Source organism: Micromonospora sp. CPCC 205539 (assembly GCF_036906815.1).
In the GTDB taxonomy this organism is placed as follows: domain Bacteria; phylum Actinomycetota; class Actinomycetes; order Mycobacteriales; family Micromonosporaceae; genus Micromonospora.
The window spans coordinates 1-57,340 of sequence record NZ_JBAKHW010000034.1; the positions used below are offsets into that span (position 1 = coordinate 1).

The 57,340-nt window shown below is 71.4% G+C and carries 50 protein-coding genes and 1 pseudogene (1 of these 51 cut by a window edge); 16 read left to right on the plus strand and 35 right to left on the minus strand.

Annotation, left to right across the window (positions count from 1 at the left end; genetic code table 11):
- The 3 genes from V6V47_RS25100 to V6V47_RS25110 all read left to right on the plus strand — a co-directional run.
- Window positions 1-256 (plus strand): C39 family peptidase (locus V6V47_RS25100; protein ID WP_334630819.1); only part of this gene is annotated, 256 nt, incomplete at its 5' end.
- 181 nt (window positions 257-437) lie between these two features.
- Window positions 438-1,391, plus strand: coding sequence for a DUF1996 domain-containing protein (locus tag V6V47_RS25105; protein ID WP_334630820.1), 954 nt, complete (start codon window positions 438-440; stop codon window positions 1,389-1,391).
- A 71-nt stretch (window positions 1,392-1,462) separates the two neighbouring features.
- Entirely contained in the window at window positions 1,463-2,131 is a 669-nt protein-coding gene (locus V6V47_RS25110; RefSeq protein ID WP_334630821.1) for a DUF305 domain-containing protein, read from the plus strand.
- Window positions 2,132-2,180: 49 nt separating this feature from the next.
- Here V6V47_RS25110 and V6V47_RS25115 read toward each other — a convergent pair whose 3' ends face one another.
- The 14 genes from V6V47_RS25115 to V6V47_RS25180 form a co-directional block, all read right to left on the minus strand.
- Window positions 2,181-3,002: an HpcH/HpaI aldolase/citrate lyase family protein gene (locus V6V47_RS25115; protein WP_334630822.1), complete on the minus strand. Its 822-nt coding sequence runs from the start codon at window positions 3,000-3,002 to the stop codon at window positions 2,181-2,183.
- The gene (locus V6V47_RS25120; RefSeq protein WP_334630823.1) at window positions 3,002-4,189 is read right to left on the minus strand and encodes a CaiB/BaiF CoA transferase family protein; all 1,188 of its coding nucleotides are present in this window, start codon (window positions 4,187-4,189) and stop codon (window positions 3,002-3,004) included. The genes V6V47_RS25115 and V6V47_RS25120 overlap by 1 nt, the downstream gene beginning before the upstream one ends.
- Window positions 4,186-6,147 (minus strand): SUMF1/EgtB/PvdO family nonheme iron enzyme, encoded by a 1,962-nt coding sequence (locus V6V47_RS25125; protein WP_334630824.1) that lies wholly within the window; start codon window positions 6,145-6,147, stop codon window positions 4,186-4,188. The genes V6V47_RS25120 and V6V47_RS25125 overlap by 4 nt, the downstream gene beginning before the upstream one ends.
- Window positions 6,144-7,082: a ribokinase gene (locus V6V47_RS25130; protein WP_334630825.1), complete on the minus strand. Its 939-nt coding sequence runs from the start codon at window positions 7,080-7,082 to the stop codon at window positions 6,144-6,146. The genes V6V47_RS25125 and V6V47_RS25130 overlap by 4 nt, the downstream gene beginning before the upstream one ends.
- Before the next feature lie 31 nt (window positions 7,083-7,113).
- Window positions 7,114-8,466 carry an ADP-ribosylglycohydrolase family protein gene (locus V6V47_RS25135; RefSeq protein ID WP_334630826.1) on the minus strand — a complete coding sequence of 451 codons (1,353 nt, stop codon included), beginning with the start codon at window positions 8,464-8,466 and terminating at the stop codon, window positions 7,114-7,116.
- On the minus strand, window positions 8,463-9,611 hold the full coding sequence (locus V6V47_RS25140) for an ADP-ribosylglycohydrolase family protein (RefSeq protein WP_334630827.1): 1,149 nt from the start codon (window positions 9,609-9,611) through the stop codon (window positions 8,463-8,465). The genes V6V47_RS25135 and V6V47_RS25140 overlap by 4 nt, the downstream gene beginning before the upstream one ends.
- Window positions 9,612-9,615: 4 nt before the next feature.
- Entirely contained in the window at window positions 9,616-10,908 is a 1,293-nt protein-coding gene (locus V6V47_RS25145) for an ABC transporter substrate-binding protein (protein ID WP_334630828.1), read from the minus strand.
- Window positions 10,909-10,943: 35 nt separating this feature from the next.
- Window positions 10,944-11,783 carry a carbohydrate ABC transporter permease gene (locus tag V6V47_RS25150; RefSeq protein WP_334630829.1) on the minus strand — a complete coding sequence of 280 codons (840 nt, stop codon included), beginning with the start codon at window positions 11,781-11,783 and terminating at the stop codon, window positions 10,944-10,946.
- Window position 11,784: 1 nt separating this feature from the next.
- Entirely contained in the window at window positions 11,785-12,720 is a 936-nt protein-coding gene (locus V6V47_RS25155; protein WP_334630830.1) for a carbohydrate ABC transporter permease, read from the minus strand.
- Window positions 12,717-13,808 carry a LacI family DNA-binding transcriptional regulator gene (locus tag V6V47_RS25160; RefSeq protein ID WP_334630831.1) on the minus strand — a complete coding sequence of 364 codons (1,092 nt, stop codon included), beginning with the start codon at window positions 13,806-13,808 and terminating at the stop codon, window positions 12,717-12,719. The genes V6V47_RS25155 and V6V47_RS25160 overlap by 4 nt, the downstream gene beginning before the upstream one ends.
- 68 nt (window positions 13,809-13,876) lie before the next feature.
- Window positions 13,877-15,532 (minus strand): ABC-F family ATP-binding cassette domain-containing protein, encoded by a 1,656-nt coding sequence (locus tag V6V47_RS25165; RefSeq protein ID WP_334630832.1) that lies wholly within the window; start codon window positions 15,530-15,532, stop codon window positions 13,877-13,879.
- Window positions 15,533-15,730: 198 nt separating this feature from the next.
- Window positions 15,731-16,471: an alpha/beta fold hydrolase gene (locus tag V6V47_RS25170; RefSeq protein ID WP_334630833.1), complete on the minus strand. Its 741-nt coding sequence runs from the start codon at window positions 16,469-16,471 to the stop codon at window positions 15,731-15,733.
- Window positions 16,464-17,180 carry a GNAT family N-acetyltransferase gene (locus tag V6V47_RS25175; protein ID WP_334630834.1) on the minus strand — a complete coding sequence of 239 codons (717 nt, stop codon included), beginning with the start codon at window positions 17,178-17,180 and terminating at the stop codon, window positions 16,464-16,466. Before V6V47_RS25175 ends, V6V47_RS25170 begins: the two co-directional genes overlap by 8 nt.
- 235 nt (window positions 17,181-17,415) lie before the next feature.
- Complete coding sequence (locus tag V6V47_RS25180) at window positions 17,416-18,021, minus strand: TetR/AcrR family transcriptional regulator (RefSeq protein WP_334630835.1); 606 nt, start codon at window positions 18,019-18,021, stop codon at window positions 17,416-17,418.
- Between the two features lie 171 nt (window positions 18,022-18,192).
- On the opposite strand from V6V47_RS25180, the gene V6V47_RS25185 reads away from it, so the two are divergent.
- Genes V6V47_RS25185 through V6V47_RS25195 form a run of 3 tightly spaced genes read left to right on the plus strand, consistent with a single transcriptional unit; the run spans window position 18,193 to window position 20,635 of the window.
- On the plus strand, window positions 18,193-19,296 hold the full coding sequence (locus tag V6V47_RS25185) for an aldo/keto reductase (protein ID WP_334630836.1): 1,104 nt from the start codon (window positions 18,193-18,195) through the stop codon (window positions 19,294-19,296).
- 12 nt (window positions 19,297-19,308) lie between these two features.
- Window positions 19,309-19,686: a nuclear transport factor 2 family protein gene (locus V6V47_RS25190; RefSeq protein WP_334630837.1), complete on the plus strand. Its 378-nt coding sequence runs from the start codon at window positions 19,309-19,311 to the stop codon at window positions 19,684-19,686.
- A gap of 31 nt (window positions 19,687-19,717) precedes the next feature.
- Entirely contained in the window at window positions 19,718-20,635 is a 918-nt protein-coding gene (locus V6V47_RS25195; RefSeq protein ID WP_334630838.1) for an NADP-dependent oxidoreductase, read from the plus strand.
- 78 nt (window positions 20,636-20,713) lie between these two features.
- Here the strand turns inward: V6V47_RS25195 and V6V47_RS25200 are convergent, their stop codons facing one another.
- Window positions 20,714-21,232 carry a hypothetical protein gene (locus V6V47_RS25200; RefSeq protein WP_334630839.1) on the minus strand — a complete coding sequence of 173 codons (519 nt, stop codon included), beginning with the start codon at window positions 21,230-21,232 and terminating at the stop codon, window positions 20,714-20,716.
- 120 nt (window positions 21,233-21,352) lie between these two features.
- On the opposite strand from V6V47_RS25200, the gene V6V47_RS25205 reads away from it, so the two are divergent.
- Both V6V47_RS25205 and V6V47_RS25210 read left to right on the plus strand, forming a co-directional pair.
- A complete protein-coding gene (locus V6V47_RS25205; RefSeq protein WP_334630840.1) occupies window positions 21,353-22,027 on the plus strand; it encodes a TetR/AcrR family transcriptional regulator in 675 nt (224 codons plus the stop codon).
- A gap of 117 nt (window positions 22,028-22,144) precedes the next feature.
- Window positions 22,145-23,524 (plus strand): serine hydrolase domain-containing protein, encoded by a 1,380-nt coding sequence (locus V6V47_RS25210; protein ID WP_334630841.1) that lies wholly within the window; start codon window positions 22,145-22,147, stop codon window positions 23,522-23,524.
- An 8-nt stretch (window positions 23,525-23,532) separates the two neighbouring features.
- Here the strand turns inward: V6V47_RS25210 and V6V47_RS25215 are convergent, their stop codons facing one another.
- The 3 genes from V6V47_RS25215 to V6V47_RS25225 all read right to left on the minus strand — a co-directional run bounded on the left by V6V47_RS25215 (window position 23,533) and on the right by V6V47_RS25225 (window position 28,428).
- Window positions 23,533-26,256 (minus strand): ATP-binding protein, encoded by a 2,724-nt coding sequence (locus V6V47_RS25215; protein WP_334630842.1) that lies wholly within the window; start codon window positions 26,254-26,256, stop codon window positions 23,533-23,535.
- Window positions 26,257-26,353: 97 nt separating this feature from the next.
- Window positions 26,354-26,956: a VOC family protein gene (locus tag V6V47_RS25220; RefSeq protein WP_334630843.1), complete on the minus strand. Its 603-nt coding sequence runs from the start codon at window positions 26,954-26,956 to the stop codon at window positions 26,354-26,356.
- A gap of 107 nt (window positions 26,957-27,063) precedes the next feature.
- Window positions 27,064-28,428, minus strand: coding sequence for a dihydrolipoyl dehydrogenase family protein (locus tag V6V47_RS25225; protein WP_334630844.1), 1,365 nt, complete (start codon window positions 28,426-28,428; stop codon window positions 27,064-27,066).
- Between the two features lie 161 nt (window positions 28,429-28,589).
- Between V6V47_RS25225 and V6V47_RS25230 the strand changes: the two genes are divergently transcribed.
- Window positions 28,590-29,126, plus strand: coding sequence for a DUF308 domain-containing protein (locus V6V47_RS25230; protein WP_334630845.1), 537 nt, complete (start codon window positions 28,590-28,592; stop codon window positions 29,124-29,126).
- A gap of 61 nt (window positions 29,127-29,187) precedes the next feature.
- On the opposite strand, the gene V6V47_RS25235 is transcribed toward V6V47_RS25230, so the two are convergent.
- The 4 genes from V6V47_RS25235 to V6V47_RS25250 form a co-directional block, all read right to left on the minus strand.
- A complete protein-coding gene (locus V6V47_RS25235) occupies window positions 29,188-30,084 on the minus strand; it encodes an acetyltransferase (protein WP_334630846.1) in 897 nt (298 codons plus the stop codon).
- A gap of 173 nt (window positions 30,085-30,257) precedes the next feature.
- Window positions 30,258-31,457, minus strand: coding sequence for a low temperature requirement protein A (locus tag V6V47_RS25240; protein ID WP_334630847.1), 1,200 nt, complete (start codon window positions 31,455-31,457; stop codon window positions 30,258-30,260).
- Between the two features lie 130 nt (window positions 31,458-31,587).
- Complete coding sequence (locus V6V47_RS25245) at window positions 31,588-31,995, minus strand: VOC family protein (protein WP_334630848.1); 408 nt, start codon at window positions 31,993-31,995, stop codon at window positions 31,588-31,590.
- Between the two features lie 31 nt (window positions 31,996-32,026).
- Window positions 32,027-33,544 (minus strand): flavin-containing monooxygenase, encoded by a 1,518-nt coding sequence (locus V6V47_RS25250; RefSeq protein WP_334630849.1) that lies wholly within the window; start codon window positions 33,542-33,544, stop codon window positions 32,027-32,029.
- Between the two features lie 225 nt (window positions 33,545-33,769).
- Here V6V47_RS25250 and V6V47_RS25255 point away from each other — a divergent pair, with 225 nt between their 5' ends.
- From V6V47_RS25255 to V6V47_RS25265, 3 genes and pseudogenes are all read left to right on the plus strand, one after another.
- A complete protein-coding gene (locus tag V6V47_RS25255) occupies window positions 33,770-34,723 on the plus strand; it encodes an AraC family transcriptional regulator (RefSeq protein ID WP_334630850.1) in 954 nt (317 codons plus the stop codon).
- A 7-nt stretch (window positions 34,724-34,730) separates the two neighbouring features.
- Window positions 34,731-34,985, plus strand: a pseudogene (locus tag V6V47_RS25260) (DUF4291 family protein); the annotation flags it as partial.
- 126 nt (window positions 34,986-35,111) lie between these two features.
- A complete protein-coding gene (locus V6V47_RS25265; protein ID WP_334630851.1) occupies window positions 35,112-36,266 on the plus strand; it encodes a polysaccharide lyase family 7 protein in 1,155 nt (384 codons plus the stop codon).
- A 98-nt stretch (window positions 36,267-36,364) separates the two neighbouring features.
- On the opposite strand, the gene V6V47_RS25270 is transcribed toward V6V47_RS25265, so the two are convergent.
- Complete coding sequence (locus tag V6V47_RS25270) at window positions 36,365-38,347, minus strand: pectate lyase family protein (RefSeq protein ID WP_334630852.1); 1,983 nt, start codon at window positions 38,345-38,347, stop codon at window positions 36,365-36,367.
- A gap of 930 nt (window positions 38,348-39,277) precedes the next feature.
- On the opposite strand from V6V47_RS25270, the gene V6V47_RS25275 reads away from it, so the two are divergent.
- Complete coding sequence (locus tag V6V47_RS25275) at window positions 39,278-40,894, plus strand: pectate lyase family protein (RefSeq protein ID WP_334630853.1); 1,617 nt, start codon at window positions 39,278-39,280, stop codon at window positions 40,892-40,894.
- 119 nt (window positions 40,895-41,013) lie between these two features.
- Window positions 41,014-43,515 (plus strand): pectate lyase family protein, encoded by a 2,502-nt coding sequence (locus V6V47_RS25280; protein WP_334630854.1) that lies wholly within the window; start codon window positions 41,014-41,016, stop codon window positions 43,513-43,515.
- Here V6V47_RS25280 and V6V47_RS25285 read toward each other — a convergent pair.
- The 12 genes from V6V47_RS25285 to V6V47_RS25340 all read right to left on the minus strand — a co-directional run bounded on the left by V6V47_RS25285 (window position 43,440) and on the right by V6V47_RS25340 (window position 56,298).
- Complete coding sequence (locus V6V47_RS25285; RefSeq protein ID WP_334630855.1) at window positions 43,440-44,168, minus strand: LutC/YkgG family protein; 729 nt, start codon at window positions 44,166-44,168, stop codon at window positions 43,440-43,442. The genes V6V47_RS25280 and V6V47_RS25285 overlap by 76 nt on opposite strands.
- Window positions 44,165-45,598 carry a LutB/LldF family L-lactate oxidation iron-sulfur protein gene (locus tag V6V47_RS25290; RefSeq protein WP_334630879.1) on the minus strand — a complete coding sequence of 478 codons (1,434 nt, stop codon included), beginning with the start codon at window positions 45,596-45,598 and terminating at the stop codon, window positions 44,165-44,167. Before V6V47_RS25290 ends, V6V47_RS25285 begins: the two co-directional genes overlap by 4 nt.
- Window positions 45,599-45,615: 17 nt before the next feature.
- Entirely contained in the window at window positions 45,616-46,389 is a 774-nt protein-coding gene (locus V6V47_RS25295) for a (Fe-S)-binding protein (protein ID WP_334630856.1), read from the minus strand.
- A 3-nt stretch (window positions 46,390-46,392) separates the two neighbouring features.
- The gene (locus V6V47_RS25300; protein ID WP_334630857.1) at window positions 46,393-47,832 is read right to left on the minus strand and encodes a rhamnulokinase; all 1,440 of its coding nucleotides are present in this window, start codon (window positions 47,830-47,832) and stop codon (window positions 46,393-46,395) included.
- On the minus strand, window positions 47,832-48,530 hold the full coding sequence (locus V6V47_RS25305) for an SDR family oxidoreductase (RefSeq protein WP_334630858.1): 699 nt from the start codon (window positions 48,528-48,530) through the stop codon (window positions 47,832-47,834). Before V6V47_RS25305 ends, V6V47_RS25300 begins: the two co-directional genes overlap by 1 nt.
- A gap of 3 nt (window positions 48,531-48,533) precedes the next feature.
- Complete coding sequence (gene rhaD, locus V6V47_RS25310; protein WP_334630859.1) at window positions 48,534-49,865, minus strand: bifunctional rhamnulose-1-phosphate aldolase/short-chain dehydrogenase; 1,332 nt, start codon at window positions 49,863-49,865, stop codon at window positions 48,534-48,536.
- A gap of 35 nt (window positions 49,866-49,900) precedes the next feature.
- On the minus strand, window positions 49,901-51,082 hold the full coding sequence (gene rhaI / locus V6V47_RS25315; RefSeq protein ID WP_334630860.1) for an L-rhamnose isomerase: 1,182 nt from the start codon (window positions 51,080-51,082) through the stop codon (window positions 49,901-49,903).
- Entirely contained in the window at window positions 51,079-51,480 is a 402-nt protein-coding gene (locus V6V47_RS25320) for an L-rhamnose mutarotase (RefSeq protein WP_334630861.1), read from the minus strand. The genes rhaI and V6V47_RS25320 overlap by 4 nt, the downstream gene beginning before the upstream one ends.
- Window positions 51,481-51,547: 67 nt before the next feature.
- Window positions 51,548-52,633: a rhamnose ABC transporter substrate-binding protein gene (rhaS, locus tag V6V47_RS25325; protein ID WP_334630862.1), complete on the minus strand. Its 1,086-nt coding sequence runs from the start codon at window positions 52,631-52,633 to the stop codon at window positions 51,548-51,550.
- Between the two features lie 38 nt (window positions 52,634-52,671).
- Window positions 52,672-53,727, minus strand: coding sequence for an ABC transporter permease (locus V6V47_RS25330; protein WP_334630863.1), 1,056 nt, complete (start codon window positions 53,725-53,727; stop codon window positions 52,672-52,674).
- Window positions 53,717-54,778 carry an ABC transporter permease gene (locus V6V47_RS25335; protein WP_334630864.1) on the minus strand — a complete coding sequence of 354 codons (1,062 nt, stop codon included), beginning with the start codon at window positions 54,776-54,778 and terminating at the stop codon, window positions 53,717-53,719. Before V6V47_RS25335 ends, V6V47_RS25330 begins: the two co-directional genes overlap by 11 nt.
- On the minus strand, window positions 54,775-56,298 hold the full coding sequence (locus V6V47_RS25340; protein WP_334630865.1) for a sugar ABC transporter ATP-binding protein: 1,524 nt from the start codon (window positions 56,296-56,298) through the stop codon (window positions 54,775-54,777). The genes V6V47_RS25335 and V6V47_RS25340 overlap by 4 nt, the downstream gene beginning before the upstream one ends.
- A 246-nt stretch (window positions 56,299-56,544) precedes the next feature.
- Between V6V47_RS25340 and V6V47_RS25345 the strand changes: the two genes are divergently transcribed.
- Both V6V47_RS25345 and tnpB read left to right on the plus strand, forming a co-directional pair.
- Window positions 56,545-57,123: an IS607 family transposase gene (locus V6V47_RS25345; protein WP_334630866.1), complete on the plus strand. Its 579-nt coding sequence runs from the start codon at window positions 56,545-56,547 to the stop codon at window positions 57,121-57,123.
- A protein-coding gene (gene tnpB / locus V6V47_RS25350) for an IS607 family element RNA-guided endonuclease TnpB (RefSeq protein ID WP_334630867.1) crosses the window boundary here: on the plus strand, window positions 57,120-57,340 show its beginning. 1,159 nt of this gene lie beyond the right edge of the window; only the first 221 of its 1,380 coding nucleotides appear in the window; it begins with the start codon at window positions 57,120-57,122; its stop codon lies beyond the right edge, outside the window. Before V6V47_RS25345 ends, tnpB begins: the two co-directional genes overlap by 4 nt.

The window sequence follows — 57,340 nt, forward strand, 5'->3', positions numbered from 1 at the left end:
CACCCTGCGCGCCGACATCGTCAAGACCGTCGACGACGGCCGCGCCGTAGTCGCCAACATCGCCGGCACCACCACCGATGTTGACGGCACCGTGCACTCCTTCGAAGGCGGGCACTACATCAGCGTCGTCGGCTACCACGACAACGGCAACACCGTCACCATCGCCGACTCCGCCGACCCCACCATGGCCTCCTACCAGATCAGCGTCGAGCACCTCGCCGACTGGATCGCCACCCGCGGCTACGCCACCAGCTGACCCACACCACAAACCACGAAGGGCCGGACCCCCCACCGGGGCCCGGCCCTTCGTGGTCGTCATTGCCACCAACTGCGGAACGTATTGACAACTGTCGACATCAGGGTGAGGCTGGGCGTGAGAGCGCTCTCTCTCGCACCCAGGCTCAACGGACCACCACCAGTCTGGCCAGGGAACTCCGATGTCTTCGGCGGCGGCGCCGGAGCTGTCCCTGCCCCGTCCCCCGACAGGAGTCAACGAGATGGACAGGGCCGCACCCCTCCCCGGCATCCACCGCCGGCTGCGCGCCGCGATGGCGATCGGCGCACTGCTGACGCTGCTCGGCACGTACATCGTCTCCACCACCACGCGGGCCGACGCCGCCCCGGGCCCGAACGTCATCCGGGTGGCTGAGTTCCCCGCCGACTGCACCTTCAGCCACCGGCTGCCGGACGACCCGATCATCTTCCCCGGGCTGCCGGGGGCCTCGCACATGCACAGCTTCTTCGGCAGCACGGTGACCAACGCCCACACCACGCTCCCCGACCTGCAGAGATCCACCAGCACCTGCAACCCACGGGTGGACGTCTCGTCGTACTGGACTCCGACTCTCTACAAGGACAACGTGCCGGTGGAGCCCGCGATCGTCACGTTCTACTACCTGGGCGAGGGTGTGCGCTCCGACGTCGTCGCGCGTACCGAGCCGCTTCCGCTGGGGCTGCGGCTCGTCGCCGGCAACGCCAAGGCCGCCGGCCCGGACGAGAGCATCGCCCGCTGGTCCTGCCTGCACGCCGGGCAGGTGCCGCCCTCGAAGAACTTCGTCACCTGCCCGGCCGGCACCATGCTGGAGTCGTACCTCGACTTCCCGCAGTGCTGGAACGGCCGCGACCTGGACTCGCCGGACCACAAGAGCCACCTTGCGTACCCGGTGAACCAGGCCTGTCCCTCCACCCACCCGGTGCCCGTGCCGAAGCTGCGGCAGGTGCTGCGGTACCCGGTCAACGGCAACCCGGCGGGATTCCGGCTGGCCTCCGGGCCGGGCTACACGATGCACGGCGACTTCTTCAACGCCTGGCCGGTCGAGGAGATGGCTCGCCGGATCCGGGACTGCATCCGTCCGGTCATCAAGTGTGGGGCCGACGGCCGACCGATCTGAGCCGACACGTTCGCACCCGGGGGCGGGCCCGGTCACGCCGGGCCCGCCCTCCCGGGCGGAAAGGAGGCCGGATGCGCACTCCCGCCAGCCGAAAGTCGACCCTGCTCATCGCAGTGCTGCTCATTGCCGGCTGCACCCCCGGGCCACCGGACGCCGCCGGCACCCCGGCAAGGCCGCCGGCCGCACCGCCGCCGACAGCCGCGCCGCAGAACACCGCGCCGCAGAACACCGCGCCACCGATGGGTACGGCCGGTCCGTTCAGCCCGACCGACATCGCCTGGCTCCAACTCACGGTGGCGCAGATCGAACGGCTGCTGCCCGTACTCGATCTGGTGCCGACCCGGACCACCGACCCGGCGTGGCGGCGTGTCGCCGCCCAGGTCGAGGTCGGCCGCCGCGACGACCTGGACCGCTCGCGCCGACTGCTGGCCGAATCCGGTGCGCCGGCGACCAACCCGCACGAGGGCCACGACATGCCGGGCATGGTCACCGCCGAGGAGCTGGCCGCGCTGCGGTCGGCCACCGGGAAACCGTTCCACCGGCTGGTCGCGCGGCACCTGCGCGCACACCTGGCGCAGTCGGTCCGCATCTCGACCGCGGAGCAGAAGGGCGGCGTGCACCCGGCGACGACGGCGCTGGCCGGGGCCGTGGTCCGGGTCGGCACCGCCGACCTCGCCCGGCTGGACCGCCTCGACCCGCCCGCGACGACCCTCCCGGCGGCTCGCCAAGCAGTGCCGTGACGGCCGCACGCATCGATCAGATCACCCGTACCGTGGGGGAACAGGTCGCTCAGGCGGCGTAGCGCGCGGCCAGGTCCACGGTGCGCTGGGCGGCGGCGACCATCGCGCGGTCGGCGAACCGGCCGTCCGGCAGCACCACCGTGCCCGAGTCCCGACGCTGCGCCTCGTCGACCGCGGCCAGCAACTCCGCCGCCCGTGCCACGTCCCGGTCGTCCGGTCGGAACGCCTCGACGATCACCGGCAGCTGGCGCGGGTGGATCGCCGTACGGCCGAGGAAGCCGAGCCCGCGACCCACCGCGCACGAGGCGGCGAGACCGGCGATGTCGCTGACGTCGGCGTAGACCGACATGGCCGGCGGGGCCAGGCCGGCGGCACGGGCCGCCACCACCACGCGGCCGCGGGCCCAGAGCAGGCCTTCGTCGTCGCTCACGCCCAGATCCGAGCGGAGGTCGGCCTCGCCGAGCCCGATCGAGGCCACCGCCGGATGGGCAGAGGCGATGGCGTACGCGGCCTCCAGCCCGAGCGCCGACTCGACCAGCGGGTGCAGCGGTGTGTCGACCCGGCTGGCGAGTGCCGCCACCGTCGCGGCCGACTCCACCTTCGGCAGCCGCAGGCCGCCCAGCCCGGGCCGACCGGTCACGGCGGCGAGGTCGGCCTCGACGTCCGGCCCGGTCAGCTCGTTGACCCGGACCTGCACCGGCACCGGATGCGCCTCGGCGAGGAACTCGGCGACCGCGTCTCGGGCGTACGCCTTGCGTCCGGCGACCACGGCGTCCTCGAGGTCGAGGATGACCGCGTCGGCACCCGAGGCGACCGCCTTGGCGAACCGGTCCGGCCGGTCGCCGGGCACGTAGAGCAGGCTGAGCAGCATCAGAGCACGCCCCGTTCCCGCAGCTCGGCCAGCTCGTCGGCGCTCAGGCCGAGCGCGCCGAACACCGCGTCGGTGTCCTGGCCGTGCCGCCGGCCCGCATGCCGGATCTCCCCCGGCGTGTCGGCGAGCCGGAACGGTACGTTCTGCATCCGGACCTCGCCCAGCTCCTCGTCCGGGACGCTGCGGACGGTGCCCAGCGCCGCGTACTGCGGGTCGGCGAGGATGCCCCGTACGTCGTAGACCGGCGCGACCGCGGCCTGCGCCTCCTCGAACGCGGCCACCACCTCGTCCCGGTCGCGCTGCGCAACCCAGGCGCTCACCGCGGCGTCCAGCTCGTCGGCGTGCGCGGCCCGCCCGCTGCCGGTGGCGAACCACGGCTCGTCGATCAGCTCGGGTCGGCCGACCAGCCGGAGCACCCGCTCGGCGATGCTCTGCGCGCTGGTGGAGACCGCCACCCAGCGCCCGTCGGCGCACCGGTACGTGTTGCGCGGGGCGTTGTTGTTGGACCGGTTGCCCAGCCGGGGCTGGAGGTAGCCGAGCTGGTCGTACCAGGTGATCTGCGGACCGAGCATCGCCAGGATCGGCTCGATGATGGCGAGGTCCACCACCTGCCCGGTGCCGGTGGTGTCCCGGGCCCGTAGGGCCAGCATCACCGCGTACGCGGCGGCGAGGGCGCTCACCGAGTCGGCCAGCCCGAACGGGGGCAGCGTGGGTGGGCCGTCCGGTTCCCCGGTGGCCGCCGCGAAGCCGCTCATCGCCTCGGCCAGGGTGCCGAAGCCGGGTCGGCGGGAGTACGGGCCAACCTGCCCGAACCCGCTGATCCGGGTGATCACCAGGCGGGGGTTGACCGCGTGCAGCTCGGCGGGGCCGAGCCCCCACCGCTCCAGAGTGCCCGGGCGGAAGTTCTCCACCAGCACGTCGGCGTCGGCGAGCAGTCGGAGCAGCAGCGCGGCGCCGTCCGGGTCGGACAGGTTGAGGGTGACGGTCCGCTTGTTGCGGCCGAGGACCTTCCACCAGAGTCCGACGCCGTCCTTGGCCGGGCCGTGCCCCCGCGAGGGGTCCGGCTTGGCCGGGTGCTCCACCTTGATCACGTCGGCGCCGAAGTCGCCGAGGAACGCCGCGGCGAGCGGCCCGGCGAAGAGGGTGGCGAGGTCGACGACCTTGACGCCGTCCAGGGGCGCGCTCATCGGGCCACCTCCCCGACCTCGGGCACCAGATCCACGGCACAGCGGAAACCGACCTGGTCGGAGCGGGTGAGCCCGGCACCGGTCAGCACCAGTTTCACCGAGACGTCGGCCGGCTGCGGGCCGCCGTCGAAGTACCAGTCGGAGCCCTCCGCCTGGTATCCGGCGCCGCCCTTGAGGATGACGAACCGGGTACGCCCGTCGGAGTGCTCGCTCTCGGTCAGGTTCCACACCAGCGGTTCACGGCGGACGAGCAGCCCCGCCTCGGCGGCCACCTGCCACTCGTCCTCGGTGGGCAGCCGCAACCCGGCCCACGCCGCGTACGCCCGGGCGTCGGCCAGCTCGACCATGGTCACCGGCTCGCCGGCCGGCCCCTGCCCGGCGGTGAACCGCTCGGGACGCACCGGCCGGTAGCCGGTGGCCCGCAGGAACGCGGCGTACTCGCCGTGGGTGACCTCGTGGGTGGCGATGGCGAAGCGACCGAGGTGGACGCTGCGGCGCAGCGAACCGGTGTGGTGCAGGCGGGGCGGCAGCGGCTTCCACTCGTCGACGTAGGGCGCCTCGCCGTACAGCCCGGTCTCCCGCACCCGGTGGCGGACCACCAGCTCCCGCCGGCCACCGTCGACGGCGACCATGCCCTCGGGCACCTGGGGCCGGGGCGCCCACGGAGTCCGGGTCCGCACCGCGGCGCGGGCGGGGAAGGACGGGTCGCCGATCGGCGACTCGTGCTGGGCCACGGCCGCGTCGGTGCGCACCACGGCGGCGATCGCCCCGGCCGGCAACGGGCCGCCCACGGCGAACCGGCCGTCGCCGGTCTCGGTGACGGTCAGCTCGGCCCCGGTGACCAGGTCGACGAAGCGCTGGCCGGGCCGGGTCTCGACGACCAGCCACGGGCCGTCGTGGTCGGGGCCCCGGTTCACCACCGTCCACAGTGGCTTGCCGTTGGACGTCCAGCGGGACGCGTACACCTGGCCCTCGCCCGGGTGGTCGGCCAGCGGCACCCAGTCGTCGGAGCGCAACCATGCCGTGTGGCTGCTCTGCACCCGGCGCATCGCCCGCAGGACCGCCCGGTCCCGCTCGTTCCAGCCGACCCAGACACCGAAGACGCTCTCCCAGACGAGCACCCCGACGCCGTTGAGCCAGGCGGAGTGCAGCTCGTCCAGGTGGGTGCGGTTCCACCGGCGGGTGTGGTGCAGCACGTGCCGGCGCTCGAACCACTTCGCCCGCAGGACGCCGGGCACCTCGGAGTCGGCGAACCACTGCGCCCAGGACATCGAGTGGTCGGCGATGCGGGCCAGCGGGACCCGGCTCTCGCCTTCCAGGACCATGCCGGGGCGGACGGCGTCCAGCGCGGCGCGCAGCTCCCCCGCGCCCTCCTTGAGGGTGTCCAGGAAGACCCCGTCGACGCCGAGCTTGCCGGCCAGCGCCGCGACCTCCTCGGCGTCGCTGCCCGCCTCACGTCGGGTGCCGGTGTCCCACGGGTTGTAGTCGACGAAGACCCGTACGCCGCGCTCCTGGAACGCCCGCACCACCTCGGGCAGCTCGGGCACGTCCCGGTACCAGTCGAACTGGTTGCGGTCGTCCAGGCCGATCACCGGGTACGCGTGCCAGAGCACCACCCCGTCGAAGCCGCCGAAGTCCCGCCCGGCCGCGTCGAGGAACTCGTCGACGGTGAAGACGCCGCGCTCGTGGTCGTAGAGCGCCTCGTCCCAGAGCCAGGCCAGGCAGATGCTGAAGCAGTCACCGGCGACCTCGTCGTAGTGCTCTCCGGTGTAGCCGAGCCGGGCCCGCGCGTCGGCACGCCAGCGGGTCAGCTGCTCCCGCCAGGCCGGCCAGGTCGCCGGGTCGTCCGGCGCGGCGAAGATCTTCGCCTCGTCCATGGTGGTCAGGTCGGCGTGAACGCCGAGCGGCACCTCGGTGGGCCGGTCGATCGGGCGTGGGACGTACGGGTTGAAGCTCACGGTGTACCTCGGTAGGTCGCGTCGTAGAGGGCGTCGATGGCGGCCCGTTCGGGCAGGGCGGTGGACGCGCCGGGCCGCTGGGCACAGGCCGCGCCCGCGGCGCACGCCCAGCGCAGGCTCGCCGTGACGGAGTCTTCGGTGGTGGCGCCGCCGCGTTCGGCCCAGCTGACCGCGAGGGCGCCGGTGAACGCGTCACCGGAGGCGGTGGTGTCCACCGCGTCGATGCGGGGGGCGGGGACGGTGATCCGCAGACCGCTTCGGTCGGCGTACGCGGCGCCGCGCGCGCCCAGCGTCAGCACCACCCGGGGCACGAGCTCCAGCAGGGCGTCGAGCAGCACCGGCGGGTCGTCGGAGACGACCCCGGCCACGACGGCCGCCTCGTGTTCGTTGACCACCAGCACGTCGACGAGGGCGATCAGCTCCGCCGGCAGTGCCGCGGCCGGCGCGGCGTTCAGCACCACGGTGGTGCCCGCCGCCCGGGCCCAGCCGGCCGCCTGGACGACCGCGCTGAGCGGCACCTCCAACTGGAGGAGCAGCACGTCCGCCCCGGCGATCGTGGCCCGGTCGTCGGCGTTCAGCTCGGTCACCGTGCCGTTGGCGCCGGCCGCGACCACGATGAAGTTCTCCGCGTCCCGGTCGACCGCGATCAGCGCGACGCCGGAGGGACCGGCGACGGTACGCAGGCCCCGGACGTCCACCCCCGCGTCGACCAGGCTGGCCCGGAGCTGCGTACCGAAATCGTCCTCGCCGACCGCGCCCACGAAGTCGCAGGTCGCGCCGGCCCGGGCCGCGGCGACCGCCTGGTTGGCGCCCTTGCCCCCGGGGACGGTGCGGAAGTTCTCGCCGAGCACCGTCTCACCGGGGCGGGGCAGCTGCGGCGCCGACACCACCAGGTCCAGATTGCTGCTGCCTACCACCGCCACGCGCGCGCTCATGCCGTGCTCCCTTCCGCCCGCCGCTGCTGGCTCACGACCCGCTCCCGGGCTCCACCAACGCCTCGGTCCGCTTGGCCAGCTCGTCGAAGCCGATCCCGTCGAAGCCGGCGATGCTGCTGGCCAGCCGGTTGTGCAGCGGGCCGATCCACCGGTCCGGCAGCCCGGCGGCGCCGGTGAGCGCCCCGGTGACTGCGCCGACCGTCGCGCTGGTCGAGTCGGTGTCCCAGCCGCCGCTGACCACCGCGGTGATCGACCGCTCCAGGTCGCCGCGGCCGTACGCCAGGGCGGCGGCCACCAGCGCGGCGTTGTTGCGGACGTGCACCCAGTGCAGGTGGCCGTGCCGTGCGTACAGCTCGTCGAGCACGCGCTCCCAGTCGTCGGCGCCGGTGCCGAGGGCGCGCGCCTCGCGGACCGTGGCCGCGAACCGGCTGCGCGGCGGCAGCACCGCCTCGGCCGCGTCCAGCACCTCGTCCACGTCGGCGGCGACCGGCGCGGCGGCGGCCAGAGCGGCGGCCCAGATGGCCCCGTGCACCCCGCCGCGGACGTGGCTGACGGTGGCGTCCCGCCAGGCCAGCTCGGCGGCCCGGTCCGGCCGGCCGGGGTTGACCCAGCCGTACACGTCGGTGCGGATCTGCGCCCCGATCCACTCCCGGAACGGATTGTGCCGGCGGGCGCTCTCCGGTGGCGCGTGCCCGAGCAGCAGGTTCCGGTACGCCACCCGCTCGGCGGTGAAGACCCGCCCGGCGGGTAGCCAGTCCAGCCACGCCTGCGCCACGTCGGCGCTGGTGAAGCCCCGCCCGTGCGTCTCCAGCACCCGCAGGGCCAGCAACGCGTAGTTCAGGTCGTCGTCCTCGGGCATCCCGTCGATGTTCTCGGCGAGGCTGGTCGGCGCGCTGCGCCGGTTCCACGGCCAGCGGGCGGCGACCTCGGCCGGCAGCCCCTTCGCCGTGAACCAGTCGCGCAGCGGCCAGCGGTCGGTCGCCGTGAGAATCTCCCGGATGCCCTCCCGGGGGATCTTCTCCACCGGCTTGCCGAGCAGGCAGCCGGCCGCCCGGCCGAGCCAGGCGCCGTGCAGGCGGTCGTACGTCACCTCGGTCGGCAGTGACCAGGTCGCCGGCCACTCGGCCCGGAGCGCGACCAGGTCGTCCGGCTCGTCGTCGGCGGCGACGGCGGGCAGCGCGTCGGCGTCGTCCAGCAGGTGCGCCGCGAGCTCCCGCAGCGCCGGCGATGCCGGGCTGGGCGACGCCCCGCTGACCGGCGGGGTCAGGTCCCCGCCGGCCGCCGTCCACCGCTGGGCGAGGGCAGCGACCTCGCGGCCCTCGTCCCGGCTGGCCGCCAGCTCGTGCGGCAGCAGATCCTCCGGCTGGACCCAGGTGATCCTCACCGGGTCGACTCCCCCGCGAGCCCGGCGAAGCGCTCCGCCCGCCGGGTGAACCGGGCCTGGTCCTGCTCGAAGACCTCGCCGGCCACCGCCGCGAGGACCCGGGCCGGCTCCACCAGGTCGGTCTTGGAGGCGGTGGCGACCACCTCGGACCACTCCGCCGGCACTGCCGCAGCGCCGCCGAGCGCCCCGGCGATGGCAGCGGCCATGGTGGCGGTGGAGTCCGCGTCGCGGCCGTAGTTGACCGAGCCGAGCACCGCCGGGCGGAACTCGCCGCCGGCCACCACCAGCATGCCGATGGCCACCGGCAGCTCCTCGATGGAGTGCAGCCGGCTGGGACGCCGGGCACCGAGCCCGGGGCTGCGGTACTCCTCCCCGACCGTGTCGTAGGGGGCGACCGCAGCTCGCAGCGCGGGGATCGCCTGCTTCCAGTCGTGGTGGCTCCGGGCCTCCTTGACCACCGCCTCGATGGCCGCCCGGGTGCCGTCGCGCGCCACGTCCAACGCGGCGGCGACGACGTCCTCGACACCCGCGCCGGGTGCCGCCGCGGCGGCGACCGCGGCCGCGAAGACGGCGGCGGCCTCCCGCCCGTAGCTGTGCTGGTGCGCCCCGGCGATCTCCACGGCTTCGGCGTACGCCCCGGCCGGGTCGCCCGCGTTGACGATGCCGACCGGCGCCATGTACATGGCCGCTCCGCAGTTGACGATGTTGCCGACCCCGGCCTCGCGCGGGTCCGCGTGGGCGTGGTGCAGGCGGGTGACCAGCCACCGTTCGGCGGCCGCGAGCCGGTGGAAGGTCACCCCCTCCCGCTCCAGGTCGGGGATGTACACCACCCGCTCGATCAGATCGGGGACCAGCCGCTCCACCACGTCGTACGCGTCGAGGTGGTCGCGTTTGGCCGCGTAGGCGCGGACCAGCGCGTGGGTCATCAACGTGTCGTCGGTGATGTGCCCGTCGCCCTTGTGGTACGGCGCCAGCGGTCGCGCGGTGGCCCAGTTGGCGTGGTACGGGGGCACGATGCCCTCGACCCAGCCGCCGAACCTGGCGCGGATCTCCTCCGGCAGCGCCGTCTCGGTGGCGCCGCCCAGGGCATCGCCCACCGCGGCGCCGACCAGGCAACCGATCGATTTGTCGAGCAAGAGTGACATCTCGTTACCTCAGAACCTGCTTGCCACCATCGACCAACTGCGAGCTGAGCTGGTCCAGGGTGATCTTGTTGGCGAAGTACTGCTGGAAAGCCGGAGTGGCGTACTTGGTCTTCCACTCCGGGTAGCCGTCGGCCTGCTGGAACGGGGCGACCGTCAGGTCCGCGGCGCTGGCCGCGGCGACGTCCCAGCCCTGCTTGCCGGCGGTGAGCTTGACCAGGTCCTCGTTGGCCTTCTTGCCGGTCGGGACCAGCCAGTCACCCTTGGCCAGCGCGGCCATGTTCGTCGGGTTCAGGAAGTACTCGAGGAACTGCGCGGCCTGCTTCTTGTGCTTGGAGTCCGCGGAGACGGAGAGCGTCTGCGGGTTCGCGGCCTGCTTGGTGGAGAGCCCCTTGATCGGCGGCAGGGTGACCCACTCGAAGCCGGCCGGCGCCTGCTCGGCCATCTGCTGACGCAACGACACCGAGCCGGGCAGCATCGCGTACTTGCCGCCGAAGAAGCCCGGCAGGGTGTCCGCGCCGCTCATGCCCAGCGCCTCCGGAGAGGCCGACTTCGCGGTGTAGATCATGTCGTGGATCCGCTTCGGGACCTCCTTCTCCGCGTCACCGACCCGGACCTCGGTCCGCCCGCCGTCGGAGTAGAAGTACTTCCCGTCGTAGTTGAGCGCCAGGTTGAGCACCCGGTTGGTCGGCGACTTCAGCGCCCAGGCCGCGCCGTACTGGCCGGCCTTGGTGAGCTTCTGCGCGTTGGCCTGGAACTCGTCCCAGGTCCAGCCGCTGTCGGCCGGCGGCACCGCGACACCGGCGGCGTCGAGCAGCTTCTTGTTGGCGATGACGACCTGCGACTCCAGCAGGAACGGCACGCCGGTGACCTTGCCGTCGAAGGTCGCGGTGTCCCAGACGCCCTTGTCGATCTGACCCTTGAAGTCGTCGGAGACCAGGTCGGAGAGGTCGGCCAGGTAGCCCTGCTTGCTGAACTCACCGATCGAGGACGCCTCGTAGTGCACGATGTCCGGTGCGTCGCCGCCCTCGAAGGAGGTCAGCAGCTGATCGTGGACCGAGTTCCAGTCACCCTGGACGTACTCGACCTGGATGTCCGGGTGCTCGGCGTTCCACTTGGCGACGAGATCCTTGTTGACCTGTAGCGACTCCTTCTGCCAGGCGAGGCTGAGGAAGCGCAGCTTGACGGGGCCGGACGTGGCCTCGTCGTCGCCGCCGCCACCGCACGCGGTGAGCGCGCCGAGGCCGACGACCGCGACCGCGGTGGCCGCGGCGAGCCGACGAAATCGGGTACGGAGCATGGGGTTACCTCCTTGGTGGTGGTTCGGGGGACGGTTCAGCCCTTGACCGCGCCGGCCATCGACCCGGACGAGAGCCGGCGTTGCATGAACGCGAAGAAGATCAGGCTGGGCAGCGTGGCCAGCAGCGAACCGGCGGCCAGCGGCCCGAGTCGGGCGGTGCCCTCGATACCGACGAACCGGGCCAGTGCCACCGGCAGGGTGGCCAGCTCGGGGGTCTTGATCAGCACCAGCGCGAAGAAGAACTCGTTCCAGGCCGAGATGAAGGAGAACAGCGCGGTCGCCACCAGGCCCGGTGCGAGCAGCGGGAAGACCACCCGCCGCAGGACCTGCAACCGCGTCGCGCCGTCCACCGACGCGGCCTCCTCCAACTCGCGGGGGATGTTGCGGACGAAGCCCTGCAGCATCCAGAGCGCGAACGGCAGCGCCCAGACCACGTAGATCAGCACCAACCCGGCGTGCGTGTTGGCCAGGCCGATCTGCCGCAGCACCAGGAAGATCGGGATGATCAGCAGCACGAACGGGAAGAGCTGGGACAGCAGCACCCAGCCCAGCGCCACGGTGGTGAGCTTGGAGCGGAACCGGGCCAGCGCGTACGACGCCGGCATGGCGACCAGCACGGTCAGGACCGCCGAGGCGAGCGAGACCTGGAGGCTGTTCAGTGCCGCCCGGCCGAGGTCCTGCTCGGTGAAGGCCTGGACGAAGTTCTGCAGGGTGGGGTTCGACGGGATCAGCGTCGGGTGCAGCCGCACCAGCTCCCGTGGCGGCTTGAACGCCGTCGACAGCAGCCAGATCAGCGGGAACCCGAGGAAGATCAGGTAGGCGGAGAGCGCCACGTACTGCAGCGTCCGCCCGGTGCGGCTCGGTTTTCCGAACATGTCAGTTCGCCTCCCTCAACCGACGGCGGAGATAGACGGCGAGCAGCACGATGATGATGACGACCATCGCGTTGCCGAGCGCGGCCGCGTAGCCGTAGTTGCCGTAGCGGAACGCCTCCTCGTACGCGAAGAGCATCGGCAGCATCGTCTTGCCCCCGGGCCCGCCGGCGGTCAGCACGTAGACCAGGCCGAACGAGTTGAAGTTCCAGATGAAGTCCAGCGAGGTGATGGCCACGATCACCGGGGCCAGCGCGGGCAGCGTGACGTGTCGGAAGCGGTGCCACGTGCTGGCGCCGTCCATGGCGGCCGCCTCGTGCAGCTCGCGGCCCACGCCTTGCAGGCCCGCGAGCAGCACGACGGTGGTCTGCGGCATGCCGGCCCAGACCCCGACGATGATCACGGCGGGCAGCGCGGTGCTGAAGTCGCCGAGCCAGTTGGACCGCAGCCCGTCCGCGCCGATCCGGTGCAGGAACTCGTTGATCAGGCCGGCGTCCGGGTGGTAGACGAGCTTCCAGAGGATGCCGACCACGACGGGTGGCATCGCCCACGGCACCACGGCCAGAACCCGGGCGATGCCCCGGAATCGCAGCTGTTGGTTGAGCAGCAGGGCCAGCCCGAGGGCGAGCAGGAACTGCAGCGCGGTCACTCCGAACGCCCAGAGCAGCCCGATCTTGAACGAGTTCCAGAACAGCTCGTCGCCGAGGAGTTCCCGGTAGTTGGCCAGGCCGGTGAAGCTGACCTCGACGTTGCGCCCGGCCCGGGCGTCGGTGAAGCCGAGGTAGATGCCGCGCAGCAGCGGGAACACCGAGAGCACCAGGATCGGCAGCAGTGACGGCAGGAGTAGCAGGTAGATGGTGGTGCGCTCGGAGCGGAACCGGCGCGGCCGGCGGGCCTGCTCGGCCTGCTCGACGTCCGGCTGCTCGGCCAGCGTGGTCATGCGGTCACCCCTTCGCTGGACGGTTGGGTGGTCGGTGGGCCGGCCGGCCGAGGGACCAGCGGCGTCGTGCCACTGGACGCGCGGATGGCGAGGCTCGGCGGCACCTGCTCGCGCCGGGGCGGCAGGGTCGGGTCGGCGATGCGTTGCAGGAGCAGTTCGGCGGCACGGCGACCACGCTCGGCCGAGCCGAGCGAGACGCTGGAGAGCTGGGGGAACATCATCCGGGCCAGTTCGGTGTCGTCCATGCCGACCAGGGCGACGTCCTGCGGCACCGGGCGCCCGGCGGCCAGCAGCGCGTGCAGCGCGCCGACCGCGATCAGGTCGTTGGCGCAGACCAGGGCGTCCGGGTCGGTACGGGCGAGCAGCCGCTCGGTGGCGGCCCGGCCGGCCGCGTACTGGAAGTCGCCGACCTCGATGAGGTCCTCGTCGAGGGGGATGCCGTGCCGGGCCAGGGCGCTCCGGAAGCCGGCGTCACGCGCGGCGCCCGGGACGGTGTCGAGCGGGCCGTTGACGAAGCCGATCCGGTGCCGCCCGTTGGCGACGAGGTGATCCACGGCGAGGGCGACGCCGTTGCGGGAATCGGTGCGGACGTTGTCCACCGGGGTGTCCTCCCCGAGCTGACCCACCACCACCACCGGCACCGGGCTGTCCACCAGCGCGGCCAGGTGGTCGTCGGTGACCCGGATCGGCGAGACGATCATCCCGTCCACGTACCGGTTGGCCAGCCGGCGCAGCAGGGCGGTCTCGTTGTCGATCCGCCCGCCGGTGGCGTGCACCAGCAACTGCCGACCGGAGGAGGCCACCACCGCCTCGATGGCGCGCATCATCTCCACGTACACCGGGTTGCCGATGTCCTCGACGGCGAGCGCGATCAGGCCGGTGCGCTGCGACTGCAGCGACCGGGCGATCGCGTTGGGCACGTAGCCCACCTCGGCCGCCGCGGCGCGCACCTTGCGGATCGTCTCCGCGCTGCCGCCGACCCCGTTGAGCACCCGGGAGGCGGACGCGATGGAGACACCGGCGCGGGCGGCGACCGTGTGCACGGTGGGCCGGCCGTCCGCTGGTTCCTGTAAACGTTTACGACCCATTGTCCGGCACCCCCATCCCTGATAGCTGTAAACGTTTCCGGGAGTCTGCTCCGCTGGCGGCGGAGAGGTCAAGAGCTCGTTACGAAAACGTTTCCAACCACGGGTGGCCCCACACCGAGATTGACCTCACGGCCCGACCACCTGGAGCGGAGTCGCCGGTCGTGGCTGGCGATCACGATGGCGCCCGGTCCGGTGCGCAGGGCCTCCTCCAACTCGTCGCAGAGCCGCGGGGAGAGGTGGTTGGTCGGTTCGTCCAGCAGGAGCAGCTCCGGCGGATCGGCGACCAGCAGCGCGAGCGCGAGTCGACGACGCTGCCCGACCGACAGGTCGGCCACCGGCCGGTCCAGGTCCGCGGGCGTGAGGAGACCCAGCGACGACAGCGGTACCGCCTCGGCCCGTTCCTCCCCGATCGTCCTGCGATAGACCGCGCGGGCGGTCTGGTGCGAATCCGCGAAGACGGTGTCCTGGGTCAGCAGGCCGACGCGGAGGCCCGGCCGTCGCCAGACGGCCCCGACGCAGCTCAGCCGGCCGGCGAGGACGGCGAGTAGGGTCGACTTGCCCGCGCCGTTCGGGCCACTCACCACCAGCCGGTCGCTGGCGGTCACCGCGAGCTGCGCCACTCGCAGTCGGCCGGGCACCGCCACGTCGTGCAGCGTGACGATGGCATCGTCGCCGGCGCCGGTGGCGAGAGCGGGCGCATGAAAGCGCAACGGCTCCGGCGGCGCGTCGACCTGCTCGCGCTCCAACGCCTCCAACCGACGGGCGGCGTCGCGCACACGGCGGGAGATCTGGTTCTGCACCCGGCCGGCGGTGTGCCCGTACCCCATCTTCTCGCTGTCCCGGGGTGCGCGGCCGTGCGCCACCTGATGCCCGGTCACGGCGGCGGCCTCGCGCAGCTCGGCGAGTTGCGCCTGCTCGTCGTCATAGCGCCGGCGCCACCGCTGCGCCTCCGCGCGCTTCGAGGCCAGGTAGGCGGTGTAGCCGCCGCCGTAGCGGACCGGCCCCTCCACCGCCGGGTCCAGGTCGATCACGTCGGTGCACACCGCGTCCAGGAAGGCCCGGTCGTGACTGGCCAGCACGACCGCACCCGGCATGCCGCGGAGTTGCTCCTCGCAGAACGCCGCCGCCGCGTCGTCGAGGTGGTTGGTGGGCTCGTCGAGCAGCAGCGCGTCCGGTCGGCGGATGAGCATCGCGGCCAGCGCGAGGCGGCCACGCTGCCCGCCGGACAGCCCGCTCAGCGTCCGGTCCTGCGGGATCTGTTCCAGGCCGAGACCGGCGAGCACCGTCCGGGCGCGCCGATCGGCGTCCCAGGCGTCGCGGTCCTGTGCCCGTTCCAGGGTCTCGCCGTACGCGGCCAACAACCCGGCATGCCGTTCGTTGTCCTCCGGCGTCTCGGCCAAGGCGGCGCCGAGCCGGTCCAGCGCGGCGAGGTCCGCTCGGGCCTCGCGCAGCGCGTCGTCGAGGACCGTCGCGACGGTCGCGGACGGCTCGAAGGGCATCTCCTGGTGCAGGAAGCCGAGATCCGGTGGGCGCGCGACGGTACCGGAGTCCGGCTCGTCGACGCCGGCGAGGACCCGCAGCAGGGTCGTCTTGCCGGTGCCGTTCTCTCCGATCAGGCCGATCCGGTGGCCGGGCGCGGCGGTCAGGGAGACGCCGTCGAGCACCCGGCGGTTGTCCCGGATCCGTAGCAGGTCATGGGCGATGAGCGCAGGTCGGGCAGACATGAGGAACCTCGGGAAGGAAGATCCCGGGCGCGCACGAGGGCACCCAGGCGCGAACAGGGCACGACGACAGGGGCCGCTGCGACAGCGCGCTCACGCGCCGTCGGCGGCCGCTCCGGGGTGCTCACCCGGAGATGTCGTCGTCACCTGCCACGTTCACTCCGATCCTGGGCAACTCGGGCGCAAGAATAGCTCCCGGTCTCAGCCGGTCGCCAGCATCCGGGCGACGGTCGTCGGGTCCGCCAGATGCGGGAAGTGGCTGCCCGGCAGCACGGTCACCACGATCTCCGGCAGGACGTCGGTCAGCCAGGCCAGGTAGCGGGGCGGCGGCTCGGACGAGGTCACCCAGCGATAGGGGACTGCTCGGTCACCGATGGACCGCAGAACCCGGCCCCGCTCGGCGGCGATCCCCTCGTCGGTGCCGTGCAGGATCTCGTCCCAGTAGCCCAGCAGCAGGTCCGGCCGTGGATCGGTCGCGGTCGTCACGATCTCGCGCGCGGAGGCCGGCAACGAGTCGATGCCCATGCCGGCCAGCATCCCGTCCCACACCCGCCGCCAGTCCGGGCCGCGCAGCGTCGGCTCGGCTTGGCGTACGGCCGCACCGAACGGGCCGGGTAGCAGGATCTGGTCGAGGTTCACCACACCGCGGACCGGATAGCGGGCCGCGTACGTCGTGGCGACCACCGCGCCCACCGAATGCCCCACCACGATCGGGTCGACGAGACCAGCCTCGGTCACCTGGCCGTGCAGGACCTCGGCGACCTCGGCCATACCGTAGGAGTCCCGTCTCGGAGCGCTGCCGTGGCCGGGCAGGTCGAGAGCGAGGACCACGCGGCCCGGATCGATCACCTCGAGCTCACGCCGCACCGGGTCCCACTGCCGCCGGTCGAAGGTGAGACCGTGCAGCAGCACCAACGGCGGTCGGCTCGCGTCGTCATTCACCACGGGGATGCCCTTCCTGCGTTTCGATCACCGCGTACCGGCCGAAGGTCAGGTGCCGACGGAGCGCGAAGCCCATTGCCTCGTAGAGTCTGATCGCGTTCGTGTTGGTCGTGGCCACGTGCAGGAAGGGCGTCTCGCCGCGCGCCTGGATGCCGGCCGCCACCGCGCCGATCAGCCGGGTCGCGAGACCGTGACCCCGGTACGTCGGATCCGTGCAGACCGCGCTGATCTCCACCCACCCCGGTGGGTGCATGCGCTCCCCCGCCATGGCGACCAGTGCGCCGCCGCGCCGGATGCCGAGGTAGGAGCCGAGCTCGACGGTGCGGGGCAGGAACGGCCCCGGCTGGGTCCGACCGACGAGATCCAGCATCTCCGGCACGTCCGCGGTCGTCAGCACCAACGCCTCCGGGTCCGGTTCCGCGCGTAGGCCGTCGGCCACGAGTTGGACCCCCGGAATCACGCCGGTCAGCTCCCACCCCGGCGGCGCGGTGTCCGGGGCGCCCGGCACCACGGCCGCACCGCCCGGCCCGGCCAGCGCCGCCAGATCGGCCCACGCCGACGGGTCGCTCGGATCGGCCAGCGCGGAGAACGGTGACACGTCGGAGGGGTAGCGTGCGGCCCGCCCGCGTACCTCCGCGAAGCGCGCCTGCGGGCCGCGCAGCGAGGTCCACGCCGGGTTGTCCAGCACGTCGACGTCAACGGTCGTCAAGTCGTCCTCCTCGGTGAGCCGGTGCGGGGCTCGCCACGACCGGCGCCACAGTACCGGCCGGCCCACCACCGATTCTCACCTGCGCCCGCGCACGCCGAACCCTTTCGCCCGAGGCCACGAACCTGGCGGAGACCGTCGAACCGAGACATGCGGTAGGAGCCAGGCCCTTGAATCAACCCCGGCGATGGTGCGCCGGGGCGCACCGCGCGGCCCGGGGCCGCCGCGGCCCAACCGGTCAGGTGGTGCCGGCACCCGTCCGCAGGGAGCCGAGGTTGACGTCGAGGGCGGCCTCGAGGTGATCGATCTTCCCGGTGGTGAGCATCAGCAGTACGCCGCCCTGGATGCCGGCCAGCAGCGCCGCGGCGGCGCGTTCGGCGTCCACCTCGGGGGCGATGTCCCCGGTCGACTGCATCTGCCGGACGCCCTCGGCGATTTTTCCCTGCCACCGCCACATGAGCCCGGTCACCACCGCCTGCGCGCCCGGTGCGCGCCGGCCCGCCTGGCCGAGCAGAGCGTTGAGCGGGCACTTCACGCCCTGCGCGAGGTAACGCTCGATCAGCCGATCGCGCCACGCCTGCCAGGCCGGCCAGGACGTCAGGTTGCTGAGCATCGGCTCCTGGTCGGCGAGCACCTGGTCGGCCTCGTGCTCGGCGACCGCGAGCAGCAGCTCCTCCTTGCCCTCGGGGAAGTAGTGAAAGAGCTGGCCCTTGCTGGTGCCGGTGCGGGCCATCACATCCTCGAGCCGTACCTCCTCGACGCCGCGCTCGCGGATCTCAGCGGCCGCCCCGACGACGATCCGCTGCCGGGTCGCCGCGCCCTTGCGGGTCAACGCGCGTGTCATGAGACCTCCCCGATGGTGTCCTGCGTCACGGATCCTCGTATGGACCTGCAGGTCCAATGCTAGACCGAGAAGGACCCTCAGCAGTCTGGACTTGCAGGTCCAAATTTGCCGAGCAATGGTCGGGAAGTGCGCGGTCCGGTCCCGGGCCGGCAGCGATCGGGAGGACGACACGTGAACGAGTACTACCTGCTCGGACGGTCCGGCCTGCGGGTGAGCCGGCTGGCCCTGGGCACGATGAACTTCGGCGTCAGCGGGTTCCACGCCGCGTACGGCAAGACCGAGGAAGAGGCGGAGCCGATCTTCCGTAGGTATCTGGACGGGGGCGGAAACTTCATCGACACGGCGGACTTCTACACCGCCGGCGAGAGCGAGAAGATCCTCGGCCGCCTGATCGACCGGGCCGGCGTCCGGGACCGCCTCGTGCTCACCAGCAAGGCCACCAACACCGTCGACCCGACCGACCCGAACGCCAGCGGCAACGGCCGCAAGCACATCATGCGGGCCCTGGATGCCTCGCTGGGCCGGCTCGGCACCGACTACATCGACCTGTACCTGCTGCACACCTGGGACCGGATCACCCCGATCGAGGAGGTCGTGCACACCCTCGACGACCTGGTACGGGCCGGCAAGATCCGGTACGCCGGACTCTCCGACGTGCCAGCCTGGTACGCGGCCCGGGCGCAGAGCTACGCCGAGGCGCACGGGCTGGTTCCGATGATCAACGTGCAGCTTCCGTACTCCCTGGTCGCCCGCGACATCGAGGCGGAGTTCGTGTCGATGGCCCAGACCCTGGGGATGGGCATCACCGCGTGGAGCCCAATCGGCGGCGGCCTGCTCAGCGGCAAGTACAAGCGCGACGGCGACGGCATGAGCGGGACCGGCCGGTTGACCAACCCGGACGCCGCAGGCCGGGAGATCAGCCCCCGCGACTGGACGGTCATCGAGGCGCTCCAGGACGTGGCCGCCGACCTGGGACGCAGCATGGCGCAGGTCGCGATCAACTGGGTGGTCACCCAGCCAGCCGTCGGTTCGGTGGTCATCGGAGCGAGCAGCCCCGAGCAGCTCGACAGCAACTTCGGCGCGCTCGACTTCGAGATCCCGGCCGACGCCCGTCGCCGGCTCGACGAGGCCAGCGCGCCGCAGGTCGGGCTGCCGTACGGGATGTTCACCCCGCAGTACCAGTCCTGGGTGGTGAGCCCCGGCCTCGCCATCGGCGACAAGCCGGCCGGCTACACGCCTCCGGTGTTCAACGCCGCCGCCCAGCCCGCCAACTGAGAAGGATTCGACATGACATCGAGCAACGATGCGTTGATCCGTGAGTTCGTCGAGGCGTTCAACACCAAGGACGCCGACCGTCTCGCGCCCTACCTGCATCCCGAGGTCGTCTTCCAGGCGTACGGCGACAACGAGGTACGCGGCCGCGACGCGGTCCTGCAACTCTGGGCGGGCGTGTTCGGCACCTTCGCCGAGGTCCAGTTCGCGACCGTGCACCAGGCGGTGAACGGCGACGTCGTCATCGCCGAGCAGGTGCACGGCCTCGGCCTGCCGGGCCGCCCGGTGGCCCCGGTGATGAACATGGCGGTCTACGAGATCCAGGACGACAAAATCGCTGCCTGGCGCGACTACACCAACCCGGAGTACGCCCGCAAGCTCGTCGCCGGCTGAACCTCCGTCGCGGGCACCATTGGAGGACGACATGTACGCCATTCGCATGCACGAGTACGGCGGACCGGAGGTGCTCCGGTACGAGGAGGCCCCGCAGCCGGTCCCCGGCACCGGCGAGGTGCTGATCGAAGTCGCCGGTACGTCGTTCAACCCCGCCGACGCCATCATGCGGGCCGGCGCCCTGCACCACTCGCACCCCGTACGGATGCCGCACATCCCGGGCACCGACGTCGCCGGCACGATCGCCGGACTCGGAGCTGGTGTCAGCGGCCACGCGATCGGCGATCGGGTGATCGCGGCGCTGCCACGGCCGGCGGACGGCGCCAGCGGGGAATTCACCCTCGCCCCCGCCACGGCGGTGGTGCCGGCACCGACGAGCATCCCGCTCGCCGACGCCGCGGCCCTGCCGATCGCCGGGCTCACCGCCTGGCAGGGCATCAACGAGCACCTGCGGGTTGCGCCCGGTCAACGCATCCTGATCAACGGCGCGGGCGGCGGCGTCGGCCGGTTCGCGGTGCAGTTCGCCAAGCTCGCCGGCGCCACCGTCGTGGGCGTGGCGGGACCGGCCAGCGTCGCGGCAGCCCGATCGGCCGGTGCCGACGAGGTCCTCGACCACACCGTCGACCGGCTGACCGAGCCGGTCGACGGCGTCTTCAACGCGGCTTCCATCGACGGGTCCAGCCTGGACCGGCTCGTCGCGCTGATCGAGCCGGGCGGCGGCCTGGTCTCGATCACCTCGCCGGCGTCCCCGGACCGTCGACGCGCGGTACGCACGATGGTCATGACCATCCACAGGGACCCCTCTCACCTCGCCGAGATCGCTCGCCGGGTGGACACCGACGGAATCTCCCCGGGCGTCACCGAGCGTCTCCCGATCACCGAGATCGTCGAGGTGCACCGCCGGCACGCGACCGGCCGCCTGTCCGGCAAGGTGGTGCTCAGCCACTGACACACGGAAGGGGGCTTCGCGGCGGCAGCATCGCCGCGAAGGACGGGCTGGTGCACGCCCCGCCGCACCGCCACCTGGTCAGACGAACGAGACGGCGACCAGCGCGACGGCGGAGCCGGCGAAGACCACCGTGTTACGCAGGTAGGTCTGGATGCGCACCCAGCGCGGGAAGGCGTTCTCGGCGGCCTGGAGGAAGGGCTCGACCTCCACACGGGTCAGCTCCGGGTCGCCCTTGCGGCGGAAAGCGGCCTCCACGGACTTCACCGCGGTGTGGTTGCTGTACACGATCGCCACGTTCATCAGCACGACCAGCGAGGAGAAGATCCAGGTCAGCAGCTGGGCCAGGTCGGCGCCGGCGACGTGCAGGGCCGCAGTGGTGATCATCACCGCGGCGACGGTCACCGGGGCCGCGGTCTCGTGGCCGCTGGCGTCGAATCGGATGCCGTTCTCTTCCAACACCCCTGGGCGGACGTTCTGGCGGCGCAGCTCGGCCTCGGCGGCGGCCTTCGCGACCGGGCCGAACCGGTGCCGGACCACCGGGATGCTGACGAAGGCGATGGCGACGAGCAACTGCATGACGGCGGCGAGGGTGTTCATGGGGGACTCCTTCAATTTGCACTTAGTTCAAGTGGCCTGGGGACGACCGTAGTCGACTACTTGAACATTGTGCAAGTGCGACCTTGAACATTGTGCAAGCGATCACGTACCGTGAGGGCCATGCCACGCGACACCCTGACCCGCGACCAGATCGTCCGCACGGCCGTCGAACTGCTCGACGCCGAAGGCCTCGAGGGCCTGAACATGCGCGCCCTGGGCAAGCGCCTCGACTCCGCGGCCACCGCCATGTACTGGCACGTCAAGAACAAGGACAACCTCGTCCTGCTCGCCACCGACCAGGTGTGGGGCGAGCTCGAGCTGCCCGACCTGAACGTGGTCGGCTGGCGCACCGCGGCCACCGCCATGGCGGTCGACCTCTACGAGATGTTCACCCGACACCCCTGGCTGGTGCAGGCCTTCGCCGCGCACGTCCTCTACGGCGAGGGCAAGTCCCGCCACGACGACCGCAGCCTCGCCGTCTACGAGGCCGCCGGCTTCACGGGCGACCAGGCCGACCAGGCCGCCTCCGCCGTCTTCACCTACGTTCTCGGGAACGCGGCGGGCGCCGCCGCGACGGCCTCGCTCACCCGGAAGCTCACCCGGGACGACACCACCGCCGAGGAGCACTTCCAGGACGCCATGACCAGGGCCAAGGAGGTCGCCATGCGGCACCCCCGGCTGCGCGCCCGCCTGGAAACCCCGGCGGCGGCCACCTACGCCGCCTCCCCCGACCAGGCCTTCGAGTTCGGCCTCCAGGCCCTCCTCGACGGCCTGGAGCGGCAGGTCGCCGCCTGACCCGGCCCGGCCGGGCAGGACCGGGGAGAAATGCTCTTGCACAATGTTCAAGCGGTGCCTTAGTGTTTGCTCTGACAGCGACTTGCACAAAGTGCAAGTCCGGAGAAGGGGCACGACATGACGCAGCAGCAGTTGTCGGAGTTCGTCGAGGCGGCGGCCACCAAGTTCGGTGTTCCCGGCGTCGCCGTCGGGGTGTGGGCGAACGGTCAGGAGGTGTACGCGTCCCACGGAGTGACGAGCATCGAGAACCCCCTGCCCGTCGACCGGGACACGCTGTTCGTCCTGGGTTCGGTCACCAAGCCCTTCACGGCGACCGCGCTCATGCGGCTGGTCGCGCAGGGGCGGGTCGACCTGGACGCGCCGGTCCGTCGCTACATCCCGGAGTTCGTACTCCCGGATGAGCAGGCCGCAGCGGAGATCACCGTGTCGCAGCTGCTCAACCACACCGCCGGGCTGGACTGGAGGATGGGCGCCGAGACCGGTGAGGGAGACGACGCCCTGGCCGCGTACGTGGCGAAGATGTCCGAGTCCGACCAGATCGCACCGCCGGGCACCCGGGCCTCCTACAGCCAGGTGGGGTACAGCCTCGCCGGGCGGATCATCGAGAAGGTCACCGGCCTGACCTACGAGCAGGCCGTCGCCTCGCTGCTGTTCGAGCCGCTGGGCCTCGCGCACACCTCCTTCGCGACGAACGACGTGCTGACCCGGCCGTTCGCGGTGGGGCACAACCACGACGAGGACGGCAGCCTGTCCGTCGCTCGACAGTGGAAGGACAGCCGCGCCAACAACCCCGGCGGCGGTGCGGTGTCATCCGTGACGGACCAGCTCCGGTGGGCTCGGTTCCACCTCGGTGACGGCCGCGCCGAGGACGGCGTCCGGGTGCTGCCCACCGAGCTGCTGCGGCAGATGACGGAGCCGACGGTCGAACTGCGGGGCAGCACGCTCGGTGACGCCTTCGGCATCTGCTGGTTCCTCCGCGACGTGGACGGCGTACGCACCGTCGGGCACGGCGGCTCGGCCAACGGCCAGTTCGCCGAACTCCTCATCGTCCCCGAACGTGACTTCGCCGTCGTCGCGCTGTCCAACGCCGGCCCGGACGCCGGCCTCGCCGTCAATCAGGCGGTCGTCCGGTGGGCGCTCGAGCACTACCTGGGTGTCGTCGAGCACGACCCGGAGCCGCTGCCCTTCGACGACGCGCGGGCCCGGGAGGTCCTCGGGAGCTACGAGAACGAGCTGATGACGCTGACCATCGCCACGGACGGGGCCGCACTCACGATCGAATGCGCGATCAAACCGGAGGTCCGCGCGGCCACGGACACGGAGCTCCCCCCGGATCTCCCCCCGGCCGACCTCGGCCTGCTGCCGGGTGACGGCGACGAATACCTTGTCACCAGCGGCGGCCTGCAGGGGCAGCGCGGCTTCTTCGCCCGTGACGAGAGCGGCGCGATCACCGGCGCCGACCTCGCCGGCCGGTTGTTCACCCGCGTGCCCCGGTGACGACCGGGTCAGCGGTCGCGCAGGGCCCCGGCCAGCTCGCGGCGCGACCCGATGCCCAGCTTGGTGAAGACCTTGCGCAGGTGCCACTCGACGGTACGCGGGCTGAGGAACAGCGCAGCGCCGATCTCCGGGTTGGTCCGGCCCGCCACGGCCAGCCGCGCAATCTGCGCCTCCTGCGGGGTGAGCTCGTCCGGCATGCCGAGGGTCCGCCTGCGGACGGTCTCGCCGGTGGCGACCAATTCCCGGCTCGCCCGCTCGGCGAAGCCCTCCGCTCCCATCGTGGCGAACGCCTCGTGGGCGGTACGCAACTGGGTCCGGGCATCGCTGCGCCGGTTCTCCCGGCGCAGCCACTCCCCGTACAGCAGCCGGGCCCGCGCCACCTGCAGCCCGAGCTGGCTGGCGGCCAGGCGCTCGACGGCCTCGCGGTAGGAGTCCTCGGCTTTCGCCGAGGGCCCCGCCAGAGCGTCGGCGAGGGCCTGCGCGCCGAGCGCCCAGTCGGTGCCGGCGGCGCCGGTCCGCTCCGCCAGGCGCGCGCGGGCCTCGTCGGCCGCGCCGGTCTCCCCGACGCGGACAGCGGCCTCGACCAACTCGCCGAGCGTCCAGTTGTACACGGCGAGGTCCTCGTACTCGACCGCCTTGCGCGCGGCCTCCAACGCGGCCGGATAGCGGCCGGTCCCGTTGGAGAGCACCGCTGTGGCGTAGCCGGCCATGCCGAGCGGACGGCCCTCGCCGCGCGCGTCGGCATCCTTGATGGTGGCGTCGATCAACTCCATCGCGGGCAACTCCCGACCGCGATGGGCGGCCAGGGTCAGCGCGCCGGACGGGTGTGGGGCCTGCCCGGTGGCCTGTCCGAGGGCGTCGGACTCGTCGAGCAGGTCCGACGCGTCGGCGAACCGACCCGCGTACACCAGAGCGCCGGCGCGGAAGGTCAGCGCCGTGGGGAGCAGCGACATCGCGCCGGTCGTACGCGCGAAGTCGACCGCCTGCTCGGTGAGCCGGCACCAGGTCGCGTCGTCCCACACCTCGTGCGCGACCGGCGCGGCCAGCCAGAGCAGGTGCAGATCCTCGTCGGCCGTCATCGCGTCGAGAGCCCGGCGCAGCTGCGGCACGGCAGCCGCGTACCCGTCCAGGATCCAGGCCGTGAGGCCGGTCAGGAACTGGCCGGCCACCTCCTCCCCCGCCGGCACGCGGCGGGCGCCCTCGGCTGCCCGGCGCAGGTCGTTGCCACCGAGTCGGCCCGCGTGCACGGCGGCACCCAACGCCGTGAGGTACGTCGTGCGCGCCGTGGGGAGATCCAGCTCCTCGAGGCGACGGGCAGCCGCGAGCAGCGGCGGGCCGGCCGCCCGGCCGGGATTGTGCACGAACGCGACCTGCGCCCGTAGACACTCCACGTCGGCGCGTTGCAGCGGGTCGAGCGGACCCAGCTCGGCGGCGGCCAGCAGGTCCGGCACCTGGTTCAGGTCCCCCGCGTCGAGTCGGGCGCGCGCGGCGGCCAGGGCACGCCCGGCGCGCGGCTTGGGATCCGGGGTCAGCTCGACGGCGCGCTCCAGGAAGGAGGCGGCCGCGGATCGGCCGCCGCGAGCGAGGGCCCGGCCGGCCGAACGCTCCAGCTCGACGGCGACCTCCTCGTCCGGATCGACCGCGGCGTGCGCCCGGTGCCAGGCACGGCGGTCGGGATGCTGACCCGGGTCGGTCACCTCGGCCAATGCGCGGTGCACCTCGCGCAGCTCGGTGGCCTCGGCCGATCGCCAGACCGCCGACCGCACCAGTGGATGGCGGAATCGCACGCTGGCGCCGATCTCGATCAGCCCTGCGGCCTCCGCGGGCGCGGCGGCGTCCCGGCCGACGCCCAGCTGATCGAGCGCGCGCCACAGCAGCGTCACGTTCCCGACCGGCTCGACCGCGGCGGTGAGCAGGAGCCAACGGGTGGGCGCCGGGAGTGCGTCGATGCGCCGCTGAAAGCCGGCCTCCATGCGGCCTACCAGCGGCGTCGCGCTCTGGGCACCGAATCCGAAGGCCAGCTCCGCCGGCGTGAGGCCACGCGGCAGCTCGAGCAGGGCGAGCGGGTTGCCGCGCGTCTCGGCGACTATCCGATCGCGTACCCGGTCGTCGACCGGCCCGGGCAGCACCGAATCCAGCAGCGCCCGCGCGTCCGCCGGAGACAACCCGTCGACGCGCAGTTCCGGCATGCTGCCGAGGATCTGCTCGTCGCCCGGGCTGCGGCAGCCGAAGACCAGTGCGATCGACTCGGCGTCCAGGCGGCGGGCGACGAAGGTGAGGATGACCTCGGACATCCGGTCCATCCACTGCACGTCGTCCACGATGCAGACCAGCGGCTGCTCCGCCGCGGCCTCCGCGAGCAGCCCGAGCACGGCGAGCCCGATGAGCAGCCCTTCCGGCGGCTTACCCGGGCTCAACCCGAAGGCGGTGGCGAGGGCGGCGCGTTGCGGCTCCGGCAGCCGGTCGAGATGGCCGAGCAGCGGTGCGCACAGTTGCTGCAGCGCCGAGTACGCGATCTCGGACTCGGGCTCCACCCCGGCTGCCCGGGTCACCCGGCCGGGCGACGCGTGCTCGCCCAGGTAGTCCAGCAGCGCGGTCTTGCCGGCGCCCGCCTCACCACGGAGCACCAGCACCCGACTGTGCCCAGCGCGGACGTCACGCAGCAGCCGATCGAGCGTTTCCCGCTCGCGCCGGCGGCCACGCAACGCTGGACTCTCGGTGTTACTCGGCACGGCACCTCCCCGGCGGAGGTTACACCGGAAGAGATCGTCGATCCCCAGGTACGGCCTGCGTGGGGCCGGTGCGGAGCCCGGCCCCACGCGCTGCCGATCAGGAATCGAGACCGGCCGCCCTGGCCATGTGGCCGGCGTACCAGGTCGGCCAGTCGGGGTCCTCGTGCCCGAGCTCCGCCTCGTGCCGGCCGTGCGCGATGGCGGCGTCGCGCAGCGCCTGCTCGACCTCGGCCACCGAGCCGTAGCGGACCTCGGTGATCCGTCCCGGCTGCCGGACGGTGACCTCCTGCAGCACGAAGCCGTTGCCGTCCGGGTCGCTGAACGACGCGAACGAGCCGTACGACCGCCGCTCCGGCTGCGGGCCGTCCACCCGGTCCCGCGTGCCGGCGTGGTGGAACACCCCACCCGCGTCGTGGAAGACCTCGCTCACCTCGACCCCGCGGGCGATCAACTCGGCCCGGGCGGCGACGACGTCGTCCACCACGAGGTGTACGCCCTGCACCGAGCCCGGTGCGGCGTCCGTCACCCCGTTGCCGATGATGATCGAGGACGCCGAGCCGGGTGGGGTGACGTGCACGACGCGGAAGCCGTCCGTCGCGACGTAGTCGACGTCCTCCCGGAAGCCCGCCTTCTGGTAGAAGGCCTTGGCCCGATCCACGTCCGAGACCGGCAGGACGACGACCTCGAGCTTGAAGTCCACGATTTCCACCCTCCGCTGTGCCGGATGCCGTCCGACATCCGGCTCCCACCGTCGCGGTTCCGGCGCTCAGGTCGCCCCAGGGGGACTCCCTGGCCGACACCCGGGCGTCAGCTGTCCAGCGCGTTGAACAGGTGGAGCCAGATCTCACTGCGGGTGGGGAACGCGGGGATCGCGTGCCGCAGTCGCCGGACCGGCACCTCTCCGACGATCGCGATCGTGGCCGCCTGGAGGAAGTCGGCGACGGCGGTCCCGGTGATGGTGACGCCGACCAGCACTCCACGATCCTCGTCGACGAGGAACCTGCTGGTGCCACGGGTGCCGCCGGAGAAGGCACCGCCCGCGTTCCCGTCGGTCGGGACGTCGATCACGCGTACCCGAAGGCCCGCGGCCGCCGCGCTGGCCGTGGTGTGGCCCACTGCCGCGACCTGGGGCTCGGTGAAGATCACTCGGGGCGAGCCGGTGCCGTCGGCGAGGTGCTCCGCCACCAGGTCGCCGCCCAGGATGTCGCCGGCCGCGATCGCCGCCTGGTACTTCGCCATGTGCGTGAACAGCGCGCGGCCGTTGAGGTCGCCGACCACGTAGAGCCAGTCCACCGCCGGCACCCGCATCCGCTCGTCCACCTTGAGATAGCCGCCGGTCTCCGCGCCCACGGTCTCCAGCCCGAGACCGTCGGTCTGCGGTACGCGACCCGCGGCGACCAACACCTGCTCGGCGGTCACCGCACTGCCATCGCTCATGGTCACGGTCACCTGGTCACCGACGCGCCGGACGGCGACCGCGCGCTGGCCAGCGCGGATGTCCACGCCCTGCTCGGCCAGGGACTCGCTGACCTGGCTGCGGACGAAGTCCTCCTCGCGGGGCAGCAGCCCCCGGTCGCCGACCACCAGCGTGACCCGGGACCCGAGCGACCGGTACGCCTGGCTCAGCTCCGCGCCGACGACCCCGCCGCCGATCACGATCAACGAGCCGGGGATCTCCCGGGCCGTCGTGGCCTCCCGGTTGGTCCACGGCTCCGCCTCGGCGAGCCCCTCGATCGGCGGCAGCACCGCTCGGGTGCCGCCGGCGAGGATGACCGCCCGCCGGGCCTCGATGATCTCGCCGCCGACCTCGACCCGCTTCTCGCCGGCCAGCCGGCCCCAGCCGCGGACCAGCGTGACCCCGCGTTCGGCCAGCCACGGCAACTGGCCGCTGTCGTCCAGGTCACCGATGAGGGAGTCACGCCGGCGCAGCACGGCCTGGACGTCCAGTGGGCCGGTCACCGCCTCGGCAACCCCCGGCACCCGACGCGCCTCGGCGAGCAGCTCACCCGGACGCAGCAGAGCCTTCGACGGAATACAGGCGTAGTAGGAGCACTCGCCACCGACCTTGTCGGCTTCCACGATCACCACGTCCAGGCCCGCCTCGGCCAGTCGCCCGGCCGCCACCTCGCCGCCCGGACCGGCACCGATCACCACCACATCAACGGTTCGCATGCCTGCATGCTGCACCTCGCCGGCGACCGGCCGCACCCGGGGACCGCCTGGTCCACGACGGCCAGTGCCCGGGCCAGGGTGTCTCCCTGGTGCCTCCGAGCGGCGCGGTCGGCAGGGTGATAGAGGTAACCCTCCCTGCCCGGCAGAAAGCTGAAACTCCGATGCCCTCCCTCCTTCGCATCTACCTCGTCCGCGGCCTCATCGCGATCGCCTGGGCCGCTGGCTTCTCGGCCGTCAGCGACTCGCTCACCGCCGCCACCGTCGTCCTCCTGATCAGCTACCCGCTCATCGACGTCGTGGCCTCGCTGCTGGATGCTCGCGAGGATCCCGGCACCCCGGCTCGTCGGCTGCAGATCTTCAACACCGCGCTCAGCGCCCTGACGGCGCTCGCCCTCGGTCTGGCGGCCATCAGCGGCATCGGCGCGGTGCTCTTCACCTTCGGCGTCTGGGCCATCGTGTCCGGCGTCGCCCAGTTCACCGTCGCGATCCGCCGCAGCCCCGAGCTCGGCCGTCAGTGGCCGATGCTGATCGCCGGCGCCCTCTCGGTGATCGCCGGCGCGACCTACCTGCCCGCCGCTCTCGGCGACGAGCCCAGCCTCGGCATGTTGATCGTCTACACCGCGGCCGGCGGCATCTTCTTCGTGCTGCAGGCCGCGAGCCTGGCGTGGCGGCAGCGCCGACGGGTCGTCCAGGTCTGACCAGCGGCGCGTCGATGGTGGTGGCAGGAGCGGCCCGCGCCCCTGCCACCACGTCAGCCGATCAGGCGCTCTCGTCCGGCGCGAAGAGGACCCGGGCCCGCAACTGCCGGAACCCGGTCCGCTCCAGCTCCGCGATGACCGCCACCCGGTGCGCGTCCACGTCGGCAATCACCTCCCGGGCGCCACCGTCGGCCAGCACCCGGACCGCCTCGGCCAGCAGTTCGGCCCGGACGGCCTCGTCGAGCAGACCGAGGTACACGAGGAGCGGATAGCAGGCGTCGCCGGCCGTGCCGACCAGCCCGACCGGCACCCCGGCATCCACCGCAACCCGCCACTCGTCCCCGGCCGTGCCCCCCAGCCAGGCCAGCGGGTCAGTGGCCAGGTCAACGCCGGCCACCACCCGGGCGATCTCCACACCGGTCAACACGTCCGGCTCGGCGATCCGGCCGACCAGCCCGTTGATCTCCGCCGGGTTGGCGGCCGGCCGGAGGACGTACCGCCCGGGGGTCGCCGGCAGTGGTGTGCCGGTCCAGGAGCAGCGCACCCGCTCCCCCTGCTCGACCAGCCCGGCGAGCCGGGCCGCTGCCATCGGCGCCTCCATCACGGCCAGCACCTCGGGCCGTCGCCGCCAGTGCGCCGGCATGGCGGCGTAGTACAGCCGGGGACCGCCGAGTGCCTCGTGGGCGGCGCGCAGCAGCGCGGCACCCACCTCCGGCTCGGCGTCCAGGTCGAACCGCTCGAGCCAGGGTGCACCCACGGCGCCCGGCGGGAGGAGCCAGGCCGCCCGGCCGACCACCCGGCCGGCGCGCTGGGCGATCCAGGTGTGTTCGGGTCGAAAGCCGCCACCCGCGATCCCGTCGGCATAGCTGTTCTTGCGCAGTTGGGGCAGCGGATCAGGCATGGATTCGAACAGGGTTTCCTCGCCCGCGACGAGCGGACGGATGATCAGATCGGTCATCGGTGACCTCCGGGAAACGAGCGCCCCGGGTCAGATCCGCGTCGACGCCGGAGCGCGGAGGGGGCGCAGAACATCGGACATTGTTCTGACCTCCTCCCAGCTCGACGGCGTGCCCGAGAACTTACGCGAGACGCTCGGCGGCCGGCAAGACCCCGCGCCCGCGCGGACGCCGACTACAGCGTCGGATTGGTCTCCGGTCCGCGCCGGTGGATCAGCCCGTCGTACGCGGCGATGGCGGCCAGGATCACCGCGGCGCTGACGGCCGAGGCGAGCGGCGGTAGCAGCACCATGGGCGGCGCCGCCACGGCCAACGCCAGCGCGCCGAGCAACAGCACGCGGCAGGGCGGCCCGGAACTGCTCCGCTGCTCCAGGTAGGTCCGCCCGATCAGGAACAGCACCGGGCCCCCGAAGACGATGACCACCAGCGCCCAGTCGATCGGCGGATCCGGGTCCTCGATGATCTGCCCGAAGCCGACGGCGGTGCAGATGATTCCGCCGACGATGAGCAGCAGGCTGTAGCTCGCCCACCGGGACAGTGTCAGCGCCTCCCCGGCCAGAGTGTTGGTCACGGGTCGGCCCGGCGCGACGTGGTAGAAGTAGATCCGCCAGAGCGCCACCGCGGCCAGGAACGCCGCGACGAGGGTGATGGTCCGTCCGGTCGAGAACCCCGGATAGCTGACCGCGGCACCTGCCTCGAGCACCACCTCGGCGAGCGCGATCATGAAGAACTGGTTGTACCGCTCGGCGAGGTGTGGGTACGAGACCGTCGCCCAGCCGCTGCCCCGCTTGCCGCGAAGCCAGGGCACCGGCCAGCCGGCGATGGAGCCGAGGACCTCGATGGCGAGGGCGAGCGTCCAGAAGATGCCGCGACCAAGACCGCCGCTGATGCCGCCGCTGATCCACAGGACGCCGGAGATCACGTGCCAGGTCAGCACCCGGTGCATGTTCTGCGACCGCGGATGGTCCCGCAGCGCCAACGTCAGGTAGAGCGGGCGACCCACCTGGATGAGGACGTACGTGCAGGCGAAGATCACACCCCGCTGGCCGAACGCCTGCGGCAGGGACACGGCCAGCACCAGCGTGCCGAACATCGTCGCCAGCAGGACGACCTGGAGATCCGCGCGACGGGGGTCGTAGGTGCTCGACATCAGCGCGTTCAGCGACCAGATCATCCACATCGCCGCGAAGAACAGCAGCGTCTGACCCGCCTCCGACAACAGCGTGTGCCGGACGATGGTCAGGTCGTCGGCGACCCGTCCGGCGAGGCGGGCGAGCGCGAAGACGTAGACGATGTCGAACAACAGCTCCAGGACGGTCGCCCCGGACGGGCTCTTGCTGTCCCCGAGGCCGCGAAACCCGGCGCGCGTCAACATCGCCGAGTCACCCGAGCGTGACCTGCCCCGCTGCCATCGCCCCGAGCCCCCTCGACGATTAGTCCAGTCTCATCCCTTCTGAAGGATTTTATTCTGGTCTTTCGCGCTCCCGGCGGTTATCGCGGATTACTCAGGCGCGGGACGAGATCTGCTGCACCGCCCAGGCGTTGCCGTCCGGGTCGGCGAAGAAGACGAACCCGACGTTGTCCAGCGGGTCCGGCACCGGTTGAGGGCTGGCGCCCAGCACCTGGATCTCGCTGACCTCGACGCCCCGCTCCACCAGCTCGGCCCGCGCCTTCTGCAGGTCGGGCACCACCAGTTGCAGCCCCTTGAGCGAGCCGGGGGGCATGTCCGGCACCACGCCCTTGCCGATGACGACGGAGCAGCCGGAGCCCGGCGGCGTCAGCTGCACGATCCGCGCGTCTTCGTTGATCACGGTGTCGTGATCGACGACGAAGCCGAGCCGGTCGGCGTAGAACTCCTTGGCCCGGTCCACGTCCGAGACGGGTACGACCACCACTTCCAACGTCCAGTTCATGCGGACCCTCTCGTGTTGTGAGCCTTACATCTCACCGCACCGAAGCCCTCTGGTCGAGCGTCGTGGCCGTACGCCGGATCATGCGCGCCGTCACGTTCCGGTAGGAGCGCGGGCTCACCGGCAGCAGCCACTGGCGGACCCGGGTCAGCCGGCCGACGTTGAGCCCGAGGTCGTCGAGCACTTCGTCGATGTTGTGCATCGAGAACGGAATGATGTTCGTGCCGCGGGCGTGGCGCCCGTTGGTGCGCTCCGTCATCCACTCCAGGCGGGCGCGTATCTCTTCGCGCATCTGATCCCGGGACGGCACGGTGATCCCTCCCCGTAGGCAGGCGACCGTCCAGACCGCGGCCATCTCCGCGCTCAGCGGACTGAAGAACGAGGAGTTGTAGCCGGCGAAGGTCAGCCGGGGGACGTCGATCGGCAGGATCTGGCGGTGAAGCATGAAGTTGCCCGCGCCGTCCTGGAGCCGGGCGTTCGTCGCCTCGTCGAAGAACGGAACGTGCTGCCGGAAACCGGTGCCACAGATGACCAGGTCGGCGGGGAGCACGGTGCCGTCGGCCAGGCGGGCGGCCGGCCGGCCGTCGTCCACCAGGAGTTGGGTGATCGTCTGGTCCCGGTGCACGACGATCCGGCCGTCGGCGACGCGCTCGTAGAAGCCGTCGGTCGCCAGGCTGACGGTGCTCCGCGCGATGTCCTGGAAGGCCCCGCGTGGCACGAGACCCAACTCGCGCAGCCTGAGCTGCCTGGTCGCGACCGACCCGACGCTGTCGAGCAGACGACGCCGTACGCCGTTCCCCGGGCCGTGCAGGAAACGCTCGAAGCCCTTCAGGTTGAGGTACCGGAACAGCGCCTCACCCATCCGGGTGAGCAGGAGGTACTTGTAGTTGACGGCGCCGCCGAGCTTCCTGGGCATCTTCCAGAGCAGTTCGCGGGCGACCACGTGGGTCTGGGCGGCGGCGTCGCTCACCGGAATCGCCACGTCGCAGGACGACTTGCCATACCCGACGACGAGGACGTTCTTCCCGCGAACCGCCTCGACGTCGTGGAACTCGCCGGTGGCCAGGACGCGTCCCCCGGCGGCGGTGAACTCGGCCCGGCCCTCGAAGGGCGGGATGAGGGGATCGGAGAAGATGCCGTTGGCGACGACGAGGTGGTCGTACCGCTCCCAGGTCACCGCGTCGTCCTCGCGACCGGTCGGTCGCGAGGCGAGCAGCCACGCGGACTCGTCGTCCAGCAGCTCCGCGGAGAGGACCTCGGTGTCCAGGCGCAGGACACCGCTGAGCCCGAACGTGTCCACGTAGCTCTCGAGGTACTGCTGGACCTGCTCACCCGTCGGCCACTGCGGGTAGCGCGCCGGCATGGGCAGGTCGGAGAAGTGGTAGGTGCCCTTGTTGTTCTGTGTGCAGAGGCCGGGATAGCGCCGGGTGCGACTCCACACCCCGCCGACGTCGGGCGCCCTCTCGAACACGGTGACGTCGAAGCCGCTCTGGCGCAGCACCTTCGCTGCGCTCAGTCCGGCGAATCCAGCGCCGACGATGGCGATCCTCATGACAGCCTCCGGGGTGGGTGACCCGCTGACGGGAGTGCCGGCACCAGTGGCGCCGGCGGTGTCCGCACGCTATCGAGCACGTCGCACCGGTCGCTATCCGTTGTGCGCGGGCTCTGTCCGCGGTACGCGACAACCTGTCGGGTCGGCGGCTTTCCGGCGCTGCCCCGCACGGTGACGCCTATGGTCGGCGCAGCAGGGCGCCCCGGGAGGTGTCGAATGGATTCCGTGACGGTTCGGACGGACGACGTCGAACGCGCTCGGGCCGAGGTGGGTCGGGTCTTCTGTCCACACCGGCTCGTTCCGCAGGCGGGCGTCCGCAGCGTTCGGCTGCGGATGGCAGCGCACCGCGTCGGCGGCGTCGGCGTCATCGACCTCGACTACGGCCAGGCCGTACGGATCCAGCCGGCGGCGCTGGAGAGCTTCTACCTCGTGCAGATCCCCCGCAGCGGCAGCACGACGGTGCGCCACGCCGGCCGCACCGTGACCTCGACGCCCAGCCTCGCCTCCGTCCTGTCCCCCTACGACGCCTCGGACATGCACTGGTCCGAGGGGTCGCCGCACCGGATCTTCTACGCCGATCGGCGCATCGTCGACCAGGAGCTCGCCCGCCTCCTCGGCCGCCCGGTGGACGGGCCGGTCCGCTTCGACATCGGGATGACCATGAATACGCCCACGGCGAGGGCCTGGGCACGGGGCGTGGATTTCCTCGCCGACGAGTTGGCGCAACCGGCGGACGCGTCCCTGCTGGACCACCCACAGGTCGCCGACCGTTTCGAGCAGGGGCTCATCGGCCAACTGCTGCTGGCCCACCAGCACACCTACACCGACCTGCTCGCCGGGCCTGCCCACCACCCGACCCCTGGGCGCCTCGTCCGGCAGGCCTGTGCCCTGATTCGGGACCACCACGGCGAGGCACTGACGGTCGGGGATGTCGCGGAGGCACTGCGGGTGAGCGTACGGACGCTGCAGGACTGCTTCCGCCGCGAACTGCACACCACGCCGACCGCGTACCTGCGCGGATGCCGACTCGACGCGGCCCGCGGCGCGTTGCGCGCGGCCGGTCCCGGGGGGTCCGTGACGACCGTGGCCGTGCAGCACGGGTTCGTCCACCTCGGCCGCTTCGCGAGTGACTACCGGACCCGCTTCGGCGAGTCACCGTCCACGACCCTGCGTCGCTGACCGCGAGGACCCGGAGCGCTCGCTGCGGCTACAACCGATGCCGCATCGTTCGCTGCAGGTGGGGCTGAGCGGGGAGGCAGTCGATCGGTACGTCGACGAATGGACCGTCGGCGTCAGGGACGTCACCCCGACGGCCCACGCCATCCGGGACCTGCTGCGTAACGGTGATCAAGCCGCCGCAGCGGAGATGCTGCCGGTGGAGCGACCGTACCCGCTGCCCGACCATCTGGCCGCCGTCGTCGGCGCCAGCCCCACGACCTGACGGAGCGGGTGCCACCGCGTAAAGAGTATGGCGATCATACATTGATTATCGTCGAATTGCTTTCTATGGTCACTCAGCACCAGTGCGAGGTCGCTCGCATTGGTAACTCCGACCCGGGACGGTCTCATGCGACGAACTCTCATTCTCGCGACCCCTGTCGCCCTACTCGGTGCCATGCTGATCGGTGTGCCCGTCGCCCATGCGGCCAACGCGCTGCCGGTCCAGGCCGTCGTCGCCAGTGACCACGACGGCAACGTCCCGGCGAACACTCTCGACGGCAGTCTCTCGACCCGCTGGTCCGCCGAGGGAGACGGCTCGTGGATCCGCTTCGACCTCGGCGCCAGCACGCAGGTCGGCTCGGTGGGCCTCGCCTGGCACAGCGGCGACATCCGTCGGAGCACCTTCCAGGTGCAGGCGTCGACGGACGCCAGCTCGTGGACCACGATCGTCTCCCAACGCCAGAGCAGCGGCACGACGCTGCAGCTCGAGACGTACGACGTCAACGACCGCGCCGCGCGTTACGTGCGGGTCGTCGGTTACGGCAACACGAGCAACGACTGGAACAGCATCACCGAGGCACGCATCTACGGCCCGGATGGCGGCGGTGGCGGCGACTGCTCCGTGCCGGCCGACGTGCTCAATCTGACCAACTGGAAGATCACTCTGCCGACCGGCGCCTCGGAGAGCCCCACCGAGGTCAAGCAGCCCGCCCTGGACACCTTCCAGGTGTCACCGTGGTTCGTCACCGCCGACTCGTGCCGCGCCGTCCAGTTCCGGGCTCCCGTCAACGGTGTCACCACCAGCGGGTCCGGCTATCCGCGCTCCGAGCTGCGCGAGATGACCAACAACGGCACCAGCAACGCCAGTTGGTCGTCCACCTCCGGCACCCACACGCTGGTGGTGGATGGCGCCTTCACGGCACTGCCGGCCGGCAAACCGCACGCGGTGATCGCGCAGATCCACGACGGTGACGACGACGTGACCGTCTTCCGTCTCGAAGGCTCGAGTCTGTACGTCACCAACGGCGACACCGCCCACCACAAGCTGGTCACCAGCAACTACCAACTCGGCACCCGGTTCCAGGCGAAGTTCGTGGTCAGCGGGGGTCAGGTCCGGGCCTATTACAACAACACCCTGCAGACCACCATCGGCAGGAGCTTCTCCGGCGCCTACTTCAAAGCCGGCGCGTACACCCAGGCCAACTGCACCAACTCGTCACCGTGCAGCAGCAGCAACTACGGCCAGACGCTGCTCTACGGCGTTACCGCGACCCACTCCTGACCTGCCGCCGGTGCTGATGGACGCCCGGCCCGCTTCTCCCCGTCGTACCGTCCCGGCCGGCGTCACCACGAGAGCCGAGACGGTACGACGCGCGAGCGTCAGCTCAGCCGGCCGGTCCCGGCGCCGGCGGTGACCAGCGACGGAATGGTCGCCGCCGGGTCGAGCTGGTACGGGTAGTAGGTGCGCGGTTCGACGACGGTCCCGGCGGTCTCGGGCTGCCCCGAGTTGACGAAGACGTTGCCCCGCTGCACCGCGCGGCCCGGCCCGCTGTCGGCGTACCCGCTCGCGGAGTGCAGCGGGTACGGCACGTCCCGGAAGTAGTTGCCCTCGACCAGGACGCCGGCGTTCTCGGTCGACGCGACGCCGTAGAGGGCATTGCCGAGGAAGTAGTTGTTGTAGACGTGCACCGGCTCGCCGAACCGCACCCGGGGGTGGCGTTGACGGCTGTGGTCGAAGAAGTTGTGGTGGATGCTGACCTTCAGGTGCCCGATGTCGGTGGACGCCGCGCCGTCGGAGTGCCCGATCAGCATGCTCTTGTCGGCCTGGTCGAAGTGGTTCCACGACACCGTCACGTAGTCGGCGCCCCGCACGATGTCCACCGAGCCGTCGATCGCCCCGGTGAACCGGTTGTGGTCGATCCAGATGTGGTGGGAGTTCTGCCCGACGTTGATCGCGTCGTCCTCGGCATCGGTGAAGTTGATGTTGCGGACGATCACGTTGTACGACCGGTAGAAGTCCAGCCCACCGCCGGTGATCTCGGCGTTCCCGACACCGATGATGGTCTTGTTCGGTCGGACCCCCTGCTTGCTGCTGATCTGGATCACGCCGCTGACCTGGATGACCATCGGCCCGATGGTGTCGATGTAGTCGAGGAAGTCGGCCGCGTTGGTCGCGGTGACCACCGGACCGCCGGCCCCGCCGGTCGTACCGTTCTGACCGAGCGCGACGACGCTGGCGAACCCGTCCGGCTGGCTGGCCGGCACCGCGCTCGACGAGGGCGCGGCGAGCGTCGACGACAGCTTGCCCACTCCCGCGCCGGCCGGAACGGTGGTCGGCACCTCGGCGGTGGGGGTGAGCTGGTAGGGGTAGTAGCCGCGCGGATCGGGGACGGTGCCACGGGTCTCGATCGGGTGGTTGCAGGCGACGAGGGTGTTCCCCCGGGCCACGATCCGGCCCAGGTCGCCGCTGAAGTCGACCCGACCGGGGTTGTTGACGGAGTAGAAGTAGTTGTTCTCCATGAGCACGGCCGCGTCGTAGGTGGACGCGACTCCGTAGCTGTTGTCGTAGTAGTAGTTGTTGTAGACGTGCGCCAGCGCGGAGAAGCGCACCCGGGGGTTGCGCTGGTCGGAGCGGTCGAAGAAATTGTGGTGATAGGTGACCCGCAACCGACCGATGTCCTGCGGGCCGGCATCCTCGTCATGGCCCAGCAACAACGTCTTGTCGTGGTCGTGGAAGTGATTCCAGGAGACGGTGACGAAATCGGATCCGCGCTTGATGTCCACCGCGCCGTCATCACCATTGGAGAACTCGTTGTGGTCGATCCAGACGTGGTGGGAGAACATCTGCACGTTGATCAGGTCGTCGCTCGCGCCGGTGATGTGCAGGTTACGGATGATGATGTTGTGTACGGCGTTCGCTGGCGGTGCGGTGACGTCGTCGTCGACCGGCACGCCGATGTTCAGGCCACCGCCGGAGAGCCGAGCGGTCGCGCCGAGCCCGACGATGGTCTTGTCCGAGGCGACGTTGTACATCCCGTCGCTGCTGCCGGCGGGCAGGTTGATGGTGCCGGAGACCTGGACGACGTACGGCCCGGGCCGGGCGATGTAGTCCAGGAACTGGGCGGTGGTGGTGACCGTGACGGTGGGTCCTCCGGCCCCGCCGGTGGTGCCGGCCTGGCCGAGCGCGGTGACGCTGGCGAAGCCGTCGGCAGGACCGGCGACTGCCGGAGCGACCAATGTGGCCGGCGTGTCGATCGGGGTGGCTTCGGCCAGCCCGGGCGGGGTGAGCAGGACGGTGGCGAGGCCGACGGCGGCGAGCGACCACCAGCGCGACGGGGTGCCGCGAGCGGGCGTGGAGAGCATCTGGCTGCTGCCTTTCGCGGGGCGGATCGCAGACCGGGCGGGGGTCCGACGGGCCGCGGCGGCGGCTCGCACCGGTCGGCGACGCGTGGACGTGGGCGTCGCCGTGCGCGGGCCAGCGCCGGATCGGCCGGCGATCCGTGGCGGTGGGGTGCGGGGTCGGAAAGCGCTTTCCGGCACCCATGCTAGGCACCCCGATTCATTCATGTCAATCAACATGGTGTTGTTTCCTGCAAACGGTTGTTGCATTGATCATGGCCGACGTTACTGATCTCGCAACCACCGAGGACCCAGCGCACCGTGCCGCCCCCCATCAACTCGGATAAATGCCGCAGGTTCGCGGCCGGGCATTGACGTTGATCTCGCTTCCGTGCTTACTTCGCTGCAAACCTTTGCAGGCTCGAGAGGTGGATAACGGTGTCATCCAGGCCCGCCGGACCGAGGCTCCCCCGCCCCGTGCCGGCGATTCCCCCGCACCGACCGGCGCAGAGTCCGGCAGCGGTTCGCCCGCCGCCCGGCGTCGGCTCGCTCGGGGTCGGCGCCGCACGAATCAGGGTCGACACCGGCTCGCCCGGGGCGGGTCCCATGGCACCGAGGCCCGACGCCGGCGGCCGTAAGCGCGCCACGGGCGACCCGGTCCCCGCCCACAGAAAGCGCGTGGAGCATCGACAACTGAACGCCAGCCGTCGCGAGAAATGGCCCGTACGGCTGCAAAGAATGGGCACGACCGTCCGGTAGGAATCGGACGAACGCCTTCCAGCTCGGCCGCCAGCGGCCGGGCAATACGTATTGCCAAAATCGTCTGCAACATACCTGCACACGTGATGGATTGACTCTTACCACTGCGTCTACCTACCGTTCGTGTATGGCTCATTTCGTATCCGTTACGGCATCCGGCAAATGAGACCGCCACCACCACCAGGGAGGTCCATGATGAAATCACTGCACCCTCGGGGCCGCCCGGGGCCGCGGCTGATCGCCGCGGCGCTGACGGCCGGCGCGCTCGCCGCGGCGGCGGTGCTCATCGCCACCCCGCCCGCGTTCGCCGACACGCTGCTGAGCGACGACTTCTCCGACGGGAACGCGAACGGGTGGTCACGCTCCGGCGGGAGCTGGTCGGTGGTGACCGACGGCTCGTTGGTCTTTCGTCAGTCCGGCACCAGCAGCGACGCCCGAGCGTTGACCGGCACGGCGAGCTGGGTGGACTACGGCGTGCAGGCCCGGGTCAAGCCGACCGGGTTCGGCGGCACCAACCGGCATGTCGGGGTTGTCGCCCGAGCGCAGAGCAGCAGCAATTACTACGCGCTCGCGGTCACCGCCAGCGGCGGCGTGCAACTGCTCAAGCGGGCCGGCGGCGACCCGGTGGCGCTCGACTCCGCCGCGGGCGGCGTGACCACCGGCAGCTGGGCCACCCTCCGACTGGAGGCGGTCGGCTCGGCACTGCGGGGCTACGTCAACGGCGTGCTGGTGGTCGAGGCGACCGACACCGCGTTCGCCACCGGCCGGGCCGGGCTCGCCACGTCGTACGCGAGCGCCTCCTTCGACGACGTCCGGGTGGACACCGAGACCGGGGGGCCCGGGGAGCCGCCGGGCGAACCGACGCTGCCGCCCGCCGAACCACCGCTGGATCCGGGCGCACCGCCGATCGGTTTCGCGTCGGTGAACGCCCTCGGCCAGAACGGCACCACCGGCGGCGCGGGCGGCCCGACGGTCACCGTCGACACCGCCGCCGAACTGCTCACCGCGATCGGCACCGCCGGCCCACTGAACATCCGGGTCAGCGGCGTGATCGCGCTACCCGGCCCGATGCACGACGTGACCTCGGACAAGACGATCGTCGGCGTGGGCGCCAGCTCGGGCATCACCGGCGGCGGCCTGAACATCGGCCTGCCGGTGAGCACCGCGACCAGCCCGCCCGCCAATGCGGTGCACAACGTGATCGTCCGCAACCTGAACTTCCGTAACACGGTGGACGACGCGATCAACGTGCAGATGTTCTCGCACCACATCTGGCTCGACCACAACGACCTGGCGTACGGCTATGACGGGCTGATCGACATCAAGCGCGGCGCCAGCTACGTCACGGTCTCCTGGAACCACACCCATCACCACACCAAGAACATGCTGCTCGGGCACGACGACAGCAATGCCGCGCAGGACACCAACTACCTGAAGGTGACCTACCACCACAACTGGTTCGACCGGACGCCGCAGCGCAACCCGCGGGTCCGCTTCGGCGAGCCGGTGCACGTGCTCAACAACTACTTCGTCTACAACACCGACGTCGGGGTCGCCTGCCAGCTCAACTCCGGTTGTGTGGTCGAGGGCAACTACTTCGAGGACGTCGAGGTGCCCTGGTCGATCAGCTACGCCGGGGCCAAGGGCCGGCTGATCGCCCGCAACAACGTGCTCGCCGGCACCAGCGAGCCGGGTGACGCGGGTGGCTCGGTCCAGGAACCGAGCATCTACTACCCGTACACGGTCACCGATCCGAGCACGATCAAGTCGGTCGTCACGGCCGGCTCCGGCACCGGGAAACTCGGCTACTAGCAGCAGCGGCGGCGGGGGCCGGTGCCCGGCACTGGCCCCCACCTCCCGAACCATCCTGGGATTCCACCGCGCCACGACATCGATGTTTGTCGATGAAACGCCACCACCAAGGAGGTTCCGTGCAACCCACCGACACCTGGCGAAGGCATCGCCAAGGTCTCCTGATCGCGATCGGGGCCGCGCTCGCCGCGGTCGCGCTCGTCCTCGGCATGGGCGCCACCGGCGCCTACGCCGACACCCTCTTCAGCGACGACTTCGAGGACGGCAACGCCACCGGTTGGACCGCCTCCGGCGGCAGCTGGTCGGTCGCCACCGACGGCTCCCGGGTCTACCGGCAGTCCGGCACCAGCAGCGACGCCCGCTCACTGGCCGGCACGGCGAGTTGGACCGACTACTCGGTCCAGGCCACCGCCAAGCCGACCGCCTTCAACGGCTCCAACCGCTTCGTCGCCCTGCTGGCCCGGGCACAGAGCAGCACCAGCTACTACTACCTGGCCCTGCGCAGCAACAACACCGTCGAGCTCAAGCGACTCAGCGGCGGCTCCAGCACCACGCTGGACAGCGCGGCCGTCACGGTGACCGTCGGCACCGCGTACACGCTGCGGATCGACGTCGCCGGCAACTCGCTCAAGGGCTACGTGAACGGCACGCTGCTGACCGAGGCCACGGACAGCCAGTTCGCCAGCGGCCGGATCGGCGTGGCCACCTTCAACGCCAGCGCGAACTTCGACAATGTCCAGGTCACCACCACGGTCCCCGACCCGGACCCGACCGACCCGACGGACCCGCCCGGTAACCCGGGCCCCAACGTGGCCGACGGCTGGGCCTCGGTCGACGCCTGGGGCCAGAACGGCACTACCGGCGGCGCCGGTGGGCCGACCGTCACGGTGACCACCCCCGCGCAGTTCATCGCCGAGGCGGCCTCGACCGGCCCGAAGATCATCCAGGTGAGCGGGCTGCTCGCGCTGCCCGGCCCGATGCACGAGGTCACCTCGGACAAGACGATCGTCGGTCTCGGCGCCAACTCGGGCTTCACCGGCGGCGGCCTCAACATCGGCCTGCCGATCGACAACGCGGTCACCAGCCCGCCCGCGAACGCCGTCAACAACGTCATCGTCCGGAACCTCAACTTCCGCAACTGGGCGGACGACGCCATGAACGTCCAGATGTTCTCCCACCACATCTGGATCGACCACAACACCTGGACCACCGGCTCGGACGGCGGCCTCGACATCAAGCGCGGCTCGTCGTACGTGACGGTGTCCTACAACCACGCCGACGGCACCAACAAGAACATGCTGCTCGGGCACGACGACGGCAACGCCGCCCAGGACACCGGGCGGCTGAAGGTCTCCTACCACCACAACTTCTTCGACGAGACCCGCCAGCGCAACCCCCGGGTCCGCTTCGGCGACCAGGTGCACGTCTACAGCAACTACTACCTGAACACCGGTGACTACGGCGTCGCGGCCACCGAGAACTCGGGTGTGATCGTCGAGGGCAACTACTTCGAGAACGTCGACGACCCGTACCACCTGGCCGAGGCCGACTCGGGCCCCGGCAGGCTGGTCGCTCGGAACAACTGCCTGGTCAACACGGGCGCGGGCGAGACCGGTGGCAGCGTCACGAACCCGCCGTACTCGTACACCATCACCACCGCCTGCGACATCAAGGCCGTCGTGACCGCGCAGGCCGGGGTCGGCAAGGTCGGCCTGCCGGGCGGGCCGACCGACCCGCCGACCGACCCGACCGATCCCCCGACGAATCCGCCGCAGACGGGCCTCGTCGGCTGGGCCACCCAGAACGGCGGCACCACCGGCGGCGCGGCGGGCCAGACGGTCACCGTCTCCGACGGCCAGGCGCTCGCCGACGCCCTGGAGTCGGCGTCACCGCTGGTCATCCGGGTGCAGGGCTCGCTCACCATGCCGGACAAGATGAACGACGTCCGCTCCAACAAGACCGTGCTCGGCGTCGGCAACGCCACGCTGGACAACGGACTGAACGTCAGCAGTGCCACCAACGTCATCATCCGCAACCTCACCTTCCGAGGCTGGGACGACGACGCGGTCAACGTGCAGAACTCGCGCAACGTCTGGATCGACCACAACACCTTCGACGGCGGCTACGACGGCGCGCTGGACATCAAGCGTGAGTCGGACTTCGTGACCGTCTCGTGGAACCGGGTCATGAACCACACCAAGAGCATGCTGCTCGGCCACGACGACGGACACACCGCCGACATCGGGCACCTGCGCGTGACGTACCACCACAACTGGTTCGACGGCAGCAAGGAGCGGCACCCCCGGGTCCGGTTCGGTGACCCGGTGCACGTGTTCAACAACTACTACTACAACGCGGACTACGGCGTCGCGTCCACCATGGGCGCCGGGGTGCTCGTCGAGGGGAACTCCTTCGAGAACGTGACCCGGCCCACCGCCGTCGGCTACGCCGAGTCGGACCCGGGTGACCTCGTCCAGCGGAACAACCTCTTCGTCAACTCCGGTGCGCCGGAGAGCGCCGGGGACGTCGCCGCCATCCCGTACTCCTACCAACTCGACGCCGCCAGCGGTGTCAAGGCGACCGTCACCGCGGGTGCCGGCGCCGGACGCATCACCGTCTGACCGACCGGCGGGGCGACGGTCGTCGGACCGTCGCCCCGCTCGGGCGTCTCCCAGACGGGGACGAGCACCACGTGCAGGTGCCGCGGGCCGTGCACGCCCTCGACCCGGTTGAGTTCGATGTCGCTGGTGGCGGACGGGCCGCTGATCCAGGTGAGCGGGCGGTGCGGGTCGAGCCGCGCGAGGGCGTCCGGAACTCCGGCCACGACCTGATCGGTGCGCAGCACGCAGACGTGCACGTCGGGCAGGAGCGTGATGACGCGTCGGCCCTGGTCCGGGGCCGCGTCGAGCACGACGGTCCCGGTCTCGGCGACGGCCACGGCCGCGGCGGTGACCACCCCGGCGGCCGCCGCGATCTCGTCCCTCGACAGGTCGTCGTCGGTCAGCACGTCGACGGTGGCCGGCAGCCAGTGCCGGGGCAGCCCTGGCGGGATGACGACGCGTCGACCACCGAGGATCGTGTCGACGACCCGCGCCACCTCGCCGTCGGCACAGCGGTGCACGGTGGCCCGGTAGTCGGTGAGCCGGTGCACCAGCACGTCGAGCTGCACGGCACCACCGGCCGGCCGGTAGTGCCGCGGCACATCGCCGGCACCGGTCGGCGCGGAGCCGGGAGCGGTACGCAGCCGGCTCAGGATCACCTCACGGGAGCTCATCGCTGTGCCCACCATTCGCGGAAGGTCTGCGGCGGCGGCTGCGGCAGGTCGCGGCCGATGGTCCAGCCGGACAGGGGCGGGGGCAGCCCGCCGCCGCGCCGGCCGGCGAAACGGGAGACCCGCGCGGCGCGCTGCGCCGCCTCGTACAGCGAGGGGTGATCCATGGTGTACGCGGCCGCGGCCATCGCGACCGCCTCGGCGCTCGGCAGCCGATGCTCGCTGCGGTACGCGGCCGTGTGCTCGGCGCGCAGGTGCACCAGGATCGACGGGATGTCGATCTTCACAGGGCAGGCGTCGAAGCACGCGCCGCACAGCGACGACGCGTAGGGCAGCGAGGCGTTGTCCTCCACGCCGGTGAGCTGCGGAGAGAGCACCGCGCCGATCGGCCCGGGGTAGACCGAGCCGTACGCGTGCCCGCCGGTGCGCTCGTAGACCGGGCAGACGTTGAGGCAGGCCGAGCAGCGGATGCAGTGCAGCGCCTGGCGGCCGACCTCGTCGGCGAGCACCGCGCTACGGCCGTTGTCCAGCAACACGAGGTGGAAGTCCTGCGGCCCGTCGCCGGGCGTGACGCCGGTCCACATCGAGGTGTACGGGTTCATCCGCTCCCCGGTGGAGGCCCGGGGCAGCAGTTGCAGGAACACTTCGAGGTCGGCCCAGGTGGGGATGACCTTCTCGATGCCCATCACGGTGATCAGGGTGTCCGGCAGGGTGAGGCACATCCGGCCGTTGCCCTCGGACTCGACCACCGCGAGGGTGCCGGTCTCGGCCACGGCGAAGTTCGCCCCGGAGACGGCCACCCGGGTGCTGAGGAAGGTACGCCGCAGGTGGCGGCGGGCCGCCGCGGCCAGGATCGCGGGTTCGTCGGTCAACGCCGGGTCGACACCGGGCATCTCGCGCAGGAAGATCTCGCGGATCTCCGCCCGGTTACGGTGGATCGCGGGGACGAGGATGTGGCTGGGCTTGTCGTGCCCGAGCTGGACGATCAGCTCGGCCAGGTCGGTCTCCACCGGCTCGATGCCGGCCGCCTCCAGGGCCTCGTTGAGGCCGATCTCCTGGGTGGCCATCGACTTGACCTTCATGACCCGGTCGCTGCCGGTGGCCCTGACCAGGTCGGTGACGATCCGGTTGGCCTCGAGCGCGTCGGCGGCCCAGTGCACGGTGCCGCCGGCGGCGGTGACCGCGGCCTCCAGTTGCGCCAGCAGCTCGGGCAGACGGGCCATCGTGTCGGTCTTGATGGCCCGACCGGCCTCACGCAGCTCCTGCCAGTCCGGGACCTCGTCGATCACGGCGGCCGACTTGGCGCGGATCGTGGCGGTCGCGTGGCCGAGGTTACGGCGCAGTTGCGGGTCGGCGAGGCCACGTCGGGCGGCGACGGGGAACGGCTCGTCGCCGCGCAGGTGCCCGACACCACGCGGCGCGGTCGCCGGCATGCCGAGGAAGATCGGGCTCACGCCGTCACCACCCCGTCGGCCCGCCGCGCCTGCTCGCCGATCGGCTCGGTGCTGGCCAGGATCTCCGCGAGGTGCACGGTCCGTACGCCGGTCCGGAGCCGGGACAGGCCGCCGCCGATGTGCATGAGGCAGGACGCGTCCCCGGCGGTGCACACGTCGGCTCGGGTGGCCAGGACGTGACGCATCTTGTCGGCCAGCATCGCTGTGGAGGTGTCCGCGTTCTTGACGGCGAACGTGCCGCCGAAGCCGCAGCACTGCTCGGCCTGCGGCAGCTCCACCAGGTCCAGGCCACGGACCGCGCGCAGCAGCCGCAGCGGCTTGTCCCCCACCCGGATCATCCGCAGCGAGTGGCAGGTCGGGTGGTACGTCACCCGGTGCGGGTAGTACGCGCCGACGTCGGTCACCCCGAGCACGTCGACGAGCAGCTCCGACAGCTCGTAGGTGTGCCGGGCGACCTCCTCCGCCCGGCTGGCCAGCCGCTCGTCGCCCGCCCTGCGGGCCACCATGGCGTGCTGGTGCCGCACCGAGCCGACGCACGAGCCGGACGGGGCCACCACCACGTCGTACGGGGCGAAGGCGCGCACGTGCCGGCGCACCAGCCGCAGCGCCTCGTCCGGATAGCCGGTGTTGATGTGCATCTGCCCGCAGCAGGTCTGGTCCTGCGGAAAGACGACCTCGTGGCCGAGCCGTTCCAGCAGCCGTACCGTCGCCTTGGCCGCCTCGGGAAACATGGTGTCGGCCAGGCACGTGACGAACAGGGCTATGCGCAAGGCTCAGTCCTTCCACCCGAGGCGCCGGGCAGCCGCCCGCCACGCCGTCCCGGCACCGCTCGGCTCGAAGCGTACGACCTTCTGGGTCGCACGGAGAACGGCCCGTAGCGCCGGCAGGTCGCCGCCGAGCACCCCGAGGGCGCGGGCCTGCACCAGGACGTTGCCCAGCGCGGTGGCCTCCACCGGCCCGGCGAGCACCGGTAGGCCGCAGGCGTCGGCGGTGAGCTGGCAGAGCAGGTCGTTGCGCGCGCCGCCGCCGACGATGTGCACGGCGTCGACGTGCCGATCGGAGAGCAGTTGCGCCTGGTGCACGGCGCGCCGATGCGCCAGCGCGAGGCTGTCGAGGATGCACCGGACCGTGGCGGCCGGGGTGACCGGGACCGGCTCGCCGGTCCGGCGGCAGGCGTCGACGATGCGCGCCGGCATGTCGCCGGGAGGCAGGAACGCCGGGTCGTCCAGGTCCACGACGCAGCGGTACGCCGGCTCCCGGGCCGCCTCCCGGAGCAGGACCGGCAGGTCCGGGCTGCCCCAGGCGCGCAGCGACTCCTGTAGCGGCCACAGGCCCATCACGTTGCGCAGGTAGCGGATCGTGCCGTCGACACCGGCCTCGTTGGTGAAGTTGGCCAGCCGGCTCGCCTCGCTGAGCACCGGGCTCTCCAGCTCGACCCCGACCAGCGACCAGGTGCCGCAGGAGATGTAGGCGAAGTGGTCACCCGTCGCCGGCACCCCCACCACGGCGGACGCGGTGTCGTGCGATCCCACCGCCACGACGGCCGGATCACCGGGCAGGCCCAGGGCGGGCAGGACCGGACCGATCCGGGTGCCCGGTTCGCGCAGCGGCGGGAACAGGTCGCTGCGGATCCCCGCGTCCGCCATCAGGTCGGTCGCCCAGGCGCGGCGGCGCAGGTCGTACAGCTGGGTGGTGGAGGCATTGGTGATCTCGGCGCCGATCTCACCGGTCAGCCAGTACGCGATGAGGTCCGGGATCAGCAGCAGTCGGTGCGCGATGGCCACCTGCGGCGTACCGGCGGCGGCGACGAGCTGGTACAGGGTGTTGAACGGCAGGTGCTGCAGCCCGGTCGTGGTGTAGAGCCGCCGCCTGCCCACCTGCTTCGCCACCCGGTCACCGACGCCGTCGGTACGCCCGTCGCGGTAGTGCACCGGATTGCCGAGCAGTGCGCCCGTCGCGTCGAGCAGCCCGTAGTCCACCGCCCAGGTGTCGACGCCGATGCTGGCGACCGGACCGGCGGCGCGCAGACCGTCGAGGACGCCCCGGTACAGCGCCAGGACGTCCCAGTGCAGGGTGCCGCCCAGGCGCACCGGTTCGTTGCGGAACCGGTGCGCCTCGGTCAGCTCCAGCGTGCCGGGCCCGACCTGGGCGTGCATGACCCGGCCGCTGGAGGCGCCCAGGTCCACGGCGGCGACTCGCACGGCAGCGCTCATCAACGGAGGAAGGCTGCCGCGACGCCGGCGTCCACCGGGATGTGCAGCCCGGTCGTGTGCGACAGCTCGCCGCCGGTGAGGACGAAGACCGCGTTGGCGACGTGCTCCGGCAACACCTCACGCTTGAGCAGGGTGCGCTGGGCGTAGAACTCGCCGAGCTTCTCCTCCGGCACGCCGTAGACGGCGGCCCGCTTCGCACCCCACCCGCCGGCGAAGATGCCGGAGCCGCGGACCACCCCGTCCGGGTTGACGCCGTTGACCCGGATGCCGTGGCCGCCGAGTTCGGCGGCGAGCAGCCGGACCTGGTGCGCCTGGTCGGCCTTGGCCGCGCCGTACGCCACGTTGTTCGGGCCGGCGAACAGTGAGTTCTTGCTGGAGATGTAGACGATGTCGCCGCCCATCCCCTGCGCCAGCAGCACCCGCGTGGCCTCCCGGGAGACCAGGAAGGACCCCTTCGCCATGACGTCGTGCTGCACGTCCCAGTCCGCCTCGGTCGTGTCGAGCAGTGACTTGGACAGCGACAGTCCCGCGTTGTTGACGACCAGGTCCACCCCGCCGAAGGCGAGCACCGCATCGCGCAGGGCACCGGCGACCGCCGTGCCGTCGCTGACGTCGGCGGCGACGGCGACCGCGACGTCGGTGCCGCCGATCTCCGCGGCGACGGTGGCGGCGGCGCCGGCGTCCCCGTCGGGGACCACGACTCACGCGCCCTCGGCCGCGAGCGGGTGGGGGGTCGCCCGGCCGATGCCGGAGCCACCGCCGGTGACGAACGCGATCCGCGTGGCCAGGGCTTTCGGCTTCGGCATGCGCTGGAGCTTCGCCTCCTCCAGGGCCCAGTACTCGATGCGGAACTTCTCGGCCTCGTCGATCGGCGCGTACCGGGACACGGACTCCGCGCCGCGCATGACGTTGATGGCGTTGACGTAGAACTCGCCGGCGACGCGGGCGGTCTGCTTGTTGGCCCCGAAGCTGAACATGCCCACGCCGGGCACCAGGACGACGGCCGGGTCGGCGCCGCGCAGCGCGGGGCTGTCCGGGTCGGCGTGCCGCTCGTAGTAGGCCCGGTAGTCGTCGCGGTACGCGGTGTGCAGCTCCCTGAGCCGGGCCGTCACGTCGTCGATTCCGGCGGTGGGCGGCAGGTCGAGCACCATCGGCCGAACCTTGGTCCGCAGGAAGTGATCTGGGCAGGAGGTGCCGAGGGCCGCCAGGGCGGGGTGCTTCTCCCGCGCGACGAAGTCGAGCACCACGTCGCTGTCGGTGAAGTGCCCCACCTGCGGTCGATCCGTGGAGGCGAGACCCCGCAGCACCGGGAACAGCTCCGCCGCCCGACGTCGCCGTTCCTCCGTCGGCAGCGGCTGGTAACCGTCGACGACCGGCCCGAACGGCTCGGCCCGGCCCCGCTCGTCGAGGTACGCCTGCGCGGCACGAATGATCTCCAGCGAGTTGCGTTCGCACTCCTCGCTGGTCGCGCCCCAGGCGGTGATGCCGTGCCCACCGAGGATCACGCCGATCGCCTGCGGGTTGGCCCGTGCCACCGCGGCGATGTCGACACCGAGCTGGAAGCCGGGCCGCCGCCACGGGATCCACTGCACCCGATCGCCGAAGATCTCCTTGGTCAGCTCGGGCCCGTCCGCGGCGGCGGCGATCGCGATGCCGGCGTCGGGGTGCAGGTGGTCGACGTGCGCCGCGTCGACCAGCCCGTGCATCGCGGTGTCGATGGACGGCGCGGCCCCTCCCCGGCCGTGCAGGCAGTAGTCGAACGCGGCGACCATCTCGTCCTCACGCTCGATGCCGGGGTAGACGTCGACGAGGGCGCGCAGCCGGTCCAGTCGCAGCGCGGCCAGACCCGCGCTGGTGAGGGTGCCGAGGTCACCGCCGGAGCCCTTCACCCACAGCAGCTCGACGGGCCCGCCGGTGACCGGGTCGGTGCCCTCGACCTTGGCGGAGGTGTTGCCCCCCGCGTAGTTCGTCGTGGTCGGGTCGGCGCCGAGCCGGTTGCTGCGCGCGATCAGCGCCTGAACCTCGGTGTGCATCGTCCTCACGTCCCTGTCTGCGTTTCCGGTGATGATCAGGCGCCCCAGCCAGCCTGCTGGCCGTCGGCGCGTTCGGCGCGGATCTTGTCGAAGTAGCCGGAGCGGGCGTACGCGGCCATCGGGTCCGGGTCCAGCCCCAGGTCCGTACGGAGGCCGGCGAGCAACGGCCGGACGTCGGTGTTGTACGCGTCCATCAGCACGGCGTTGGCGGCGAGCACGTCACCGGCCTGCTGTGCGGCGGCCAATGCGGCCGGGTCGACGAGCAGGGCCTTCGCCGTCGCCTCCTGCACGTTGAGCACCGAACGGATGATGGCCGGAATCTTCGCCTCGATGTTGTGGCACTGGTCGAGCATGAAGGCGATGCCGGCCTCCGGTGCCAACGCGTCGCCCCGGACGATCTCGTACATGATCCGGAACAGCTGGAACGGGTCCGCGGAGCCGACCATCAGGTCGTCGTCGGCGTAGAAGCGGGAGTTGAAGTCGAACGCGCCGAGCTTCCCGACGCGCAGCAGGAACGCCACGATGAACTCGATGTTCGTGCCCGGCGCGTGGTGGCCGGTGTCGATGACCACCTGCGCCTTCGGGCCCAGCTCCAGGCAGTGCGCGTACGCGGTGCCCCAGTCCGGGACGTCGGTGGCGTAGAACGCCGGCTCGAACAGCTTGTACTCCAGCAGCAGCCGCTGGTCGTCACCGAGCCGGTCGTACGTCTCGCGCAGCGCCACCGCGAGCCGGTCCTGCCGGGAGCGGATGTCGTCCTGACCGGGGTAGTTGGTGCCGTCGGAGAACCACAGCTTCAGGTCGCGGGAGCCGGTGCGGTCCATGATGTCCACGCACTCGAGCAGGTGGTCGATCGCCTTGCGGCGTACACCCCGGTCCGGGTTGGTGACGCTGCCCAGCTTGTATTCGTTGTCCTGGAAGACGTTGGCGTTGATCGCGCCCAGCGTGACGCCCTGCTCGGCCGCGTACCCGGCCAGGTCCGCGTAGTCGTCGACCCGGTCCCACGGGATGTGCAGGGCCACCGTCGGCGCGACGCCGGTGAGCCGGTGGACGACCGCCGCGTCGGCGACCTTCTCGTACGGGTTGCGCGGCACGCCCTCCTGGGCGAAGACCTTGAACCGGGTGCCGGAGTTGGCATACGCCCAGGACGGGGTCTCGATGCGCTGGCCGCGCAGGGCCTGCTTGACCCGCTCAAGGGTCTGCGCGTCGGGCTGCGTCATGATGGTTCTCCCGTCTCTGCGGCGAGCTGCGCCGGAGGCTGTGCGGCAAGCCGCACCGCAGGTTCTGCGGCGAGCTGCGCCTCAAGGTTGAAGACCTCGTCCAATGGCCGCATGGAACGGTCGGCGGCGCCGTGGTCGAGGTCGACGAAGTAGGGCGCCATCTCCGCCTGCCAGCGGGCGTTGACGGCGCGGTCCTGCATGGCGGCCTGAGCCGCCTCGAAGTCGTCGGTGACGAGGTATCCCACGAGCAGGCCGTCCTCGCGCAGGAAGAGCGAGTAGTCGCGCCAGCCGCTCTCGGCCAGGGCGGTCAGCATCTCCGGCCAGACCTGCGCGTGGCGGGCGCGGTACTCGTCCAGGCGATCGGGGCGGACCTGCAGGGTGAAGCAGACGCGGGGCATGGATCTCCTGTCGGCACCCCCGGTCGGTGCGGCGCGATGTGCGCGCCGACACCGACCGGGAGGGCGGTCAGAACTGGAACTGGTCGATGTTGTTCTTGTCGAAGACGGTGGGCGGGCCGAGGACGACCACCCCGTCCTTGCCGACGGTGTACTCGCCGAGCTTGCCGGCCTTGAACTTGTCGCCCTCGGCACCGGTGATCTGGCCCGAGGCGAGGGCCGCGCCGGCGTACGTCGCGAGGTAGCCGAGGTCGGCCGGGCTCCACAGGGCGAACGCGTCGACGGTGCCGTCCTTGACGTACTGCCGCATCTGGTTGGGGGTGCCCAGACCGGTCAGCTTGACCTTGCCCTTGTACTGCGAGCCGCTGAGGTAACGGCCGGCGGCCGCGACGCCGACGGTGGTCGGCGAGATGATGCCCTTGAGATTCGGGTACGACTGGAGAAGGCCCTGGGTCTCCTGGAAGGACTTCTGGTCGTCGTCGTTGCCGTACGCCACGGTGACCAGCTTGATCTTGGCGTACTCGGGCTTCTTCAGCTCTTCCTTCATGAGCGCGATCCAGGCGTTCTGGTTGGTCGCGTTGGCGGTCGCGGAGAGGATCGCGACCTCACCGGCGCCGCCGATCTGCTCCGAGATGAGCTTGACCTGGTTTTCCGCGATGCCCTCGGCGGTCACCTGGTTGACGAAGATCTGGCGGCACTCGGGCTTGGTGTCGGAGTCGAACGTGACGATCTTCGCGCCGGCCGTCTTCGCCTGGTTCAACGCGCCGCAGATCGCGTTCGGGTCGTTGGCCGAGGTGACGATGACGTCCATGCCCTGCTGCGACAGCGTGTTGATGTAGCTGACCTGGGACGAGGCACTGGCCTCGGAGGGGCCGACCTCCTTGAACTCGCCCTTGATCTCGTCGACCGCCGCCTTGCCGCCGCCGTCCGAGACGGTGAAGTACGGGTTGTTGAGCTGCTTGGGCAGGAAGGCGATCTTGAGCCCCGCCTTGATGGGGGCGTCGGGATTGGCGGCGCCGCTGGCCTGCGACCCGGAGCCGGTGTCCTTGCCGGCGTCGTCCCGGGTGGTGCCGCCACAGGCCGTGGCGCTGAACAGCAATGCGGCGATGGTGAGGCTGGTGGCCCCGACACGGAGCCCTCTGCGGTACGCGGACATCGTCATCCTTCCGGGGGTGGTTGGTACGCGGGGGAACGTCACGAAGCGACGGGCTGTCGCTGTCGTCGACGGTGCAGCCGGGCGCGGACGTCCGCGACGGCGTTGGGCAGCACGACGGATGCGATGAGCAGAGTGCCGGTGACGATCGTCAACGCGTTGGCGTCGACGTCGGCGAGCTGCAGCGCGTTGCGCAGGACGCCGAGGAGCAGGACGCCGGCCAGCACACCGAGCAGACCGCCCCGACCGCCGAAGATCGAGACACCGCCGAGCAGGACGGCGGTCACCACGGTCAACTCCAGGCCGGTGGCGTTGTCGCCGCGGGCGCTGGCGTAGCGCAGCGTCCAGAAGATGCCGACCAGCCCGCACACCGCACCGGAGGCCACGAAGAGCCAGAACTTCGTCCGGGCCACCGAGACGCCGGTGAACGTGGCCGCCTGGTCGTTGTTGCCCATGGCGTAGAGCGCCCGGCCGGCCGAGGTGGCGTGCAGCACCACCCCGAAGATCACCGCGAGCACCAGCACCGGCACCACCACGACCGGGATCGACGTGCCGGGGATGTTCCGCACCATGGCGGCGGTCCAGTCGGCCGGGAAGTCCGCCACCGCCTGGTCGCCGAGCACCACGAAGGACAACCCCCGGTAGAGGGCGAGCGTGCCGATGGTCACCGCCAGCGAGGGCAGGCCGAAGCCCGTCACGAAAAGCCCGTTCACCGCACCGAGTACGGCACCGAGCAGCACCACGAGGACGCAGATCAACTCCAACGACAGCCCACTGGAGAGCCAGAGCTGCCCCATGAGGGTGCTGCACAGACCGACCATGCTGGCCACCGAGAGGTCGATCTCACCGGTGATGACGATCAGGGTCATCGGCAGCGCGATGAGCGTCAACGGCACCAGATCGAGCAGCAGGAACTGGGCGTTGCGGCCGGTGGCGAAGTTCTCCACGGTCAGGCCGGCCACCAGCACGACGACCACGAGAGCGGCGACGATCGCCGCGTCCCAGGAGCCGAGCAGCCCGCGCAGGGTGGCGAGGCGACCCGCGTCCGGCTCGGCCTCGGCGGTGGGTGGTGCGGCGTACAGGCTGTCATGCGCCATGGGCGCTTCTCCCTCGGAGCCGGGCCGCCATCCGCAGGGCCAGGAGTCGGTCCAGCCCGATGGCGGCGAGGATCAGTGCGCCGACCACGGCCTGCTGCCAGAACGGGTCGATGCGCAGGACGGCGAGCGAGCTGCCGATCGTGGTCAGCAGCACGGCGCCGAGCGCCGCGCCGTAGGCGCTGCCGCTGCCGCCGAAGATGGCCACCCCGCCGACCACGGCGGCGGCGACGACCTGGAGTTCCAGGCCGTTGCCGGCGGCGGCGTCGAGGGTGCCGAACCGGGCCGCGTACAGGACGCCGGCCAGGCCGGCCAGTGCGCCGTTGGCGACGAACACCGCGAACACCCGTCGGCCCACCGGGATGCCGGAGAGGCGGGCGGCCGCCGGTTCGGAGCCGATCGCGTAGAGCTCCCGGCCACTGCGGTAGGAGCGCAGGTAGAAGCCGACGGCGGCGACCACGACCAGCGCGACGAGAAACAGGATGGGTACGCCGAGCACCGTCTGGTTGCCCAGCCGCAGGAACGACGGCGGCATGTCGGCCGCGTTGATCTGCCGACCGGACGCCCAGTAGTAGTCGACACCGCGGAAGGCGTAGAGGGTGCCGAGGGTGATGACCAGGGCTGGCACCCGGGCCACCGCGATCAGGCCACCGTTGACCACGCCGCACAACGCGCCGAGCGCGATACCCAGCAGGAGCGCCACCGGCCACGGGGTGCCGGGCGCGTTGACGAACAGCGTGCCGGTGGCGAAGGCGACCAGGCCCAGGATCGAGCCCACGGAGAGATCGACGTTGCGGGTGACGATGACCAGGGTCTGACCGACCGCCAGGATCACCAGGATCGCGCAGCCCAGCAGCAAGTCCTTGATGCTCTGGCTGCTCAGGAACCGGTCGTTGCGCACGGTGGTCACCAGGACCAGCAGGCCGAGCGCGATGAGCAGGCTCAGCTCGCGTACGGCCAGCAGCCGCTCGCCGAGGCCCCGGCGCTGCCGGCCGGGATCGGTCGGCGCGGCGCCGGTGGTCTGCTCGGGCACGTCGGTGTCGGTGCGGCTCATGCGGTCACTCCTCGACCGGTGGCGGCGAACATGACGGAGGTCTCGTCCGCCTCGGCCCGGGGCAGCTCGCGGACCAGCCGTCCCTCGTGCATGACCAGGACGCGGTCGGCCATGCCGAGCACTTCGGGCAGCTCGCTGCTGATCATCAGGATGGCGAGCCCCTCACCGGCCAACTCCGAGAGCAGCCGGTGCACCTCGGACTTGGTGCCGACGTCGATGCCCCGGGTCGGTTCGTCGATGATCAGCACTCGGGGCTCGGTGGCGAGCCACTTGGCGAGCACGACCTTCTGCTGGTTGCCGCCGGAGAGGGTCGCCACGGGCGCGCCCAGCCGGGCGCCCTTCACCTGGAGTCGACGCGTCCAGCGGCTGGCCTCGACGCGTTCGGCGCCACCGAGCAGGATGCCCAACCGGCTCAACGCCCGGCGGCGGGCCAGGGTGGCGTTGCGCTCCACCGACAGCTCCATGACCAGGCCCTGCTGCCGCCGGTCCTCGGGGACCAACGCCATGCCGGCGGCGATCGCCCGGCCCGGGTTTCCCGCCCGGATCGGCTTGCCGGCCACCAGCACCTCGCCCGCGTCGTAGCGGTCGACGCCGAAGACGGCGCGGGCGACCTCGCTGCGGCCGGCGCCAACCAGCCCGGCCAGCGCGACGATCTCCCCGCCCCGCACGGAGAACGACACGTCACTGAAGACGCCGGCCCGGGTCAGCCCACGGACCTCGAGCAGCGTGTCCCGTACCTCGGCGGGTTGCTTCGGGTAGAGCGCGGAGACGTCCCGGCCGACCATGCGCCGCACCACCTCGTCGACGGTGAGGTCGGCGGCGAGATCACTGGAGACCCAGGCGCCGTCGCGCAGCACGGTGATGCGGTGGCACAGGTCGAAGACCTCGTCGAACCGGTGGGAGATGAACAGCACCGCCGCCCCGCGTTCGCAGAGGGACCGGGCCACCGCGAAGAGCCGTTCGACCTCGATGCCGGAGAGCGCGGCGGTGGGTTCGTCCATGACCAGGACACGGGCATCGAACGAGAGCGCCTTGGCGATCTCGACGAGCTGCTGGTCGGCGATGGAGAGCCCCCGCGCGGGGCGGGTCGGGTCGATCCGGACCCCGAGCCGCTGAAACAGCAGCTCGGCGTCGCGGTTCATGGCCGCGGTGTCGATGCGGCGCAGACCGCGCAGCGGTTGCCGGCCCATGAAGATGTTCTCCGCCACGGACAGATCCGGGAAGAGCGTCGGCTCCTGGTAGATGACGGCGACGCCGGCGGCCCGGGCGTCGGCGGGGCCGCGCAGCCGCAGCGGCTGCCCGTCGAGGGTCAACTCACCGGAGTCCGGCTCGTGCGCGCCGGCCAGGACCTTGACGAGGGTGGACTTGCCCGCGCCGTTCTCGCCGACCAGGGCGTGGGCCTCGCCGGAGTGCAGCGCCAGGTGCACCCCGCGCAGCGCGGCGACGGCCCCGAAGGACTTCGTCACGCCGTCGAGGACCAGCAGCGGAGGGCCGGTCGTGCCCGGTGCGTCGGCGGTCATCCGATCCCCTCCTGAATCGTTTCATGCGTCGTGCATGGACGGTAGGGGTCGGCCTTCGAGAGCGTCAAGAGTTTCACCGCTATTTCTTCCCTGTTGCCACACCGTGCCGAATAGATGAAACGTTTTAGCCGCTATAGACTTCCGACGCGACCTGGCCGTGCCGTCCCACCGCGTGGGTCCGCCACCACCGCACGAGCATCGAGGGTTATCGGTTGCAAGACGATCAGTAAGCGGTAGTATGCAATGGTGAACTTGAAGGAGTGGGCGAAACGGGAGGGTGTCCATCCGGTTACGGCGTATCGCTGGTTCCGGGAGGGCAAGCTGCCCGTGCCCGCTCGGCGGGTCGGCGGGTTGATCCTGGTGGAGCAGCCCACCGACCCGCCGCCGTCGGATATCACGGTGGTATATGCCCGGGTGTCGTCAGCCGACCTGAAGTCCGACCTGGACCGGCAGGTCGCTCGGGTGACCGCGTGGGCAACCGGGCGGAACCTCGCGGTGTCGCGGGTGGTGACCGAGGTCGGCTCGGCGCTGGACGGGCGGCGGAAGAAGCTCCTTGCTCTGTTGCGTGACCCTGCCGTGACGAGCATCGTGGTCGAGCGCCGCGACCGGATCGCCCGGTTCGGCGCCGAGTATGTGGAAGCGGCCCTCGCGGCGCAGGGTCGACGACTGCTGGTCATCGACCCGGCGGAGGTGGACGACGACCTGGTGCGCGACGTCACCGAGATCCTGACGTCACTGTGTGTCCGGCGCTACGGCCGCCGTGGCGCCGCGAACCGCGCCCGCCGCGCGGTCGACGCTGTCACTGACACGGAGGCCGTGGGGTGAAGACGTTCCAGGCGTACCGGTTCGCCCTCGACCTGAGCCCGGCGCAGGAACGCGCGGTGTACGCGCACGCCGGGGCCGCTCGGGTGGCTCACAACTGGGCGCTTGCGCGGGTGAAAGCGGTCATGGACCAGCGGGCCGCCGAACGTTCCTATAGCGTGCCGGACAAGCTGCTGACACCGTCGCTGTCGTGGTCGTTCGCAGGGCTGCGCAAGGCGTG

Bases quoted from the DNA above. Each gene is read 5' to 3' on its own strand.
- V6V47_RS25105 (WP_334630820.1), top strand. From the start codon at position 438: ATGTCTTCGGCGGCGGCGCCGGAGCTGTCCCTGCCCCGTCCCCCGACA.
- V6V47_RS25110 (WP_334630821.1), top strand. From the start codon at position 1,463: ATGCGCACTCCCGCCAGCCGAAAGTCGACCCTGCTCATCGCAGTGCTG.
- V6V47_RS25115 (WP_334630822.1), bottom strand. From the start codon at position 3,002: ATGCTGCTCAGCCTGCTCTACGTGCCCGGCGACCGGCCGGACCGGTTC.
- V6V47_RS25120 (WP_334630823.1), bottom strand. From the start codon at position 4,189: ATGAGCGCGCCCCTGGACGGCGTCAAGGTCGTCGACCTCGCCACCCTC.
- V6V47_RS25130 (WP_334630825.1), bottom strand. From the start codon at position 7,082: ATGAGCGCGCGCGTGGCGGTGGTAGGCAGCAGCAATCTGGACCTGGTG.
- V6V47_RS25140 (WP_334630827.1), bottom strand. From the start codon at position 9,611: ATGTCACTCTTGCTCGACAAATCGATCGGTTGCCTGGTCGGCGCCGCG.
- V6V47_RS25145 (WP_334630828.1), bottom strand. From the start codon at position 10,908: ATGCTCCGTACCCGATTTCGTCGGCTCGCCGCGGCCACCGCGGTCGCG.
- V6V47_RS25150 (WP_334630829.1), bottom strand. From the start codon at position 11,783: ATGTTCGGAAAACCGAGCCGCACCGGGCGGACGCTGCAGTACGTGGCG.
- V6V47_RS25155 (WP_334630830.1), bottom strand. From the start codon at position 12,720: ATGACCACGCTGGCCGAGCAGCCGGACGTCGAGCAGGCCGAGCAGGCC.
- V6V47_RS25160 (WP_334630831.1), bottom strand. From the start codon at position 13,808: ATGGGTCGTAAACGTTTACAGGAACCAGCGGACGGCCGGCCCACCGTG.
- V6V47_RS25165 (WP_334630832.1), bottom strand. From the start codon at position 15,532: ATGTCTGCCCGACCTGCGCTCATCGCCCATGACCTGCTACGGATCCGG.
- V6V47_RS25180 (WP_334630835.1), bottom strand. From the start codon at position 18,021: ATGACACGCGCGTTGACCCGCAAGGGCGCGGCGACCCGGCAGCGGATC.
- V6V47_RS25190 (WP_334630837.1), top strand. From the start codon at position 19,309: ATGACATCGAGCAACGATGCGTTGATCCGTGAGTTCGTCGAGGCGTTC.
- V6V47_RS25195 (WP_334630838.1), top strand. From the start codon at position 19,718: ATGTACGCCATTCGCATGCACGAGTACGGCGGACCGGAGGTGCTCCGG.
- V6V47_RS25200 (WP_334630839.1), bottom strand. From the start codon at position 21,232: ATGAACACCCTCGCCGCCGTCATGCAGTTGCTCGTCGCCATCGCCTTC.
- V6V47_RS25205 (WP_334630840.1), top strand. From the start codon at position 21,353: ATGCCACGCGACACCCTGACCCGCGACCAGATCGTCCGCACGGCCGTC.
- V6V47_RS25210 (WP_334630841.1), top strand. From the start codon at position 22,145: ATGACGCAGCAGCAGTTGTCGGAGTTCGTCGAGGCGGCGGCCACCAAG.
- V6V47_RS25225 (WP_334630844.1), bottom strand. From the start codon at position 28,428: ATGCGAACCGTTGATGTGGTGGTGATCGGTGCCGGTCCGGGCGGCGAG.
- V6V47_RS25230 (WP_334630845.1), top strand. From the start codon at position 28,590: ATGCCCTCCCTCCTTCGCATCTACCTCGTCCGCGGCCTCATCGCGATC.
- V6V47_RS25235 (WP_334630846.1), bottom strand. From the start codon at position 30,084: ATGACCGATCTGATCATCCGTCCGCTCGTCGCGGGCGAGGAAACCCTG.
- V6V47_RS25240 (WP_334630847.1), bottom strand. From the start codon at position 31,457: ATGTTGACGCGCGCCGGGTTTCGCGGCCTCGGGGACAGCAAGAGCCCG.
- V6V47_RS25245 (WP_334630848.1), bottom strand. From the start codon at position 31,995: ATGAACTGGACGTTGGAAGTGGTGGTCGTACCCGTCTCGGACGTGGAC.
- V6V47_RS25250 (WP_334630849.1), bottom strand. From the start codon at position 33,544: ATGAGGATCGCCATCGTCGGCGCTGGATTCGCCGGACTGAGCGCAGCG.
- V6V47_RS25265 (WP_334630851.1), top strand. From the start codon at position 35,112: ATGCGACGAACTCTCATTCTCGCGACCCCTGTCGCCCTACTCGGTGCC.
- V6V47_RS25270 (WP_334630852.1), bottom strand. From the start codon at position 38,347: ATGCTCTCCACGCCCGCTCGCGGCACCCCGTCGCGCTGGTGGTCGCTC.
- V6V47_RS25275 (WP_334630853.1), top strand. From the start codon at position 39,278: ATGAAATCACTGCACCCTCGGGGCCGCCCGGGGCCGCGGCTGATCGCC.
- V6V47_RS25285 (WP_334630855.1), bottom strand. From the start codon at position 44,168: ATGAGCTCCCGTGAGGTGATCCTGAGCCGGCTGCGTACCGCTCCCGGC.
- V6V47_RS25290 (WP_334630879.1), bottom strand. From the start codon at position 45,598: ATGCCGGCGACCGCGCCGCGTGGTGTCGGGCACCTGCGCGGCGACGAG.
- V6V47_RS25300 (WP_334630857.1), bottom strand. From the start codon at position 47,832: ATGAGCGCTGCCGTGCGAGTCGCCGCCGTGGACCTGGGCGCCTCCAGC.
- rhaD (WP_334630859.1), bottom strand. From the start codon at position 49,865: ATGCACACCGAGGTTCAGGCGCTGATCGCGCGCAGCAACCGGCTCGGC.
- rhaI (WP_334630860.1), bottom strand. From the start codon at position 51,082: ATGACGCAGCCCGACGCGCAGACCCTTGAGCGGGTCAAGCAGGCCCTG.
- V6V47_RS25320 (WP_334630861.1), bottom strand. From the start codon at position 51,480: ATGCCCCGCGTCTGCTTCACCCTGCAGGTCCGCCCCGATCGCCTGGAC.
- rhaS (WP_334630862.1), bottom strand. From the start codon at position 52,633: ATGTCCGCGTACCGCAGAGGGCTCCGTGTCGGGGCCACCAGCCTCACC.
- V6V47_RS25330 (WP_334630863.1), bottom strand. From the start codon at position 53,727: ATGGCGCATGACAGCCTGTACGCCGCACCACCCACCGCCGAGGCCGAG.
- V6V47_RS25335 (WP_334630864.1), bottom strand. From the start codon at position 54,778: ATGAGCCGCACCGACACCGACGTGCCCGAGCAGACCACCGGCGCCGCG.
- V6V47_RS25340 (WP_334630865.1), bottom strand. From the start codon at position 56,298: ATGACCGCCGACGCACCGGGCACGACCGGCCCTCCGCTGCTGGTCCTC.